The 50,827-nt window shown below is 70.2% G+C and carries 46 protein-coding genes, 1 tRNA gene and 6 pseudogenes; 29 read left to right on the top strand and 24 right to left on the bottom strand.

Going from position 1 to position 50,827, the window contains the following annotated elements; all coding sequences use genetic code 11:
- Positions 1–99: 99 nt before the first annotated feature.
- From AB0I73_RS28290 to AB0I73_RS28280, 3 genes are all read right to left on the bottom strand, one after another.
- Entirely contained in the window at positions 100–1,047 is a 948-nt protein-coding gene (locus AB0I73_RS28290) for a TauD/TfdA family dioxygenase (protein ID WP_363041934.1), read from the bottom strand.
- The gene (locus AB0I73_RS28285) at positions 1,044–1,910 is read right to left on the bottom strand and encodes an alpha/beta fold hydrolase (protein ID WP_363041946.1); all 867 of its coding nucleotides are present in this window, start codon (positions 1,908–1,910) and stop codon (positions 1,044–1,046) included. The genes AB0I73_RS28290 and AB0I73_RS28285 overlap by 4 nt, the downstream gene beginning before the upstream one ends.
- 91 nt (positions 1,911–2,001) lie before the next feature.
- Complete coding sequence (locus AB0I73_RS28280; protein ID WP_363041944.1) at positions 2,002–3,183, bottom strand: IS110 family transposase; 1,182 nt, start codon at positions 3,181–3,183, stop codon at positions 2,002–2,004.
- A 252-nt stretch (positions 3,184–3,435) separates the two neighbouring features.
- On the opposite strand from AB0I73_RS28280, the gene AB0I73_RS28275 reads away from it, so the two are divergent.
- Positions 3,436–4,221, top strand: a complete 786-nt coding sequence (locus tag AB0I73_RS28275) for a GNAT family N-acetyltransferase (protein WP_363041932.1) — start codon at positions 3,436–3,438, stop codon at positions 4,219–4,221.
- Between the two features lie 2 nt (positions 4,222–4,223).
- Here AB0I73_RS28275 and AB0I73_RS28270 read toward each other — a convergent pair.
- Positions 4,224–4,373: pseudogene (locus AB0I73_RS28270) on the bottom strand (ATP-binding protein); the annotation flags it as partial.
- A 280-nt stretch (positions 4,374–4,653) separates the two neighbouring features.
- On the opposite strand from AB0I73_RS28270, the gene AB0I73_RS28265 reads away from it, so the two are divergent.
- The 3 genes from AB0I73_RS28265 (at position 4,654) to AB0I73_RS28255 (ending at position 7,555) form a co-directional block, all read left to right on the top strand.
- Positions 4,654–5,583 carry a tyrosine-type recombinase/integrase gene (locus AB0I73_RS28265; protein WP_363041930.1) on the top strand — a complete coding sequence of 310 codons (930 nt, stop codon included), beginning with the start codon at positions 4,654–4,656 and terminating at the stop codon, positions 5,581–5,583.
- On the top strand, positions 5,580–5,999 hold the full coding sequence (locus AB0I73_RS28260; RefSeq protein WP_363041928.1) for a helix-turn-helix transcriptional regulator: 420 nt from the start codon (positions 5,580–5,582) through the stop codon (positions 5,997–5,999). Before AB0I73_RS28265 ends, AB0I73_RS28260 begins: the two co-directional genes overlap by 4 nt.
- 560 nt (positions 6,000–6,559) lie before the next feature.
- The gene (locus tag AB0I73_RS28255; protein WP_363041926.1) at positions 6,560–7,555 is read left to right on the top strand and encodes a site-specific integrase; all 996 of its coding nucleotides are present in this window, start codon (positions 6,560–6,562) and stop codon (positions 7,553–7,555) included.
- Here AB0I73_RS28255 and AB0I73_RS28250 read toward each other — a convergent pair.
- The 5 genes from AB0I73_RS28250 to AB0I73_RS28230 form a co-directional block, all read right to left on the bottom strand.
- Entirely contained in the window at positions 7,549–7,935 is a 387-nt protein-coding gene (locus AB0I73_RS28250) for a barstar family protein (RefSeq protein WP_363041924.1), read from the bottom strand. The genes AB0I73_RS28255 and AB0I73_RS28250 overlap by 7 nt on opposite strands.
- Positions 7,932–8,681 (bottom strand): IS21-like element helper ATPase IstB, encoded by a 750-nt coding sequence (istB, locus tag AB0I73_RS28245; protein WP_363041922.1) that lies wholly within the window; start codon positions 8,679–8,681, stop codon positions 7,932–7,934. Before istB ends, AB0I73_RS28250 begins: the two co-directional genes overlap by 4 nt.
- Positions 8,678–10,309 (bottom strand): IS21 family transposase, encoded by a 1,632-nt coding sequence (istA, locus tag AB0I73_RS28240; protein ID WP_363041942.1) that lies wholly within the window; start codon positions 10,307–10,309, stop codon positions 8,678–8,680. The genes istB and istA overlap by 4 nt, the downstream gene beginning before the upstream one ends.
- Before the next feature lie 135 nt (positions 10,310–10,444).
- Positions 10,445–10,624: a hypothetical protein gene (locus tag AB0I73_RS28235; protein ID WP_363041920.1), complete on the bottom strand. Its 180-nt coding sequence runs from the start codon at positions 10,622–10,624 to the stop codon at positions 10,445–10,447.
- Between the two features lie 149 nt (positions 10,625–10,773).
- Positions 10,774–13,962 (bottom strand): amino acid adenylation domain-containing protein, encoded by a 3,189-nt coding sequence (locus AB0I73_RS28230; protein WP_363041918.1) that lies wholly within the window; start codon positions 13,960–13,962, stop codon positions 10,774–10,776.
- A 299-nt stretch (positions 13,963–14,261) separates the two neighbouring features.
- On the opposite strand from AB0I73_RS28230, the gene AB0I73_RS28225 reads away from it, so the two are divergent.
- From AB0I73_RS28225 to AB0I73_RS28215, 3 genes are read left to right on the top strand one after another with little or no spacing between them, the layout of a single operon-like run.
- On the top strand, positions 14,262–15,812 hold the full coding sequence (locus tag AB0I73_RS28225) for a tryptophan halogenase family protein (RefSeq protein WP_363041916.1): 1,551 nt from the start codon (positions 14,262–14,264) through the stop codon (positions 15,810–15,812).
- 26 nt (positions 15,813–15,838) lie between these two features.
- Positions 15,839–17,125 carry a cation:proton antiporter gene (locus tag AB0I73_RS28220; RefSeq protein WP_363041914.1) on the top strand — a complete coding sequence of 429 codons (1,287 nt, stop codon included), beginning with the start codon at positions 15,839–15,841 and terminating at the stop codon, positions 17,123–17,125.
- Positions 17,122–17,655: a flavin reductase family protein gene (locus AB0I73_RS28215; RefSeq protein ID WP_363041912.1), complete on the top strand. Its 534-nt coding sequence runs from the start codon at positions 17,122–17,124 to the stop codon at positions 17,653–17,655. Before AB0I73_RS28220 ends, AB0I73_RS28215 begins: the two co-directional genes overlap by 4 nt.
- A 74-nt stretch (positions 17,656–17,729) precedes the next feature.
- Here AB0I73_RS28215 and AB0I73_RS28210 read toward each other — a convergent pair whose 3' ends face one another.
- Both AB0I73_RS28210 and AB0I73_RS28205 read right to left on the bottom strand, forming a co-directional pair.
- On the bottom strand, positions 17,730–17,879 hold the full coding sequence (locus AB0I73_RS28210; protein WP_363041910.1) for a hypothetical protein: 150 nt from the start codon (positions 17,877–17,879) through the stop codon (positions 17,730–17,732).
- 64 nt (positions 17,880–17,943) lie between these two features.
- Positions 17,944–18,654 (bottom strand): IS6 family transposase, encoded by a 711-nt coding sequence (locus AB0I73_RS28205; RefSeq protein WP_363041908.1) that lies wholly within the window; start codon positions 18,652–18,654, stop codon positions 17,944–17,946.
- Positions 18,655–18,921: 267 nt separating this feature from the next.
- On the opposite strand from AB0I73_RS28205, the gene AB0I73_RS28200 reads away from it, so the two are divergent.
- On the top strand, positions 18,922–21,009 hold the full coding sequence (locus AB0I73_RS28200; protein ID WP_363041906.1) for a VCBS repeat-containing protein: 2,088 nt from the start codon (positions 18,922–18,924) through the stop codon (positions 21,007–21,009).
- A 167-nt stretch (positions 21,010–21,176) separates the two neighbouring features.
- Here the strand turns inward: AB0I73_RS28200 and AB0I73_RS28195 are convergent, their stop codons facing one another.
- The 3 genes from AB0I73_RS28195 to AB0I73_RS28185 all read right to left on the bottom strand — a co-directional run bounded on the left by AB0I73_RS28195 (position 21,177) and on the right by AB0I73_RS28185 (position 23,730).
- Positions 21,177–21,578 (bottom strand): hypothetical protein, encoded by a 402-nt coding sequence (locus tag AB0I73_RS28195; protein WP_363041904.1) that lies wholly within the window; start codon positions 21,576–21,578, stop codon positions 21,177–21,179.
- Positions 21,575–21,952, bottom strand: coding sequence for a hypothetical protein (locus AB0I73_RS28190; RefSeq protein ID WP_363041902.1), 378 nt, complete (start codon positions 21,950–21,952; stop codon positions 21,575–21,577). Before AB0I73_RS28190 ends, AB0I73_RS28195 begins: the two co-directional genes overlap by 4 nt.
- Positions 21,953–22,371: 419 nt before the next feature.
- The gene (locus tag AB0I73_RS28185) at positions 22,372–23,730 is read right to left on the bottom strand and encodes an endonuclease domain-containing protein (protein WP_363041900.1); all 1,359 of its coding nucleotides are present in this window, start codon (positions 23,728–23,730) and stop codon (positions 22,372–22,374) included.
- A 502-nt stretch (positions 23,731–24,232) separates the two neighbouring features.
- On the opposite strand from AB0I73_RS28185, the gene AB0I73_RS28180 reads away from it, so the two are divergent.
- The 5 genes from AB0I73_RS28180 (at position 24,233) to AB0I73_RS28160 (ending at position 27,232) form a co-directional block, all read left to right on the top strand.
- The gene (locus tag AB0I73_RS28180; RefSeq protein WP_363041899.1) at positions 24,233–25,078 is read left to right on the top strand and encodes a hypothetical protein; all 846 of its coding nucleotides are present in this window, start codon (positions 24,233–24,235) and stop codon (positions 25,076–25,078) included.
- Positions 25,079–25,268: 190 nt separating this feature from the next.
- A complete protein-coding gene (locus AB0I73_RS28175) occupies positions 25,269–25,472 on the top strand; it encodes a cold-shock protein (protein WP_363041897.1) in 204 nt (67 codons plus the stop codon).
- A gap of 55 nt (positions 25,473–25,527) precedes the next feature.
- Positions 25,528–25,601: transfer RNA gene (locus AB0I73_RS28170), tRNA-Met, on the top strand.
- Between the two features lie 115 nt (positions 25,602–25,716).
- Positions 25,717–26,340, top strand: coding sequence for a hypothetical protein (locus AB0I73_RS28165; RefSeq protein WP_363041895.1), 624 nt, complete (start codon positions 25,717–25,719; stop codon positions 26,338–26,340).
- 97 nt (positions 26,341–26,437) lie between these two features.
- Positions 26,438–27,232 carry a hypothetical protein gene (locus AB0I73_RS28160; protein WP_363041893.1) on the top strand — a complete coding sequence of 265 codons (795 nt, stop codon included), beginning with the start codon at positions 26,438–26,440 and terminating at the stop codon, positions 27,230–27,232.
- Positions 27,233–27,254: 22 nt separating this feature from the next.
- Here the strand turns inward: AB0I73_RS28160 and AB0I73_RS28155 are convergent.
- Positions 27,255–27,520: pseudogene (locus AB0I73_RS28155) on the bottom strand (XRE family transcriptional regulator); the annotation flags it as partial.
- Positions 27,521–28,112: 592 nt separating this feature from the next.
- Between AB0I73_RS28155 and AB0I73_RS28150 the strand changes: the two are divergent.
- Positions 28,113–28,238: a hypothetical protein gene (locus AB0I73_RS28150; protein ID WP_363041891.1), complete on the top strand. Its 126-nt coding sequence runs from the start codon at positions 28,113–28,115 to the stop codon at positions 28,236–28,238.
- Between the two features lie 307 nt (positions 28,239–28,545).
- The gene (locus AB0I73_RS28145) at positions 28,546–29,127 is read left to right on the top strand and encodes a GH25 family lysozyme (protein ID WP_363041889.1); all 582 of its coding nucleotides are present in this window, start codon (positions 28,546–28,548) and stop codon (positions 29,125–29,127) included.
- On the opposite strand, the gene AB0I73_RS28140 is transcribed toward AB0I73_RS28145, so the two are convergent.
- On the bottom strand, positions 29,124–30,215 hold the full coding sequence (locus AB0I73_RS28140; protein WP_363041887.1) for an IS630 family transposase: 1,092 nt from the start codon (positions 30,213–30,215) through the stop codon (positions 29,124–29,126). The two genes, AB0I73_RS28145 and AB0I73_RS28140, sit on opposite strands and share 4 nt — an antisense overlap.
- Positions 30,216–30,424: 209 nt before the next feature.
- Here AB0I73_RS28140 and AB0I73_RS28135 point away from each other — a divergent pair, with 209 nt between their 5' ends.
- The 3 genes from AB0I73_RS28135 to AB0I73_RS28125 all read left to right on the top strand — a co-directional run bounded on the left by AB0I73_RS28135 (position 30,425) and on the right by AB0I73_RS28125 (position 32,501).
- Positions 30,425–30,823, top strand: a complete 399-nt coding sequence (locus AB0I73_RS28135) for a hypothetical protein (RefSeq protein ID WP_363041885.1) — start codon at positions 30,425–30,427, stop codon at positions 30,821–30,823.
- A gap of 659 nt (positions 30,824–31,482) precedes the next feature.
- The gene (locus AB0I73_RS28130; RefSeq protein ID WP_363041883.1) at positions 31,483–31,845 is read left to right on the top strand and encodes a hypothetical protein; all 363 of its coding nucleotides are present in this window, start codon (positions 31,483–31,485) and stop codon (positions 31,843–31,845) included.
- Positions 31,842–32,501 carry a nucleotidyl transferase AbiEii/AbiGii toxin family protein gene (locus tag AB0I73_RS28125; protein WP_363041881.1) on the top strand — a complete coding sequence of 220 codons (660 nt, stop codon included), beginning with the start codon at positions 31,842–31,844 and terminating at the stop codon, positions 32,499–32,501. The genes AB0I73_RS28130 and AB0I73_RS28125 overlap by 4 nt, the downstream gene beginning before the upstream one ends.
- A 32-nt stretch (positions 32,502–32,533) precedes the next feature.
- Here the strand turns inward: AB0I73_RS28125 and AB0I73_RS28120 are convergent, their stop codons facing one another.
- On the bottom strand, positions 32,534–32,674 hold the full coding sequence (locus tag AB0I73_RS28120; protein WP_363041879.1) for a hypothetical protein: 141 nt from the start codon (positions 32,672–32,674) through the stop codon (positions 32,534–32,536).
- Positions 32,675–32,976: 302 nt separating this feature from the next.
- On the opposite strand from AB0I73_RS28120, the gene AB0I73_RS28115 reads away from it, so the two are divergent.
- A complete protein-coding gene (locus AB0I73_RS28115) occupies positions 32,977–33,216 on the top strand; it encodes a hypothetical protein (RefSeq protein ID WP_363041940.1) in 240 nt (79 codons plus the stop codon).
- Positions 33,217–33,279: 63 nt separating this feature from the next.
- On the opposite strand, the gene AB0I73_RS28110 is transcribed toward AB0I73_RS28115, so the two are convergent.
- The 5 genes and pseudogenes from AB0I73_RS28110 to AB0I73_RS28090 all read right to left on the bottom strand — a co-directional run bounded on the left by AB0I73_RS28110 (position 33,280) and on the right by AB0I73_RS28090 (position 38,837).
- Complete coding sequence (locus AB0I73_RS28110; protein ID WP_363041877.1) at positions 33,280–33,834, bottom strand: DUF6082 family protein; 555 nt, start codon at positions 33,832–33,834, stop codon at positions 33,280–33,282.
- A 302-nt stretch (positions 33,835–34,136) separates the two neighbouring features.
- Entirely contained in the window at positions 34,137–34,373 is a 237-nt protein-coding gene (locus AB0I73_RS28105) for a hypothetical protein (protein WP_363041948.1), read from the bottom strand.
- A gap of 27 nt (positions 34,374–34,400) precedes the next feature.
- Positions 34,401–34,523 (bottom strand): annotated as a pseudogene (locus AB0I73_RS28100) (XRE family transcriptional regulator); the annotation flags it as partial.
- 67 nt (positions 34,524–34,590) lie between these two features.
- Complete coding sequence (locus AB0I73_RS28095; protein ID WP_363041875.1) at positions 34,591–35,904, bottom strand: SWIM zinc finger family protein; 1,314 nt, start codon at positions 35,902–35,904, stop codon at positions 34,591–34,593.
- Positions 35,901–38,837: a DEAD/DEAH box helicase gene (locus AB0I73_RS28090; protein ID WP_363041873.1), complete on the bottom strand. Its 2,937-nt coding sequence runs from the start codon at positions 38,835–38,837 to the stop codon at positions 35,901–35,903. Before AB0I73_RS28090 ends, AB0I73_RS28095 begins: the two co-directional genes overlap by 4 nt.
- 244 nt (positions 38,838–39,081) lie before the next feature.
- On the opposite strand from AB0I73_RS28090, the gene AB0I73_RS28085 reads away from it, so the two are divergent.
- Entirely contained in the window at positions 39,082–39,237 is a 156-nt protein-coding gene (locus tag AB0I73_RS28085; RefSeq protein ID WP_363041871.1) for a hypothetical protein, read from the top strand.
- Between the two features lie 90 nt (positions 39,238–39,327).
- Here AB0I73_RS28085 and AB0I73_RS28080 read toward each other — a convergent pair whose 3' ends face one another.
- The gene (locus tag AB0I73_RS28080; protein ID WP_363041938.1) at positions 39,328–40,155 is read right to left on the bottom strand and encodes an NAD(P)-binding domain-containing protein; all 828 of its coding nucleotides are present in this window, start codon (positions 40,153–40,155) and stop codon (positions 39,328–39,330) included.
- A gap of 713 nt (positions 40,156–40,868) precedes the next feature.
- Between AB0I73_RS28080 and AB0I73_RS28075 the strand changes: the two genes are divergently transcribed.
- From AB0I73_RS28075 to AB0I73_RS28045, 7 genes and pseudogenes are all read left to right on the top strand, one after another.
- Positions 40,869–41,873, top strand: coding sequence for a bifunctional DNA primase/polymerase (locus tag AB0I73_RS28075; protein ID WP_363041936.1), 1,005 nt, complete (start codon positions 40,869–40,871; stop codon positions 41,871–41,873).
- The gene (locus AB0I73_RS28070; RefSeq protein WP_363041869.1) at positions 41,870–43,417 is read left to right on the top strand and encodes a phage/plasmid primase, P4 family; all 1,548 of its coding nucleotides are present in this window, start codon (positions 41,870–41,872) and stop codon (positions 43,415–43,417) included. The genes AB0I73_RS28075 and AB0I73_RS28070 overlap by 4 nt, the downstream gene beginning before the upstream one ends.
- Positions 43,414–43,554, top strand: a complete 141-nt coding sequence (locus AB0I73_RS28065) for a hypothetical protein (protein WP_363041867.1) — start codon at positions 43,414–43,416, stop codon at positions 43,552–43,554. The genes AB0I73_RS28070 and AB0I73_RS28065 overlap by 4 nt, the downstream gene beginning before the upstream one ends.
- Complete coding sequence (locus tag AB0I73_RS28060; RefSeq protein ID WP_363041865.1) at positions 43,551–43,931, top strand: DUF6009 family protein; 381 nt, start codon at positions 43,551–43,553, stop codon at positions 43,929–43,931. The genes AB0I73_RS28065 and AB0I73_RS28060 overlap by 4 nt, the downstream gene beginning before the upstream one ends.
- Positions 43,932–43,962: 31 nt before the next feature.
- Positions 43,963–44,099: pseudogene (locus AB0I73_RS28055) on the top strand (IS5/IS1182 family transposase); the annotation flags it as partial.
- 388 nt (positions 44,100–44,487) lie between these two features.
- A pseudogene (locus AB0I73_RS28050) lies at positions 44,488–44,706 on the top strand (MarR family transcriptional regulator); the annotation flags it as partial.
- A pseudogene (locus AB0I73_RS28045) lies at positions 44,703–44,831 on the top strand (replication initiation protein, RepL2); the annotation flags it as partial. The pseudogenes AB0I73_RS28050 and AB0I73_RS28045, both read left to right, overlap by 4 nt.
- Positions 44,832–45,043: 212 nt before the next feature.
- Here AB0I73_RS28045 and AB0I73_RS28040 read toward each other — a convergent pair.
- Positions 45,044–46,114 (bottom strand): bifunctional DNA primase/polymerase, encoded by a 1,071-nt coding sequence (locus AB0I73_RS28040; RefSeq protein ID WP_363041863.1) that lies wholly within the window; start codon positions 46,112–46,114, stop codon positions 45,044–45,046.
- A gap of 1,281 nt (positions 46,115–47,395) precedes the next feature.
- Between AB0I73_RS28040 and AB0I73_RS28035 the strand changes: the two genes are divergently transcribed.
- Positions 47,396–48,904 carry a phage/plasmid primase, P4 family gene (locus tag AB0I73_RS28035; RefSeq protein ID WP_363041861.1) on the top strand — a complete coding sequence of 503 codons (1,509 nt, stop codon included), beginning with the start codon at positions 47,396–47,398 and terminating at the stop codon, positions 48,902–48,904.
- Positions 48,901–49,281 carry a DUF6009 family protein gene (locus AB0I73_RS28030; RefSeq protein ID WP_363041859.1) on the top strand — a complete coding sequence of 127 codons (381 nt, stop codon included), beginning with the start codon at positions 48,901–48,903 and terminating at the stop codon, positions 49,279–49,281. Before AB0I73_RS28035 ends, AB0I73_RS28030 begins: the two co-directional genes overlap by 4 nt.
- The last annotated feature ends 1,546 nt before the right edge of the window (positions 49,282–50,827 follow it).

The raw sequence follows: 50,827 nt of genomic DNA, 5'->3' as shown, positions 1-50,827 counted from the left end.
CCTGCCGATCCCCGGTCTCGCCGACCACGCCATCGGCTTCAAGACCCTCGAGGAGGGCCGCGCCGGGCGCGGCCCACCCCCTCCGTCGTGTCCCGGTGCTCAGTCGGACATCGCGACCAGCACCCGGCGGCTACCAGTGAAGGACCGCCGTCCGTGCGCCACCAGGACGTTGTCGATGAGCATCAGGTCGCCCGCCTCCCAGTCGCAGTCGACGGCGGCCTCCAGCCCCTTGTCCCGGACCTCGATGACGTAGTCGGCCGGAATGGGACTGCCGTCGGCGAACCGCACCGACTGCGGCAGCTCCTCCTCCGGCATGATCGCGGCCAGCTCGGCCGCTGTGTCGTCACCGAGCGCCGCCGGGTGCCACTGGTCGGACTGGTTGAACCACACCTCGACACCCGTCACCGGGTGCCGGACGGTCGACGGCCGCCGCTGCGTCACCCGCAGGGTGCCGTCGGCCCGCGACTCCCACTCCGCATCGGTGCTCTTGAGGAAGGCCTCCACCTCTGACCGGTCGTCCGTCTCGAAGGTGCCCTGCCAGCTCTTGCCCAGGCCGTACCCGTCATGCAGGTTCTGCGTGTACAGCACCCCGCCCGCGTACGCCGCCCGGACCTCGGGCCGCAGCAACTCTAGCCAGCGGACCCCGTCCACGACCGGGGTGGCCCCGCCCGTCTCCGGCCGCGTCACGCAGCAGAACAGCAGCCGCGAGGGCCAGGCATGCGCGTACGACAGCTCGTTGTGCATGGAGATGGTCAGCTCGGGCGGGTACTCGGTGGACGTGTACACGTTCCGCCCGACCTTGGTGCGGGGCGAGTTGCCGTGCACGTAGGCCAACCGGTTGGGCAGCAGCCGGTCCATGGCGAGGTCGAGCCGCTTCTCGGTCACCCCGAACCCGCGGAACACCAGCGCCTTCTCCCGCACCAGCAGGTCGGTCAGCCTGTCCCCGGCCAGGGAGCCGAGATACGCGGCCAGTCCCTCGGGGGACGCGGGCACGCCGACCTCGTCGGGCTTGATCTCCAGGGGTCGCCAGGTCTCTCGCTCGCTCATCGTCCTCGCCCTCCGGCGTCGTGGTGGATGGTGCGTGGTGCGGGCGGCGCCCGGTGAACAGTGCGGAAGAACTCCACGATGCTCTTGTTCACCGTGCCGGGGTCCTCGAGGTAGCCGTAGTGCCCGCAGTCGGGGACGACCTCGTACGTCGCCCCGGGGATCGCGTCGGCCACCTCGCGCCCCAGGTGCGGCGGGGTCACTTGGTCGTCGGCGAACGCAATCACATGGCAGGGCACCGTGATGTTCCGGTAGGCGTCCCGCCGGTCCGGTATCCGGCTCGCCGCCAACTGGGCGCGCAGCCCAGGCCCGTCGGCTGCGGTCAGTTCCAGGATGTCGAGCCAGTCCGACGCCCGGCCGTCGTCCGCCAGGGTCCGCGGCGACAGGTTCTGCATGGCCCGGGTCACCGCGTCGTACCGGGCCGGCAGCCGCACCCCGGCGTCCATCAGCTCGATCTCGGCGCGGGTGAGCGCCGTCCCCAGCGCCCCCATCCGGGCCCGGGTCGCGATCAGCACGGCCTGCCTGATCAACCCGGGCCGCTGGAGCGCCAGTTCCTGCACGACGTACGCCCCCATGGAGGTGCCGACCAGCTTGCAGTCCGCGAGCCCGAGGTGCTCGATCAGCCCGGTCAGGTCACCCACCAGGTCCTGCGCGGTGAACCCGTCCGCGCACACGTCCGTGGGCGGGATGCCCCGGTTGTCGTACGTGACCACGCGGTACCCGGTGTCGACCAGCGCGGGCACCTGGTGCAGGTGCCAGGCCCGGCCGCCAGCCCCGGTGCCCATGACCAGGACGACGGTCTCGCCCTCGGCGGGCCCGGACACCGTGTAGTGCAGGCGAATCCCGTTGACCGTGACGAGGGACAGGGCTCTCACCTCTTCTCTTTCTCTCTGTCTGTTGGGGGGTCTGATGGTCTGTTGGTCTGGTGGTTCCCGGGGGGTGCCCCTATGGGTTTCGTCAACCCGTGGGGGCGGGTTGGGGTTCGTAGAAGGTGCCGGCGCGGAGCATCGCGAAGAGCACGTCGGCTCGTCGTCTCGCGAGGCAGAGGAGGGCTTGGGTGTGGTGCTTTCCCTGAGCGATCTTCTTGTCGTAGTAGGCCCGCGAGACCGGGTCGGCCAGAGCCGCGAACGCGGACAGGAAGAAGGCCCGTTTGAGCTGCTTGGTTCCCCGGCGGGAGGGCTGTTCGCCACGGATCGACGAGCCCGAGCTGCGGGTCGCCGGAGCGAGTCCGGCGTAAGCGGCCAGGTGGGCGGCGGACGGGAAACTGCTGCCGTCGCCGACGTCGATGAGGATCCGGGCTCCGGTCCTGACGCCGATGCCGGGCATGGACGTCAGGACCTTGGAAAGAGGGTGGGCCTCCAGCAGTTCCTCGATCCTCGTGGCGAGGAGTTTGCTCTGGTCCAGGACGGCTTGGAGCGAGCCGGCGAGGCTGGGGACGATCAGGGCGGCCGCGTCCGTGCCGGGGACGACGACGGTCTGCTCGTCGAGCGCGGTGAAGATGTCCTCGACCAGCCGCTCGGCCATCCGCGGAGCCCTCGGGCGTATCAGGCCGATCAGCCGGCGCCGTCCGGCCTTGCGGATCAGGGCCGGCGAGCCGAACTGGTCCAGCAGTCTGAGCACGGCCGGGTGCTGGATGCGCGGGCCCAGGACACGTTCGAGGTGCGGGTGGATCTGGGTGAGCAGGCCGCGCAGCCGGTTGCTGATGCGGGCGGCCTCGCCGGCCAGGTCGTCGTCGAAGCCGACGATCATCTCCAGTTCGGCGATGGTCTCGTCGTCCAGCTCGATGGAGCGGAGCGTGTGCGGCATCGACCGGGCGGCATCGGCGATGACGAAGGCGTCACGGGCGTCGGTCTTGGCCTCGCCGGGATAGAGGTCGGCGATCCGTCGCATCGTGAGACCTGGCAGATAGGCGACCTGGCAACCCGTGTCGCGGGCCACCGCGATGGGCAGGGCGCCGATGGATGCGGGTTGGTCGACGACCACGAGCACGGGGCCGTGCTTGGCCTGCAACTTTGCGAAGAGCTCGCGGAGTTTGGGCTTGCTGCTGGGCAGCCGCTTGTCGAAGGCTTTCTTCCCGGTCGGGGTGACGGCGGTGGCGTGGTGTTCGCCCTTGCTGGCTTCGTTGATCTCCAAGAACAGCGTTTGTCGACGGTTTCCGGAGGCAGTTGGTGATCAACCGGCTCTGGAATGTGGATGAGAAATGACGGCGCTGCGTGGATGCGAACGTGTCGACGGCCAGCCGCTCGAAGGGCGGCTGGCCGTCGAGGCAGGTAGCGGCAGAGGTCAGTACCTGTTCTGATCTCCGGTGGCCGGGTGAGGCAGTGCAGCCCTTGATGTTCGCGCGGTTTCGACTGGCGATTATTCACTTGACCCGGTCCGTACGGTGTTTGAGTGAAGGACACTCTGATCGACGAACTCCGCACCGCGTATGACGCCCAACTCCGTGGTGTCACCCCGCCTGGCGGCAGCGCCCGCGTCGAGAAGGACGGCCCGTTGACCCGTGTCGTCGGTTGGCACCGTGGCTTCGTCACGGGCCCACGCGACCTCGGTGTGTACGGGGCAGAACTCGACACGCTCATAGCGCGGCAGCGTGACTTCTACGCTGCCCGTGGTGAGGCGGTCGAATGGAAGACTCGCGCCCATGATCTCCCCGCCGACCTCACCGACCGGCTCACCGCGGCCGGCTTCGTCGCCGAGGACAGCGAGACGGTGCTCATCGGGCAGTCCGCAGACCTTGCCGCCGACCCCGTCCTGCCCGACGGCGTGACCCTCCGCCGTGTCACCGCCAGATCAGACCTTCAGCGCATTGCCGCTCTGGAGAGCACCGTTTGGGGCGAGGACTGGAGTTGGCTCGCCGACGACCTGGCCGCCCGGGTCGAGAACGCCCCAAAGAACACCATCGTCCTCGTCGCCGAGGCACGCGCCGAAGTCGTCTGCGCCGCCTGGCTGGTGTTCAATGACGGCGTCGACTTCGGCGGCCTCTGGGGCGGCTCAACGCTCAAGGAATGGCGCGGCCAGGGCATCTACCGGGCCATGGTCGCCCACCGAGCCCAACTCGCTGCTGCCCGCGATGTCCCCTACGTCTACGTCGACGCCTCAGCCGACAGCGCCCCGATCCTCACCCGCCTTGGCCTGCACGTGGTCACCACGACGACACCGTATGTCTGGTCGCCCTGAGCTCAGCCGGCCTTCGCCGGCTCCTCGGCTCGTGCCCGGGTGCTGGCGAGGCGGTAGGAGTCGGTGCCGGTCTCGATGATGGTGCCGTTGAAGGTCAGGCGGTCGACGATGGCCGCGCAAAGGCGGGGATCGGTGAAGGTCTTGGTCCAGCCATCTGGGGCTGGCACTTGTTCCCTCACAAGAGTTGCCGCTGCCACCTGGCCGTATCCCGTCCCTCCGGTCCTCGTTGGTTCTCGCGGTAGCACCCCTGATTTCAAGGTGCTGCCTTGCCCGTTCAGGTGCGAGGAAGGTGTGCCGGTGGCCGAGGCGAGACTCCAGGTCATCGCAGGCGGGGCCGTCCCGCAGGGGCCGGTGACCACGGATCCGTGGCAGTTCCAGACTGCGTGCGTCGACGCGTTCGTCTCCTCGTGGCGGGCCCGCGGGTTCAGCCCGGTGACCATCGACAACGACATCGGCCTGCTGGAACGAACCCTTGCGGCCCTGGGCCGGCCCGCGTGGGAGGTGACGCCCGAGGATATCGATCGAGTGGTCGGTGACCTCGCGGTGAAGGGCCGGGCGACCTCAACCCGGCGCGAGTACGTGCAGATCTTCAAGGGGTTCCACCGGTTCCTGCAGGCCCGCAAGGCGGCCGAGATCGAGGCCGCGTTCGGCATCCGGCTGGTCTGCCCGGTTGACGAGTTCAACGCTTCCCGGCATGTCGGCGACGACTCCCCGTCCCTGGTGCCGCCGCCAACACCTGAGCGGGTTGCGGAATTCTTCGACTTCATGAAACAGCGGATCGCGACCGCGAGGAAGTACGGGCCCGCTGCCCGGGACTATGCGATGTTCCGGACGCTATATCACGCCGGGCTTCGCTCGGAGGAAGCATCGCTGCTGGAGAAGCCGGACGTGCACTTCGTCCGCGGCCCGTTCGGCAAGCTCCACGTCCGCTTCGGCAAGGGAGCCCACACCTCGGGGCCGCGGCCCCGCTGGGTGCCCATGCTCGACGGCCTGGACCTGGTGCTGCGGTGGTTCCTCGACGACGTGCGTCCCAAGTTCCCCGAATCGCCTGTGCTGTTCGCCGACGAGTCCGGCGGCCCGCTGCATCGCGGAACCATCCGCAACCGGCTGCGCTATCTCATGGAACTCGAAGGACGCCCGTCGGCCGAGAGGTTCAGCCCGCATGCTCTGCGAAAGGCGTGCGCGACCCACAACTACGAACGCGGCGTCGATCTCGTGGCGATCCAGCAAATGCTCGGTCACTGGACGGTCAGCTCGACCATGCGCTATGTCCGGCCCTCCGCGACGTTCATCGAGGACGCCTATCAGCGTGCGGTGACCAGCACTCTGGCGGAGCTGTCCGGGGAGGACACCACGGTATGAAGATCCGATGGCGGCTGCGGATGGCCGCCGCCCAGCGCGAGGTGTGGACCGGGACCGAGCTGCGGCGGCTGCTGGCCGAGAAGGCCGGCCTGGAGTTGTCCTCCGCGTCGGTGTCCGCGCTGTTCACCAAGGAACCCTCGCAGGTGAAGATGACCACCCTGGCCGCATTGTGCACTGCGCTGGAGTGCACCCCCAACGACCTGATCGAGGTCGACACCCCCCCGTCGAGCGGCCCATCACACCGCCCCGGCCCGTCGCCGACCTCCCGAAGGCCGTCTCCGCCCGGGGCCGGTCGATGCCGCCCCTGTGACCTGTGGGGATCACGATGGGCAAGAAGCAACGGGACTGTGTCGCCTGCGGCGCCCCGGTCGGGTATATCGATCGCGTGCACTGCTGCCGGTGCTGGCGCCGGATAGAGGAACAAGCAGCGAAGACGGCATGCCCGTCCTGCAACAAGGACCGCGTGCTCCAGGAGGACACCGGCCGCTGCATCACCTGCTCTCGCGTCTGTGAACAGTGCGGTCATCCGGTCCGTGCGGCCCACAACCGGCTCTGCGGCGTCTGTCGGCGAAAGGCCAAGCGGCTTGCCGCCCAGCAGCCCTGCCCCCGCTGCGGCAAGCCGGGGCACCTCCGCGAGGAGACCGGATGGTGCGGGCGATGTTCCCACCCCGGCTCACCGAAACAGCCGCCCCAGCCCTGCCGCGAGTGTGGACAACTGCGGCGGCATGCCGGCCTGGGTCTGTGCTCGGCCTGCTGGCAAAGGCACCCTGCCCGCCCCTTCATTCGCGGCGAACACCTCCGTGACCAACTCACCAACCCACCCGCATGGTTGGACGATTTCGTCGCCCATGTCGCGGCCCGCTTCTGTGCCTCTCGGGCCTGCGGCCTCGTCACCGACCTCAGCCGTCTCCTGCAGGACGAGCATTCCAACTCGCCTCAGGCCCTGCTGGAACGGTCCCGCCGCCCTGGACGGTCGATGGGACCTTTCGCCCGCGCTCTCGAGGACTTCTTCACCCATCGCGGCCTGGCCCTGCCCACCGACCAGGCCGAACGGCTCGCCGCCGGGCGGCGAAAGCGCCGCATCGACGCCACCCCCGAACCCCTCAGGCCGGCCGTCATTGCCTTCGACGCCTCCCGCATGCGGGCCCAGGACCGGGCCCGCCGGGCCGGCACTCGCCCCCGCAGCGACCACACCCTGGAAACCGCGCTGTCGATCCTGCGAGACCTGGCCCGCTTCCTCACCGAGCACCGTGGCAAGGACGACTGGGCCCTGGTCGACGTGCACGACGTCGAAGCCTTCCTGGCCACCCTGCCCAAGGCCCGCAAGCGCCGGCTGGTGGTGCTGCGGCAGTTCTTCCGCTTCGCCCGTTCCCAGCGCATCGTGCTGATCGACCCGACCCGCACGCTGATCGTGAAGGAGCGCAACGGCTTCCGCGGCCGCACCCTCACCCTCGGCCAGCAGCGCGAGCTCTTCCGTCGATGGACCACCGACGGTCAGGTTCACCCCCACGAGGCACTGCTCGGCATGCTCGCTCTGCTGCATGGCGCCTCCAGCACCGAGGTCCGGACGTTGAAGATCACCGACGTCGACGCGGCGGCTCAGACGGTCCGGCTCGGCAAACGACCCCATCCCGTCCCGCTGGATCCCGCCTCCTGGACCGTGCTGCAACGCTGCCTGGCCCACCGCGAGGCATGGCCGACGGCCAACCCGCACGTGATGGTCACCAAAGGAACCAAGGCCGGGCGAAGCCCAGCCTCAACTGCCTATCTCTCCCACGTCCTTGACGACTGCGGGTATCCGCCCCGGATGATCCGCAGCACTCGGCTCCTCGACCTGGTGAACACCATGGACCCCAAGCTCGTCGCGGCCGCCTTCGGCATGGACCCACAGGCCACTCTGATCTACCTCGCCGACCGCGTCGACGAGGGCCGCATGGCAGGCGGTGAGGAGCGGGGCATCCACCGTCACTGAAGTCGCAGGACGCCAGGGGCGCGACCTTCGAAGATCTCGATCAACCAGTCGAAGACGGTTGTTCCGCGCTCTTCAAGTGCCGCGGCCAGAGCTGCACTGACCGCTGGGCGGTTCGTGGGGTGGCAGCGCGACAGGCGGATCTCCAACTGCCGAGCAGTCTCTGGATAACCCAGATACTCGCGAGATACCTGATGGTCCCGCCACTCAACCACGTAGTCATCGTCATCGGGCGCCCCGAAGCCGCCACTGAGGCAGTCGGCAAAAGCGTCGAGATTTCTGCCGAAGTAGCCACCGGGGCCGTTGATCGCCTCACCGATAACTCGCCAGAAGTCTTCCAGCGTCCTGATCTGGGTGCCGTCCAGCACATATATCGCGGTCACAGCCCGCAGGATACGTGCGGCTCAGTGACGGGCCCCCATTTTGAACCCGTGCTGTTCAGGCACTGCCTCGCACGGGTTCGCCGGAACATGTGCGCTTTGCCGAACGACTCGTTGGAGGCGATGGCGACGCTGTTCTTCTCCTCGCGCTCGGTCAGAACCTGGAACAGCAGCTCGGCGCCGTGCCGGTCCAGTTCCATATATCCCAGCTCGTCGATGCAGAGGAGGTCGACGCGGCCGTAGCGGGCGATGGTCTTGTTCAGCTGCTTCTCGTCGGCCGCCTCGACCAGCTCGTTCACCAGCTTGGTGGCAAGCGTGTAGCGGACGCGGTAGCCCTTCATCGCGGCCTCGGTGCCCAGGGCGATCAGCATGTGCGACTTGCCGGTGCCGGAGTCGCCGATCAGGCAGAGCGGCTGGCTCTTCTTGATCCACTCGCAGCTGGCGAGCGTGTGGACCGTGGCCGGGTCGATGTTCGGGTTGGCCTCGAAGTCGAACGCCCGCAGGGACTTCTCCCGCGGGAAGCCCGCCGCCTTGATCCGCCGCTCCGACCTGCGGCGGGCGCGGTCGTCGCACTCGGCCATCAGCAGCTCGGCGAGGAAGCCGCGGTAGGTCGTCTGGTCCTTCATCGCCCGGTCGGCGATCTCGGTGAACTCGTTACGGATCGACGGCAGCCGCAGCATGCGGCAGGCGGTGTCGATGGCGGCGTCGGCTGCCTGCTCGGTCAAGCCGCGCTGGCGGGGCAGGGTCACTGTGCTTCTCCCTTTCGGTGGTCACCGCCGCTGGCGCGACGACGTCGGAGCAACTGGTCATAGGGGGCCACGGACGGCAGTGGCCTGGTGTCCGGCGGGAGATGGGACAGCTTCCACTCATGCAGGGACGTCACGTTCGCCGGCGCTTTGCCGGGCGACGGCTGGCCTGCCGGGGCGGGTTCGGTCTCGGCTTGGGCGGCCTTGCGGGCCTCCAGTGCGACCGCGTCAGCGGTCATCGCCCCGGCCCGCAGGGCCGCGGCCAGACCGGCGACGATGTGCTCGTGCGGCAGGTGCCGGCCCAGCAGCAGGACCTCGATCAGCGCGCGGGTGCCGTCCCGCTCACCGTGGACCTTCCGAGCCTGAGCCCACCAGGCGTCGTGGACCGGGGTGAACCTGCCCGCCGATCGGGCCTGCTCCAGAGCGGTGGAGCCGGGGAACGCGCCGGGCTTGCGGACCAGGACCTCCAGATAATGATCCAGCTCCAGACGGACGGCACCCTTGGCGATCAGCCTCTCGTGCCGGGCCACTTCCACGTTCTGGTCGTAAACCACCAGGTGAGAGGCGTGCAGGACGACCCGCACCCGCTTGCCGATCAGCCGGATCGGCACCGAGTAGCGGTTGGTGCGGACCGGGATCTGGCCGTAGCGGTCGACCCTTGGGGTGAACAGCCGTCCGGTTTCGAACGGCTCCTCGGGCAGCGGCATCAGCAGCGGCTGCTCGAGTGCGAAGCACTCGGCGACGGTCTTGGACCGGGCACCGATGCGGCGTGCGTCGTCCTGCCGGTCCCACTGCTCGACCATCTCGTTCAGCTCGGCGAGCGAGGCGACCTCGGGGACGGGAACGAAGTGGTTGCGGCGGAAGTAGCCGATCATCCCTTCGACGCCGCCCTTCTCGTGGGCGCCCTCGATGCCCGGGCGGCAGTAGAAGCTCTCGATGCCGTAGTGCGACTTGAACGCGATCCACCGGTCGGCCTCCACCCGCGCCCGGCTCAGTCCCAGTACCCGGGCGACGGCGGCCTTGAGGTTGTCGTAGCGCACCTTGCTCCGCGGGACACCGCCCAGCGTCCGCAGCGCGTGGACGTGGCCTTCGAAGAAGGCTTCCTGGCCGCAGGAGGCGAACACCCGGTGGACGGCCTTGCCCGAGTACGACAGCCGGAAGGAGAACAGGTAGCAGGTCACCAGCTCGCCGGCGAGGCGCACGGTCACGTCGCCGAAGTCGACTTCCGCCTCGTGACCGGGCTGGTGGGTCTGCGGGACGAACGCCTCCAGCGGTGCCCTGCCGGACTCGGTCAGGATCTCGGGCTTCCTGGCGGCGACGTAGTAGCGGACCATCCCGTAGGAGACGTCGGCGCCGTGTTCCTCGACCAGCCGGTGGAAGATCCGGGTGACGGTGTGACGCTGCTTGCGCGGCGCGTCCAGGTCCGCGCGGAGGATCTCGTCGATCACCGGTTTGTACGGATCCAGCCCGGTCGCCCGGGGCGGCAGCTTCTTGCGTGGCTCCGGCCAGGCTGAGTCCAGTGCCTTGCGGACCGTCCGCCACGTCACGCCGTGCGTGCGCTCGAGCTCCCGCATCGACATGCCGCCGCGATGGTCACGCCGGATAGCCGCGTACAGCTCGACCTTCGACATCTGCGGCATGACCAGCACCTTTCACCAGGAGCATCCCGATGTTGCCCTGGCAAGGACCCCAGCGCCTCCCAAACTCGCCAACACCACCCGTCCGTGGAACGGGGCGCCTCCCAAACTCATCGAGAAGCGACATCGCTACTGCTCGATAAAGCCACCCTTGCCGACGTCCGGGCCGAGGAAGACGCCGATGTCGCTGGTGTCGATCACGTGCAGTCTCCGGTCGTACTCGCCCGGCCGTCCCACGGCACCGATCGCCACATCCACATTACGAAGAGCCTCCCTGCCTCCGGAGAAGCCGGTGGTCATGCCCCTCATCAGCGGTCTGTCGATGCCTCCGGAGCCGGTGACACCACCCTCCGGGCCATGCGTTCGACAGGGGGGACCAGTCATGTCGGCTCCAGAGGCCGGGAGCCCCATTGCGGGGCCACGAAGAAGGTAATGGGGGGCGGTGGGTCGGTGGGGCGTCACCACTCGGAGTGCAGTCTGTCGAGTTCCTCGGCGCTGAGGCCGGTGAGGAGGGGCTCGGCGTCCTGGGCGGGGTCGTGGGCGTGCAGTGTGGTCGCGGTGGCGGCTTCGGCGAGGTGCGCGGGGGTCTTGTGGTCGAAGACGTCCCGCACGGTGAAGTCCAGCCCGGCCTCACGGGCGCGGGCGACCAGGGTGAGGGAGCGGATGCTGTCGCCGCCGAGGGTGAAGAAGTCGTCGTCGATGGTGACGTGGTCCAGGGCAAGGACCTCGGTGAACAGCCGGGTGAGGACCTCCTCGCGCGGGGTACGCGGGGCCCGGCCGGTCGTCGCGGTGAACTCCGGGGCGGGCAGGGCACGGCGGTTGAGCTTGCCGTTGGCGGTCAGGGGCAGGGCGTCGAGGGTCATATACGCCGACGGGAGCATGTAGTGCGGGAGCGTCGCCGAGAGGTGGGTGCGCAGGACGTCCGGGGCGGGGATCGCCGGGCCCGTGACGTACGCGGCAAGGCGGTCGTCGTGGACCGCTACGGCGGCCTCCGTGATGCCGTCCACGATGGCCAACGCCGCCTCGATCTCCGCCAGTTCGATGCGGAACCCGCGGATCTTCACCTGGTCGTCGCTGCGGCCGACGTACTCGATCTCACCGGTCCGGGTCCAGCGGACCACATCACCCGTGCGGTACATGCGGGCACCGGGCGGACCGAAGGGGTCGGCGACGAACCGCTCGGCGGTGGCGTCGGGCCGGCCCAGGTAGCCGCGGGCGAGTCCGGCGCCGGCCAGGTACAGCTCGCCGGGGGCGCCGGGGGCGGCGGGGCGCAGCAGGTCGTCGAGGACGTAGGCCCGGGTGCCGTCGAGGGGGCGGCCGATGGGCAGGGAGTCGGGGACCGGGCGGTCGGCGGGGAGAGGATGGCCGGTGGCGAAGGTGGTGGTCTCGGTGGGGCCGTAGACGTCGACGACGGTCAGCTCCGGGCAGTGCGCGCGGACCCGGCGGACGGCGGACGCGGAGACCCGGTCGCCGCCGGTCCACACCTCGCGCAGTCCCGCGAGGGCGGCGGGCGCCTCCTCGGCGACCAGCCGGAACAGACCGGAGGTCAGGAACGCGGCGGTGACCCGGCCTTCGGCCAGGGTCCGGGCGAGGACGTCGAGGTCGAGGTCACCGTCGGGGAGCAGGACGGCGGTGCCGCCGGACAGCAGCGGGACCCACAGTTCGTAGGTGGAGGCGTCGAAGGCGTGCGGCGAGTGGGTGAGGACCCGCTCGTGCGCGCCGTTGCGCCAGCCGCCGTGGGCGGCCAGGTCGAGGACGGCGCGGTGGCTCACGGCGACGCCCTTGGGCTCGCCGGTGGAGCCGGAGGTGAACATGACGTACGCCAGCCGGTCGGGGGCGTCGGCGCCGACGCGCGGCACGGCAGCGGGGACGGGGGCCCCGGGGTCGTCGACGACCAGGGTGCGGGCGGCGTCGACCGCCTCGGCGTCGGCGGCCGAGGCCCGGTCGGTCAGCAGCAGGCGGGCGCCCGCCCGGCGGGCCGTCTCGCGCCGCCGCGCCGGGGGGTGCCCGGGGTGCAGGGGCACGTAGGCGGCGCCCGTCTTGAGGACGGCGAGGGTGGCGGTGACCAGCTCGGGCGAGCGGCGCATCAGCAGCAGCACCGGCTCCTCGGGACCGGGCGCCTCGGCGGCGAGGTGGGCGGCGAGGGCGTCGGAGGCGGCGTCCAGTTCGGCGTAGGTGAGGGTGCGCGCGCCGGCCCGGACGGCGACGGCATCGGGGGTGGCGGCGGCCTGCGCGGCGAAGCGGGCCGGTACGGATCCGGTGGCCCCGGGCAGGGTCCGCGCGGTGCCGGACCAGTCGCCGAGAACCCGTGCGCGTTCCCCGGCGGTGAGGGTGTCGAGGCGCGCCCAGGGCGTGTCGGTCCGGCGGGCCAGCTCGCGCAGAACGGTGCGCAGCTGGCCGGCCAGGGCGGGGGCCAGTGCGTCGCCGAGCAGGTCGGGGCGGTGGTCCAGGCGGAACTCCAGGGTGCCGGGGCCGGGCAGCACCATCACGGTCAGCGGGTAGTGCGTCTGCTCGCGGGTGCGGACGCCGGTGATGCGCGGGGCTCCGGCGGGGGCCTCCGTCCCGGGGAGCGGGCTGCCCGCCGGGTAGTTCTCGAACGCCAGCAGGGTGTCGAAGAGGGGGCCCGGCTCGGGCGCCTGGCGCTGGATCTCGGCGAGGCCTAGGTGGTGGTGCTCGCCCAGCGCGGCCTGCTCCCGTTGGAGACGGGACAGCAGGGCGGCGACCGGTTCCTCGGCGCGGAACCGGACCCGTACGGGCACGGTGTTGACGAAGAGTCCGACCATGCCGGCGGCGCCGGGCAGCTCCGCGGGCCGTCCGGCGACCGTGGTCTCGAAGACCACGTCCTGGGCGCCGGTGTGCTGTCCGAGGACGGTGGCCCAGGCGGCCTGCAGCACCGTGTTCAGGGTGACGCCGAGGGTGCGCGCGCTCTCGGTGAGGGCCGACGTCTCGGCCTCGTCCAAGGTGAACACCAGGCGTTCGGGGGTCCGCGGGGCCGCCCCGTCCGGGGCCAGCGGGGCGACGGGCGGCAGTCCGCGCAGGGCCTCCCGCCAGGCGGCGCGGGCGGCGTCCTGGTCGCGGGCGGCGAGCCAGCTCAGGTGCTGGCGGTAGGGCGCCGGCGGGGGCAGGGCGCCGTCGTCGCCCCCGGTGCCGTACAGGGCGAGGAGCTCGCGCAGCAGCACGGAGAAGGACCAGCCGTCGAGCAGCAGGTGGTGGTAGGTCAGCACCAGGCGGTGCCGGTCCGGTCCGCACCGCACGAGCGTCAGCCGCAGCAGCGGTGGCCGTTCGGGGTCCAGCGGCCGTTCCCGGTCGGCGTCGAGCAGGGCCTCGAAGGCGCGCTCCCGGTCCGGGCCGTCGGCGGCGTCCGCGGTGAGGTCGACGTCCGTCCAGGGCGGGGCGGCCTCCCGCAGGACGATCTGCACCGGCCGGGTCAGTCCCTCGTGCCGGAACCCGACGCGCAGCGCGGCGTGTCGGCGCAGCAGGGTGGTCGCGGCGGCCCGCAGGGCGGCCGCGTCGAGGTCGCCCTCGATGTCCAGCACGAGTTGCGAAAGATAGACGTCCCGGCTTCCCCGGTCGTACAGACCGTGGAAGAGAAGTCCTTCTTGCAAAGGGGTCAGCGGGAGCACTTCTTCCAGGCCGGATCGCGCCACTTCCACGCCCCTCACTCGTCCGGTCACGAATGGTCCACGAAGCTAACACGGCTCGGGAAGGTGCGCGACGCCCTTAAGGCCATACTGAATCAGTCCTCACGTATCAGCAGGTCAGAGCCATGCGCACACCTCAGAGCCGGCATGGACGCCAATTAAGCGGAGCCTTAAAGGAATTACCTAGAACGCCTTTTTCATCGCTCGCTTAAAAACTTGTTGAGCGCTTCTCCAAGACCTTACTGTCCAAATCAATCGGCCTCTCCTTAGACAGCGCCTCACCGCAACGGGACAGGAGTCAACGGATGCTCAACAGAGTCGTCATCGTGGGTGGCGGGACCGCCGGCTGGATGACCGCCTCCTACCTCAAGGCCGCGTTCGGGCACCGTGTCGACATCACCCTCGTGGAATCGGGGAACGTCAGCACCGTCGGCGTCGGCGAGGCGACGTTCAGCGACATCCGGCACTTCTTCTCCTTCCTCGGGCTGAAGGAGAAGGACTGGATGCCGGCCTGCAACGCCACCTACAAGCTCGCGGTGCGCTTCGAGAACTGGCGGGAGCCGGGCCACCACTTCTACCACCCGTTCGAGCAGGTCCGCTCGGTCAACGGCTTCCCGCTCACCGACTGGTGGCTGCAGGAGAAGCCCGGCGACCGCTTCGACCGGGACTGCTTCATGATGGCGTCCGTGATCGACGCCGGCCTCAGCCCGCGGCACGCGGACGGCACCCTGCTGGACACCCCGTTCGACGAGAACGCGGACGAGATGCAGGGCCTGACCATGTCCGAGCACCAGGGGAAGACCCAGTTCCCCTACGCCTACCAGTTCGAGACCGCGCTGCTGGCCAAGTACCTCACCCGGTTCGCCGTCGGGCGCGGCGTCAAGCACCTCGTCGACGACGTGCGGGACGTGCGGCTGGACGAGCGCGGCTGGATCACCGGGCTGAGCACCGCCGAGCACGGCGAGCTGACCGGCGACCTGTTCGTCGACTGCACCGGCTTCCGCGGGGTGCTGCTGAACAAGGCCCTCCAGGAGCCGTTCGTCTCCTACCAGGACACGCTGCCCAACGACAGCGCGGTGGCTCTCCAGGTCCCGATGGACATGGAGCGGCGCGGCATCCTGCCGTGCACCACGGCGACCGCGCAGGACGCCGGGTGGATCTGGACGATCCCGCTGCTGGGCCGGGTCGGCACCGGCTACGTGTACGCCAAGGACTACCTCTCCCCCGACGAGGCCGAGCGCACCCTGCGCGAGTTCGTGGGCCCCGCCGCCGCGGACGTCGAGGCCAACCACATCCGGATGCGCATCGGCCGCAGCCGCCGCTCCTGGGTGAACAACTGCGTGGCGATCGGCCTGTCCAGCGGGTTCGTGGAGCCGCTGGAGTCCACCGGCATCTTCTTCATCCACCACGGCATCGAGCAGTTGGTGAAGCACTTCCCGGCGGCCGGCTGGAACGACGTCCAGCAGGGCATGTACAACGACACCGTCGCCCACGTCATGGACGGCGTGCGGGAGTTCCTGGTGCTGCACTACGTCGCCGCCAAGCGCGACGACACCCAGTACTGGCGGGACGCGAAGACCCGTCCGGTGCCCGACGGGCTCGCCGAGCGCCTGGAGCGGTGGCGCACCCAGCTCCCGGACTCCGAGACGGTGTTCCCCTACTACCACGGGCTGCCGCCGTACTCGTACATGTGCGTCCTGCTCGGCATGGGCGGCATCGTCCTGCAGCCCTCGCCGGCGCTGGCGCTGACCGATCCCTCGGCCGCGCACCGGGAGTTCGAGGCGATCCGGGAGAAGACCGCGCACCTGTCTCGGGTCCTGCCGAAGGCGTACGACTACTTCTCCCGGCTGGGCTGAGGCGGGACCGGCGAGGGTCTGACGCCATGACGGTCCCCGAAGCGTTCGGCACGGCCGCCCACGGGGCGGCCGTGCTCGCCGTCGTCCTGCTGCTGGCCGCCGCCGGGCGGCGGGCGGCGCGCCGGCTGCGGCAGCCGGAGGTCGTGGGCGAGGTCACCATGGGGCTGGTCGCCGCCCCGCTGGTCCTCGCCCTGGCGGGCCGCCCGGCCCTGGACACCCTGCTGCCGCCGTCCCTCGTCACCCACCTGTCGCTGCTCGGGCAGGCCGCCCTGGTGCTGTTCCTGGTCGGCGCCACCCACCGGCTGGGGCCGGGCGTCCGGCCGCGGTCGATGTCCTGGGTGGTGGCGGGCTCGCTGGTGCCGCCCCTGTGCTGCGGGGCCGCGCTGGTCGGCGTGGTCGCCCTGACCGGCGACCGGGCGGCCCGCGGTGACGCCCCGCTGCCCGCCTTCCTGCTGATGGCCGGGGTGGCGATGAGCATCACCGCGGTGCCGGTGCTGTCCCGGATCCTGGCCGACCGGGGCATGACCGGCGCCCCGGCCGGGCGGGTCGCGCTGGCCTCCGCCGTCGCGATCGACTCGGTGGGCTGGGTGATGCTGTCGGTCGCGCTCGCCCTGCGCGACGGCGACGGGTCCGGCACCCTGCACGCCCTGTCCGGGCTCGCCGTCTGCGCGGGGTGCGGACTCGCGCTGCGGCACGGGCTGCGGCTGCGGGCGGTGACGGCCCTGGCGGGGCGCCGGCCGCGGCTCGCCGCCGTGGCGCTGGGCGGGGTGGCGCTGGCGGTGGCCGCCGGCTCCGAGCACCTGGGCATGACGGCCGTGCTGGGCGCCGCCGTGGTCGGGCTGTCCGTCCCCGGCGACGACCCGGCGTGGGCGCGGGCGGTGGCCTCGGTGAGCCGGCTGGGCGCCGCCGGCACCCCGCTGTTCTTCGTGGTGACCGGCTTGGACCTGGCCGGGGAGGTGCTCTCCGCGGCCTCCTGGACGCTGGTGGCGGCCGCCGTGCTGCTGGGCTGCGCCGGGAAGCTCGCCGGCGGCTGGGCGGGGGCCCGGCTCGGCGGCATGAACCGGGCCGACGCCCGGCGGGTGGGGGCGCTGATGAACACCCGGGGACTGACCGAACTGGTCGTGCTCCAGGCCGGGTTCAGCGCCGGGATCCTGCCCGCCCCGCTGGTGCTGGCGATGCTGGTGATGGCGCTGGTGACCACCGCCATGACGGGACCGCTGCTCGACCTCGCGGACCGTGCCCGGCGCCGCGCCGAACGGCCTCCGCCCCGGCCCGCGCGGGGCACCCCGGTGACGAAAGGCAGCCTGCCATGACCGAACACGCCCCCGCGCGGACCGTCGCGGCGGACTCGTCGCGCACCGCCACGCCCCACGGGTTCCGGGCGCTGATGAGCGCCTTCCCCAGCGGGGTGGTGGTGGTCACCGCCCTCGACGCCGACGGCGTGCCGCGCGGCATGACCTGTTCGTCGATGTGCAGTGTCGCCCTGGACCCGCCCACGCTGCTGGTCTGTCTGCGCACCGACAGCCCCACCCTGGCCGCCGTACGGGACTCGGGCGGGTTCGCGCTGGGGCTGCTGCACGAGGACGCACGGGAGACGGCCCTGCTGTTCGCCTCCGGTGATCCGCACCGCTTCAACCGGGTGCGCTGGGAGCAGGACGCGGAGGCGGCCGGGCCGCACCTGCCGGACGCCGCCCGTGCCACGGCCGACTGCGAGGTCCTGGACGCCCGCCCCACCGGCGACCACACGGTGGTGATCGCCGGGGTCCGCCGCATCGTCGGCCACGGGGAGCTGCCGCCCCTGCTGTACGGCCTGCGCGCCTTCCACCGCTGGCCGGGGGGCTGAGGCGAGGCCGCGGGGCCGAGGCGGGTCCGGGCGGTTCCGGGGGCGCCGTCGTCGCCGGTGGCGGACCGGTCGGGTCAGCGCCCCGCCCGCAGCTCCCGGTCGAGGGCGCCCAGGGCGGGCAGCGCGGCGCCGAGGGCGGCGATCTCCGCGTCGGCCAGGGCGTCCAGGGCCCGGCCGAGGTGGGCGCGCATCAGGCCCTGCACCTCGCTGAGCTGCGTTGTCAACTTGTTGTGGGCGCTGCGGGTTAAGGGCGCGGCCGGGATGAGGGGGCTCCGTGCCGGCCCTGGGTCACGCCGCTGTGGGTACAGCGACCGTGCCGGTGACCTGGTCCCAGATGGCGAAGCGGACGGTCATCTCCAGGCGGTGTTCGGCGGCGGTGAGGAGGTGACGCCGGGGCCTGAAATGGGGCGAGATCTGACTGAACGCGGCCAGGAACCGCTGGGCTCCGCCGGCGGAACGGAAGCGCTTCATGGCCCGTTCGCGCTGCCGGGTGGGCTGGTGGCTCTTCTCCGCCCGGTTGTTGAGGTACTTCGACTGCCGGTGCTCGACCGAGGGCATCAGCTCCCGGTGGGCGGCGCCGTAGGAGCGGAGCCTGTCGGTGACCAGCACCCGGGGCACCCGGCGCTGTTTCCCTATCAGCTTGGCCAGGAACCGCTTCGCAGCCTTCGCGTCGCGCCGGGACTGCACGAAAATGTCCAGCACGGTGCCGTCCTGGTCGACGGCCCGCCACAGGTAGTACCGCACCCCGTTGATTTTCACGAAGACCTCGTCGAGGTGCCACTTTTCACCGGCCCGCGGCCCGCGGCGGCGCAGCCCGGCGGCGTACTCGGGCCCGAACCTGGCGCACCACTGCCGGACCGTCTCGTAGGAGACGGTCACGCCTCGCTGGAGCAGCAGCTCCTCGACCTCCCGGAAGGAGAGCGGGAAGCGGTGGTACAGCCACACCGCGTGCGCGATGATCTCCGCCGGGTAACGGAAGCCCTTGTACGACGGAGCCACGGCCTACATGCTGTCCCTCCCCGGACCCGGCAAGCCAACCCGAAGATCATCGTATCGGCAGGCCCGCAGCCAACCTGACAATGCCCTCTCAACTTCCCCTGCAGTCATGGTCTCCACGCTACGAGGGGAGGGACAGGAGAACCCTCCACGCGAGTCGAAGCTTGGCTGATATACCCTGCGCCTAAATTGTTCGAACAATTCGGCGAATCCGTGCCACCGGATACGCCCTGCCCGGGGGGGCATTCCATCACTTCACAGTTCCGTGCGGTGCTCGGCATCGCGCTCACTCCCGTCCTCACCCTGGCGGCCGTGGCTCCGGCCGCCGCCGCCCAGACCACCGCCGCAGTCGCGGCCACCGGCACCACCGCCACGGCCACCGTCGAGAAGCGTGCGCCGGGCGCGTGGGGTACTCGCACCGCGCACGCCCCGGGTAGCTTGCGGGCCCTGGTGTCGGCCCGGAACGGCACCCTCGTCTCCCTCGCCGACGGCACCCGGATCCGGCCCGCCGGCAGCACCCGCTGGCTCGCCCCGCAGGCCTGGCCGGACGCCGGCGGGTACAACACCGAGCTGGTCTCGCTCAGCGACGGCTCGGTGCGCCTGGTCTGGCGGGCCGCCGACGAACACAACGACTACTGGCTGAGGATGGCCACCCTCGCGCCCGGCGCGACCGCCTTCTCTAAGCCCGAGGACATCGCCGAGGTCCCCAGGAGTGGCTACCACCACCTGGCGGCCACCCCCGACGGCCGGTTGATCGTCGCGTGGGCGGACGGGGGCGTCGTGATGACCGCCGAGAAGACCGGCCCGAAGGCCGCGTGGACCGCTCCGGTCGGCCTCAACGCGCAGCCGCCGGTCGGCAGCCGGACCATCTCCGGCATGGAGCTGGCAGTCGCCAAGGACGGCACCGCCCTGCTGGTGTGGCAGGGGTCGACGACCAAGGTCGTCACCGCCATGGAGAAGGCCCCCGGCGCGTCCGGCTGGACCACGGTCCAGAACTTCCCGGTCCCGAGCGCGGACCGGGCGCAGCCGAAGGTGTTCGCCAATCCGCAGGGCGGCTTCGAGCTGTTCTACAACGATGCCGGACACGTCATGCACACGCGCCGGTCCGCCGGCGCCACGAAGTGGAGCACCCCGCGGTCCTCTTCGACCTCCGGCAGCACCAGCGGGATGACGGCGCCCGTCCACCTGCCCAACGGCGACCTCTTCGTCGCCGGCGGGGGGCCCGGCTCGGCCGGCTCCTGGTACGCGGTGCGCTCGGCGGCCACCGGCGCCTGGCTGCCGTACAAGCAGTCGTTCTCCACGACCCGGGCGCAGGCGGTCGGCGCGGTCGCCACCTCGGGCGACACGGTCACGGTGACGTGGCGGGCGGGCTCCTCGGGTCGTGAGTACGTGATGGCCGCCGTCTTCAAGGGCGGCACCTGGTCCACGGCGCGGCGGCTGAGCGCGGCGAGCGCCACGGCCACCGGCGCGCCTCGGGCGGTCTCCGACGCGCTCGGGCGCCCCGTGGTGCTGTGGGACGAGTACACGGTGACCCAGTCGGGCGCCTATGTTCTGGGCGGGACCTACCAGATCACCACCACCGGCCGGGCGCTGCCCAAGTGGCGGGACTACACGGACGACGGCAAGGCCGACCTCTTCGGCCGGAGCGGCAGCGGGCTGAAGGTGTACGCGGGCGGCGCGACGAAGCTGTCCGCCCAGAAGCGCGCGAGCAGCTGGCCGACGGGCACGCTGGTGCTGCCGTTCGGCGACCTCGACGGCGACCGCTGCAACGACGTGTTCGTCCGCCACCCGAAGGGCGAGGCCCGCATCTACAAGCCGGTCTGCGGCGGGCTGCCGGACCAGCAGACGTCCTCCGTGAAGGTCTCCTCCAACTGGAGCGGGTACAACGCGGTCCTCTCGCCCGGCGATGTGACCGGCGACGGCCGGGCCGACCTGCTGGTCCGGTCCGCCTCGACCGGGAAGCTGTACCTGTACGCGAACAACGGCAAGGGCGGCTTCAAGGCCCGGAAGCTCGCCGGGTCCGGCTTCGGCGGCTACAAGAAGCTGATCGCCGCCGGCGACCTCAACGGCGACGGCAGGAACGACCTGCTGGCCCTCGACAAGTCGAACGAGCTGTGGCGGTTCAACGGGACCGGCAAGGGCACCTTCAAGCCCCGGGCGCTGGTCTTCAAGAACTGGGGCACGTCCTACAAGGACGTGGTCGGCGGGCTCGACCTGTCCGGGGACGGTCGGGCCGACCTGATCTCGCTCGACAAGAACGGCCGTGCCTGGCTGAACCGGGGCGACGGCCGCGGCGGCTTCGGCAAGCGGTCGCAGGTCGGCAAGGCCACGAACTGGTCGGGCATCCGCATCTCCTGACGGCGCGGGCCCGGGGCCCCTCGGAGACACGGGGGTCCCATCCGGCCAGGCGTCCGGTTCCGACGGGTCCGTCCGAACTGAGGGTGATCCAGGCAGGCATCCGGGGAGTGTCGCACGACACGAGGCCGGCGCCCGCGTCGGCAAACACCCCGGGCCGCACCGCCTCCCTACCGCCAGTGGCCCTGGAACCACGCGCGCATGCGGGGGCGTTCGCTCATGTCGTTGGTGCAGGCTACGGCGTAGGTGGTGACCGTGAACGTCTGGACCCGCCTGGCGTCGGCGCCCCCAGGCGGGTGGTAGGGGGTTTTGTGGGCCGGGTCCGGCGTCGGGCCGAGCGGGAGGGGGGACTTCGAGGCGTACCGTGACGGGTACGCCGTCGGCGTCGGAGTGGGGGTGGGGGTGGGGGATGGTGCGGTTTCGTACTCCTCGGCGATCCGGTCGCGGGCGGCCTGGTCGACGTGGCATTCGGGGGTGACGGGCTGGCCCAGGTACCAGCCCGCGACGAACACGCCGTAGAGCGCGGCGGCGGCGCCGAGGCGGCGCGGGGTGACCCGGCGGGGAGTGTTCACCGGCGGCCCCGTTCCAGCACACGGGCGGCATCCCACAGCGCCCGGACGGCGGCTTCGGCGTCCGTGGCCCGACTGTCCCGGATGACCCGGCAGGCGGTCGAGAGCGCCTCCTCCCGCAGGGCGGCCCCATGGCCCGTGGTCGCAAAAGAGCCGGTGCCCACGCCGGGCGACGGGTCCCCGGTCCTGGGCTGATTCCCGGTGCCGTGGCGGGGGCAGGCCGAGGGCCCGGCGACGATGTGGTCCGGGTCCGTGCCGCCGCTCGGGCCGGCGGGGCGGGTGAACCCGGCGCCGAACGCGGTGGTGGTGCAGGCCGCCCCGGTTCCGGAGGCGGCGCGGAGGCTGACCCGGCGCAGGTCGGGTGGTGTTGTGCTCATGCCAAAGAACCCTACCCGCAGGTGCAGACCTGTCTGCCGGTCTGGGTGTTCCGCGACGCGCGGTCGGCGCGGGTGTCGCGGGGCACGGGCCGCGCGGGGCCGACCGGCAGGCGTTCGCGCTGCGCACGATCACGGAGGCGAGGGCAGGCGCGGGCCGAGTCGAGGAAGCCGTGGCTCTACTGGATCGGACCCGCTGAAGGAGTCGAGATCGCGCGTCGCTACACCAGGGAGTAGCTCTCACCAGCGGCAGACGCTCCGCCACACCACCACCGGCGCACACCGCCTTCGAGCCGAACACAGCCGCCGTTATGCCGCTCCGCGTCGGCGCCTGACAGCCCTGACCTTCGGCTTTGTCATCATGGCCCTCGTCATCTCGTCATCATCCGGTCGACATCGGTGTCGGGTCTCTCGCTGTTCGCTCAGAACAGCGCCAGGCCCTCACCACTGGTGTCCGCGATGACCGGCCGGAACCGGGCGGGGAGGCCGTCCAGGCGGTCGGGGCCGGCCGCGGCGGCCACGGCGGGGGCGGTCTCGGCCAGCCAGGTGCGAAACCGCTCGGCGGCTTCGCGGTAGGGGACTTGCGCCAGGACACGGTGCTCGCCGGAGGGGCACAGATCGACGGCGACAGTGAACAGGCAGGAACCGGGCGCATGGTGGCTGCCGGTCCAGGACACGCGCAGCGCACCGCAGGGTGTGCGCCCGCGGGAGCCGCGGGGGTCGCGGTGGGTCGGGCGCAGTGCTCGGCAGGCTATGTGGGCGGTCCATGCGGCGAGGTGGGGCAGTGGCAGGGTGGTGCGGGTGCGGCAGCCGGGGCAGCGGTGCCAGTGGCGGAGCCAGTCGGCGGTGTGGGTGTGGAAGAGACGTGTGTAGTGGTTGGCCACGCGGATGTCGTTGCTGTACAGGTGGTCGGGGCGTTCTTGTGTGTTGCAGGAGTGGCAGACGGGGGCGCGGACGTAGCCGTGTTCGTGGCAGTGGTCGAGTACGGCGGCGGGCGCGGTGCGGCAGAGGGCGCACGTCCACCCGGCCACCTTGCGGGAGGTGCCGGGTTTCCTGCTGAGTACCGAGTACAGGTGGCCTTTCAGTTCCTCGTTGTACGGACGCAGTGGGGTGGTTGGGCAGTCGGGGCTCGTCGTCTGCCGGCCGTCGGCGGCTCGGGCCTGCCGGTGGTGGGAGGGCGACTCGGTGACGGTGGTGACGGCTGCGCTTGCCTGGCAGGTCCGCGCGGCTTTCAGCCACCGCGTTTCGGCGTGCTCGGCCGCGTCCAGCAGCCTGACCACGGCGCGCGGCAGCCACCACGTCCGCGCCGTCCGGTCGCGGGTGTTCTCCACGAGGATCCGCCGCCAGTCGATCCCCGCCAGATGGTCCGGCCGGCCGCCAGCGCATGGTGCTGCCCGCTCGGGCTCGTCCGGTTCCTGCAGTTCCCGGGCGATGCGCCGGCGCCATCGCAGCGGCGTGTTCTCGTTGTGCTCCTGCTTCGACCCGCCACGGAACGGACCGATGCGGACCAGGTCCTGGCGGTCCATCTCCACCGCGTTCAGTTCCGCTGCCGCCCGGCGCACCTCAGCCTCCAAAACACTCCACTGGCCGCCTGCCTGCACCGTCGCCACCACATGGCCGCCGAGCAGGACGTAGTCCGCCGGGGCATCGGCAGGAGAGCAGGTGAACGCCGCAGAAGCCGTCGGCACAGCGCTGCCGGCCGTCAAGCCGGCCCACAGAGCGTCCGCGGCGCCCAGAGTGATCAGGCCGCCCGCACGGCCCGGGATGACATCCTCTGACATACCGACAGGCTAACGGCCGGTCTCCGCAGCACCGTCCGCAGCGCCTTTGTATCTGCAGCCTCGACGACCGCGCGCGCCCACCAACCCACTCCGGCATGGGCGGCCGGGGCCAGGTTCGAGGCCACCGCCCACCGCCAGGCCGCAGCCGGCACCTTCAGTCGGTCCGCTGCCTGGTACCCGTCGTACGCCTCACGCATCACGACCACTCCGATCTCAAGCTCTTTCCCACCTCAGCCTGTGCGTCGCGGCGGCACGAAACGGCGCGTACCGGCGGTCACGGCAGTGTCGCCTGCGCGGGCAGGGTGTCTGTGCGGGCCGGATCCGGGCGGACCGTGCGGCGGAAGGCGGTGAGGTGGTTTCGCGTCCGGTGTCCCTTCCGGCGGGCCGGTGCCGGGAGGTGCGGCTGTCCGTAAGGGTGGTGTGTGCCCGGGACAACGGCGGCGGTCCCGTTTGGGTGAGTAGCATCCGGCAGCAACAACCCCCGTATGAAGGAGCGTGCCGCGTGGCCACCGAGCCGGAAGAGCCCACCAGCCAGAGCCTGCAGAGCCAGTACGCGGCCCAGTTCGCCGACCACCTCGTGGGCAACCGGGAGGAACAGGCCCGTCTGCGTAAGCGTCTTGAGCAGCTCGAGGCGGACGAAGCCTGGCTGGTGAAGGCACTGGAGACAGTGTCCGCCCCGGCCGAGGCCGGTGCCGGCGCCCAGGCGCCCGAGGGCGAGTCGGCACCGCCGCAGGACAACACGTCCGGGCCCACCGAGCCGGCCGAAGCGGCCGAGTCGGCCGAGCCGTCCGAGCCGTCCGAAGCGACCGATGTTGAGGCTTCCGCGGCAGTGCCCAAGCAGCGGCAAAACCAGCCGGCCGAGGCAACCGCGAAGAAGACCACGGCCAAGGAGACGGCCGCAAAAAGGAGCACGGCCAAGAAGGCGGCCGTGAAGGAGACGACGGCCAAGAAGGCCACGGCGAAAAAGCCGGAGGCGAAGAAGGCAGCAGCGAAGCAGACTCCTGCGGCAAAGAAGACGACAGCGGCCAAGGCCGGTGAACCGACCCTGGGAGAGCTGCTGTTGAGCGTCCTCGGCAAGCACGCCGGGCACCCGCGCACCGCAGGCGAGGTCGCCGGCGACCTGGAGCAGGAGCACCCCGAGCGGGCCCGGGACATCAACACCGTGCGCAACACCCTGGAGCGGCTGGTCGCCAAGAGCCGCATCGAGCGGACCAAGCAGAAGAACACCGTGCTGTACACCGCCGTGACCGAGCCCGTGCCCGCCGCGGACGACGCAGCCGCAGAAGCGTCCCCGACGACCGAGACGGCCGGCGCCGCAGAGACCGAGAAGGTGCCGGCGCAGGCCTAGTCAGGGCCGTGCCGCCCGTCTCCGCGCGCAGCACCATCCCGGGCTCCAGTACCCGGCACGCTGCGACCGGCAAAGAAGTCGGATAATCGCGCGCCGACGGGGTAGAACGGACGCCGGGTGCCTTCCGGCTACGGACGGCCCTGCCCACAGACCAGCCGGGACCTCTCGGCGATATCGAAGGACAAGCAGCATGGCCAGCGGCACCGTGAAGTGGTTCAACGCCGAAAAGGGCTTCGGGTTCATCGCCCAGGACGGCGGCGGCCCGGACGTCTTCGCCCACTACTCCAACATCACCGGCAACGGCTACCGGGAGCTGGTCGAGGGCGAGCCGGTCACCTTCGAGGTGACCCAGGGCCAGAAGGGCCCCCAGGCCGAGAACATCGTGCGCGGCTGACGAAGGCAACTGCGCACCGCCCCGCGAGAGTGACTGTGTAGGGTGGCATCACCGACGCGGGGTGGAGCAGCTCGGTAGCTCGCTGGGCTCATAACCCAGAGGTCGCAGGTTCACATCCTGTCCCCGCTACGAGAACGAGGGGCCCGGCACCAGCCGGGCCCCTCGCCACATCCAGCCTGTGCCGCTCGAAAAGTCATCGCCCCGGGTGGGAGTGGTGTGGGGCGGCCGCTGGGAGCATGCCCGCGTGGTCGTCTCACCGGCGGACACGATGGTCCGGAAGCTGCTCTTTGTCCCGGTGCCGCTGCACCGCGACACCACCAAGAACGCTGAGCCGCTCGTGCCGCGGCACGAGCCCGCCGTGCTGCGGCGCCTGCTGCGGGGCCCGGCCGCCGCCGGCATCGTCGCGGTCGCCGGTGCGGCCCTGCTGCCGCTGGGGCTGGGCGCACCCACCCTTGCCGCCCTGGCCGGCTTCGCCCTGGTCGGCCTGCTGTGGCCGCCCTACTCTGCGATGTCCACCACCCTGTTCCAGCGCTCGACCCCGCCCGCCCTGCTGCCCCAGGTCTTCACCGTGGTCTTTGCCGTGCGCGCCCTGGCCGTTCCGCTCGGCACAGTCCTCGGCGGTCCGGCGGTGGCCGCCCTCGGCCCCACCCGCGGCCCCGGCTCCGAAGCCACCCACCGCCAGCCACTCATAACCGGCGCGGCCGGCCGCCCCTGCGGCCTGAGCACTACGGAAAGCGACGAACCCAGGACCGCCGAGGGCGGATACGGATCAGCTGAACAACGACTCATGCCAGTCTCCCCCTCCCCAAGGAGCGGATCGTGGCTTGCCATGTTCCGGCAGGCGAAGTCCCGCCGACCGTGCCAGTGACTGGCGTACCCGCGGACCGCACTCCTATGGCGCAATGTCTCGTCCATGGGCACAACGCGAGCAGGGGTACCGCGGAAGTACGAAGGGGCCGGCCGGCATGAGCAAAAAGCGAGGGACGGAGTCGGCACGGGCGGCCAAGCGTGCACTTCGCGTGCGGCGGCTGACATGGTGGCATCGCATCTGGGGTCCCGCTGCGGTACTGCTCGGCGTGGCGGCGGTGACGGCGACGGTCGTGCTGCTGGCCTCGGTGCCCGGCCTCCTGGCCGACGTACGGGCGTTCCGTGCCGCCCGGCCGTGTCCGACCGCGGGTCCGGTGGTCCCGGGCCTCGACTGTCTCCGCTCGGTCCCGGCAACCGTGGCGGGCAAGGTCATCCGCGAGCAGACGAAGAACAACGAGTACACGCTCATGCTCCGCGGCTCCGACAGGGTCCCCGCCTCACTCGATATGGGCAGCCCGGACCCGCTGCTGAGGCAGCTCAACAAGGGCGACACCGTGACCCTGACCGTCTGGCGCGACTACACGACCGCGGTCATCAAGGACGGCGTCACCCAGGAGTCCACCGACACTCCCGTCGGCGAGCCGGAGTTCGTCACGGCCCTGGCCCTCGCCCTGCTGGCCGGGGGCCTCTACGGCATCTACGCGGGCACCGTCGCCGCCCGCCATGCCCAGGAGGGGCTGCCCGTCTCCCTCGTGACGCTGGGCGCCCAGGCGTTCTGGGCCGCCCTGGCTGCCTTGCCCGCCGTGATGGTGGGTGACCTCACCGGCCCGGTCGGCGTGGTGGTGACCTGGCTGGCGCTGCTCCCCCTGATCCGGCTGATCGCGCTGCGCTTGGAGCGGAAAAGCCGTGGACGACACAGCCGCCCGCGCCTGAGAGCCCACCGCGCCTTTTAGGCCGGTACAACCCGGTCGCTTGCTACAAGTCGAACTCGAGGTGCTCCACATCGGTGAATCCCACCTCCAGGCTGTGGGCACGGCGGCCGCCGTCGCGGAAGTACACCTCACCCAGCCCCTCGGCGGCGATGTCACGCAGCTGCCGCTCACTGGCGCCGGCCTCCTGCGCGTCGACAGGCGGGTCGCGTACTGCGGAGACAGGGCGAGGGTGAGATGGCGGATCCGCGCATCGTCGGTGATGCCGGGCGCGGCGGTGAAGCCGAATCGAGCGCGGGTGTCGACGACGAGGAGGGACCACGCGAACAACTCTCCGCACCGCAAGCATGTCTTGCATCACACCCCCTGTTCCACCCGGCGTACGCCACCCCGGCACCGGCGCGCACGCCACCCGACGCGCCCTTACCCTCCCAGCAGATCCGCCCGCAGCGGCCCGCGGCTGTTTGCGTGACATGCCCGCCCCCTGCGGGTGAGCCAGCTGCCGGACCTCGGACGTCTTGCGGGCCGCACCACTACGAAGGCCACGTTCCGTATCCGGCCTTCCAGAGAAAAGGACGCACCGTTGCGTCGCATCTGGGCCACCTCCACCGCAGCGGCCATGTTGTCCGCGCTTGCAGTCCTCCTCACCCCCGCCAGCGCACACGCCGACCCCGGCAACACCGTCAACCCGCTTGCCCAGGACGCCCCTGGCGGCACTGTCTGTCCAGGATGAAGACCGCACCGGGGCATGGCCGCCTCGCGGTCACCATCGCGACCATCTCCGAGCAGCAGAAACCACTCCCGCCCGTCGGTCTGCCGCGACTTCCGCCCCAAGCCAACAAACCACTGGCAAGCGCTGTACGAGAAGGTCCGCACCGCTCGCGCCACCGCGGTCGCCCGAGCGATGGCGAACATCCGCCGCGTTGCGGACGGCGGCATCGTCACCAAGGTCACCACACGCGAATTGCGCGATCCGGCCACCAGACAGACCATGGAAGAGACCGTGGAGGACCGCACCATGCCGCACTGACGTGCGGACGCCTGATATCTGGAGCGGCAGCACCGCGAGCACCACGGCAAGAATGCGGTGGTGGCCGTGGAGATCACCGGCCTGGGCGGGCCCGCCGACGCAGACGAGCAGCCCGTGGAACTGGTCACGCTCGCCGAGCGCCTGAACCACAGTCTGTTCGCGGTCGAGTACCCGCCTGAGTTCGAGGGCGGCAGTGTCGTGGGCGCCGAAGTCGTCGACGGCTGCCCCCCTCATCGGGCAGGGCGCGACGTTATCCGCGTGGCTGCCCCATGGTGCTCCCTCCGGATCAACGCAGCGGAGGACTACCGTGACGATCAAGGGCTACGACGTATCCGCCTTCCAGGACGTGGACTTCCCCACCGCCAATGCCAGCTTCGCGTTCGTCAAAGGCACCGAGGGCCGTTCCTACGTCAACCCCAAACAGAAGGAACAGACCGCGCACGCCCGCGCCGCGGGCCTGGCCGTCGGCTTCTACCACTTCCTGCACCCGGGCCACATCAAGGAGCAGGCGGCCCACTTCGTGGAGGACTGCGCGAGCATCGAGTACGACCTGCTGGTCGTCGACTGGGAGACCGACCCGAACGGCGCCGCGGCGACCTGCACGGAGAAGGATTCCTTCATCGCCGAGGTCAAGCGGCTGCGCGGCTCCAACCACAAGGTCGGGCTGTACTGCAACCGGGACTTCTGGCTTCACCGGGACACCACCGGCAATGTGGGTGATTTCCTCTGGATCGCCGAGTACGGCGTGGCCCCGGGCAAGCCCAACATCCAGGCCGAGTGGATGTTCCACCAGTACACCGACAAGCCGCTGGACACCAACGTGGGCAACTTCGCCTCCAAGGCCGAGCTGGCCGCCTTCGCGGGCGGCATCAACGGCACGAGGAACTAGTCTTCCGAATCAGGAATTCTGTTCAGATAACTTGCGAGGCGTTCGAGGATCTCGTCCGCGGTCTTCGTCCAGACGTAAGGCTTGGGATCGGTGTTCCAGGCGGCGAGCCAGGCACGGACATCCTGCTCCAGCGCCTGGACCGATCTGTGGACGCCCCGCCGTATCTGCTTGTCGGTCAGCTCGGCGAACCACCGCTCGAGCAGGTTCAGCCAGGACGAGCCGGTGGGGGTGAAGTGCAGGCGGAAGCGGGGATGGGCCGGCAGCCAGGTCTTGATCGCCGGGGTCTTGTGGGTGGCGTAGTTGTCCAGCACCAGATGCACGTCCAGGCCCGCCGGCACCTCCCGGTCCAGCTTGCTGAGGAACTTCTTGAAGTCCTCGGCCCGGTGCCGGCGGTGCAGCGAGCCGATCACCTTGCCGGTGGCCACCTCCAGGGCGGCGAACAAGGTGGTGGTGCCCGCCCGCACGTAGTCGTGGGTGATCCGCTGCGGAACCCCCGGCATCATGGGCGGCACCGGCCGGGAGCGGTCCAGGGCCTGGATCTGGCTCTCCTCGTCCACGCAGAACACCAGGGCCCGCTCCGGCGGATCCAGGGAGAGGCCGACGACGTCGTGGACCTTGTCGATGAAGTACGGGTCGGTCGACAGCAAAGACGTCTCGGTGCGGTGCGGCTGCAGGCCGAACGCCCGCCAGATCCGCGACACGGTCGACTGCGACAGGCCCGTCTCCTGGGCCATCGCCCGCGTCGACCAGTGCGTGGCGTTCTTCGGCGTGCTCTCCAGCGTCTTGGTGACCACCGCGGCGACCTGCTCGTCGGTGACCGTCCGGGGCCCGCCCGGGTGCGGCATGTCGCCCAGGCCGGCGATCCGGTGCTCGACGAACCGCTTCCGCCACCGGCCCACCGCATGCGGCGTGGAGCCCACCTGCGCCGCCACGTCCTTGTTGGACGCGCCGGTGGCGCAGGCCAGGATGATCCGGCAGCGCAGCGCCCAGGCCTGCGGCGTGGAACGGCGTCGCATCCATTCCTCCAGCGCGGCCCGTTCCGCGTCCGGCAGGATCAACTCGGCCTTCGGCCGCCCGGTACGTGTCACCGGGCAACCCCGCACATCTGAACAGAATTCCTGACTCAGAAGACCAGGAGTCGTCGTCAAACGTCACCGCCGCATCAGGAGGGACGCAAGGGTGAGGGGCTTGGTACGGCGCGACGGCGGTCTCCGCACCGAACCGCAACCAAGGAAGCAGTGTTTCTTCTTGTCTCACCGTGAATACTGTTCCGAACTGCCATCACGCTGAGGGGAACATGACCGTCACCAAGCTTCTGAGACCCGCCCTCGCTGCCACGCTCCTGGCCGCGGTCACCGCCTGCGGCGCGTCGTCCGTGCCGGACGTCCCGGCGGGTACCCCGACCGGCTCGGGGTCCGCCGAGACACACCGCTCGGCAAACCCCGAGCCGGTCACCGCCACCATGCCCGACGCCATAGGCGGCAACGCCGGGCGTGCGCACGAGCAGATGAGCTCCGAACTCGACATGATCTTCGAGGACGCGAGCGGACAGGGCCGCCTGGTGGATGACCCGGCTGCGTGGAAGATCTGCAACTCCCGGCCGGGCCCGAACCAGCAGATCACCGATTACCCGGTGGTCTTCGGCGTGGTGAGAGTTTCGGAGAGCTGCGGGGACACGGTGCCGGATCAGCGGTGAGCCCGCGCACTACTGTCCACGGGGGTGTCAAGCCATGGCGTAGTGTCCGACATCAGCGGCTGACACCGACAGGCGCGTACAACAGCGGTCGGTACCGAACCTCAGCGGACGACCAGTCGAGGCCCGGCGCCAGTTGAACGACGCCGACGACTCCCAGTGATCGACCTGATGAGGACGTGGCCGAACAGAGAGCACGGTGTTGCGCACACCGGCCGCCACGCCTCTCGTTCCGTGGTCCGGTGTTGCTCCTCTTCCGCGTCGGCGCGGGCGGTCTGGCGGTGGTAGAGGACGTCGCCGTCGAGTTGTCGAGCGCGGCCGGTCAGCGTCTGCTCACCGTCGCGCCTCGGGCACCGCCACACCGCCACACCGGCACGCCCTCGCCCCGCTCGCGCAGCTGCTCCCAGGTGGCGACGGGGGGCACGGCCTGGCCGTAGTCGGGGGGCGTGATCCCTCGGTGGTGGGTATCTCCTCGACCTCCATGCGTACCCCCGCGGACGACATCGCCACGGGTACCCGCCCTCCCAGCGCCTCCTCTCGCGCAGAGAACTCCAATGGCTCGAGCGCTCTCCGCCTACGCACCCGCCTTTCGCCGGAGTCGCGCTCCTCTTGACCGCCGCCCGCTGAGAAGGGGCGGCAGCCGCACCAGCGATACTGGACGCATGGATGCGACGACCACCGCCCCCCGCGCCGAGGTGCTGCGGGACCGTTACCGCAGCCGGCTGCCCGAGCGCCTGCAGGAGCTGGACGGTCCCGTCGAGGGCACCGTCGACCTGCCGCTCCACATCGTCTGGTCCGGGCGGACGAGCTACAGCCTGGACCGCCCGAAGTCCCGCATGACGCTCTACCGGACCGTCCTCGCCGAGGGCCTGCGCGAGGACCTGGCGGCCTTCCTCCACCACCGGCTGCTGGCCGAGCAGTGGCCCGTGCTGCGACGCTTGGTCAGTCCCTACATCCGTGAGGTCTGGGAGGACGCTTTCCCCGAGCTGCCCCGCACCGCTCCGGCCGACACGACCGCCGCGTGAAGCTCACTCCGCTCCACGAGCGTCTCCTCGCCGACATCCTCGACCTCGGCTCCCCCTACCCTCTGGTCCTCACCGGCGGATACGCCGTGCAGGCCCACGGCCTGGTCGAACGCTTCAGCCGCGACCTCGACGTCGCCACCGAGAACCCCGCCCCGATGGACGAGATCGTCGCCTCCCTCACCGTAGGTCTCAGCGCGCGCGGATGGCGGACCGCGCACGTCCAGACCGATCCGCTCAGCGGCCGGTTCCTCGTCACCGACCCGGACACCGGTGAGGAGTGCGAGGTCGACGTCCTCAAGGAGGCGTTCTGGGCCCCGCCAGCCCAGACCCCCTACGGCCCCGTCCTCTCCCTCGACGACGTGATCGGTACCAAGGTCCGTGCCCTCGCCGACCGCGGCACCGTCCGCGACCTCATCGACGTCCAGGCCGCCTCCCGCCACCGCTCCACCGCCGACCTCGAATCCCTGGGCCGCCGTCGTGCCCATGACGAGTTCAGCCTCGAAGACCTCCGGGACCGGCTCACCGGCGCGGACTGGTACGAGGATGAGGACTACACCGCGTACGGGCTCACCTCCCGGCAGATCGAAGAACTCAAGGCGTGGGCGCTGGAGTGGGCGGAGGACCTGGGGGCGCGGATCCACGACGAGAACGCCTGACAAGAGGCCGTACCTCTCTCCCGTCGGCGTGCTCACGCACGGGTCGTGGTGTCGAGGGGCTCGGCCCGGACGGTCTTGCCGCCGGGCGGGCAGGGGACGGTGTCCCAGTGGCCGTCGAGGGCGGCGACGAGCGCCAGGGCCGCCTGCGGCCAAGGCCGCGACTGCATCGACATCCAGCACCCCACCTGCAACCGGAACGGCGAAACGATCACCACCCTGGCCGACGAGCCGCCACACCGGACGGCACGGAATCAACCAGCAGGATCGCTGACGGGACTCTTATCGACGCCCCGAGTGGCGCACTTCGGATGGTGGTAGGACTTCCCGCAAGCGTTGCGCCCGTTGAGGTATGCGGCCACTGTGTACGTGGCGAGCCTTCCGCGATCGGGACTCAGGCTTCGGGACGATGCCATCGCGCATCGCGCGGCAGCGGGCGCAGGCGCGCGTGCGCCTTGAGAACAAAGGAAATTCAACAGTGAGTCAGATCATCCGCCGCCTTGGCGTTGCTCCGCGTTACCGAGGCAGCACGAATGGTGGGACGTGTCCCGACATTTTTGAGCTGGCCGACGGGAACTTCGCCGTCATCGGTACGGATGTGACCGACTCGCTGGACGCCGGGCTCCCCCCGGACGCTGCGCGCGCGGACTACGAGCGGATCGTCATGATCACGCGGGAGACCCTGGTCAGGGCGAAGCCCGACATTCCCGACGCCTGACCACGTCCCGGCGGCCTGGTTCTGGGCGTGGTGACACGGCCCCGGGCAGGCGCTCCGCCGACATCACTCGGCGGGAGGTTCGCCGACCACCCACCACTCCTCGGTGTCGGCCTCCTCCAGCTGCCGGAGCAGATCGTCGACCGTCAGCCCGAGTTCCGCCTCTTCGGTGTCCGCGATACTCGCCCGCTGCTGTGCGGTGGCGTACCAGTACTCCCTGACGATCGGGTTCTGGAAGGTGCCTCGGACGCGCTTGAAGAACTCGTCCTTGGTCAGGTTCCCGATGCGGTAGTAGAACAGCAGGTTGGTGTAGAGGGCGTTGGCGTAGAGGTACTGCCGCCGCCTCACCGGTGAGGCGGGCACCTCGAAGACATCCAGGACCTCGGCGAGTTCGGGATCGTCGATGGCTTTGCTCAGCAGCTCCCAGTGCTGGCGTTGCTGGCTCGCCAGATTGGCGTGCCGCTGGGCGTGTGCCTGCTGTTCCAGGCGTTCCAGGCGAGCGCGCAGTGACTCCAGCGTGTGGCGTTGGGTCGCCGCGGTGGCGAGGACGCCCATGGCCATCCCCAGGCCCGCCACCGCGGCGGCATCAAGCCCGCGCTGGCCAATTTTCCATGTGCCCATAGCAAGTACCCCCGATCAGGCGGCCGTCCGCCGGTCGTCGGGGTGCGGGTCGACGGTGGGGACCGGCGAGCGGTGGGCGGCGCGTGCCGCCTTCCAGGGTGCCGAGCGGCTCTGATCGGCTGGGAGGCGGAGAGGAGGCGCACGGAAGGAAGCGAGGGTCGCTCAATCCGGCGCCTTGTCCAACGTCTGCCCCGCGAACGCTGCTAACAATCGTTCACTTCGCGGCGATGCTCGTATATGCGCCCGACCACGTTCCGGGGCATGCGTCGGTCGTGTGCTGCTCGAAAAGTCATCGCTGCACGTCACGCCGCATATCTGTACTCGTTGATCAGGCCGCCGAGGATCCGGGTGCGCAGCAGCTCATGGGCGCCGCTGGGTTGCCGGACCGGCGGGCATTTCGGATCCATCGAGGACGCCCGGGCGTGTGCACCCAGTTCTTCACCCGGTACAACGAGGAGCACCAGCACTCCGGGATCGGCCCGCACACGCCCCACGACGTGCACTTCGGCCTTGCCAAGCAGCTCCGCGAGATAGAGCACGGCCGAACTCACCCGCTCGTACGGTCTCTACAGGGCAAACGCCAAGTGCTCAACGTCCGTGAACTGAACCTCAAGACCGTGGGTGCGACGGCCACCGTCGCGGAAGTACACCTCACCCAGCCTCTCGACGGCGACATCGCGCAAACGCCGCCCGGACGACGATCAAGCGGCCCCACCCCGCGCATGACGGTCCGTGAACACTGCGGGTGCCGATTGATCATCTGACCTGTTCAGGCGGCATGTCGGTACGGACGGCGGTGCGGGCTGCGACGAGGGCGGCGACGGGGTCGGCTGTGGCAGGGGCGCAGGGCCACCATTGGGTGGTGGAGCCGCGGCCTTCGCGGAGGTAGGGGTGCCATCGGTTGTCGGGGCCGAGGCGGATCTGGACGCCCTCGTCATCGGCGGTGAGACGGTTGCGCCAGACGCGCACCCGCACGGTGTCCGCGGTGTCGTCCTCGGTCTCCGCGTTGTCGGGGTCACAGAGGGCGGCGTGGGCGGCGGCCATGGCGGCGGTGTCGGGGGTGAGTGGCGCGCGGGCGACGGCGACGCCGGCGGGGCCGCCGTGGCGCTGGGCGCGGACCAGGAGGGCGAAGCCGAGTGGAGGCAGGCCGGTGGCGCGTACGAGCTGGTGGAACCAGTGCTCGCCGACACCGCTCGCGGCGAGGCGTACGGCGTCGTCGAGCGGGGTGCAGGTGAGGGAGGCGGTGTGCCCGGCTGCAAGGGCGCGGGCGCGCTGAGCGGTGTCCCGGGTGAGAGCTTCGAGGTCGTCGAGGGTGAAGGGGGCCTCGGGCGGGGGCGTGGTGGTGAGGGGGGAGGGGACCGGCCCTGGGTCGGCGGGGCCGGCGGGCGGGCCCTCGGCTTCCTCGGTCTGTGGGACGGGCGGGGTGAAGACGCCGGTGAAGGAGGCGAATGCGTCGCGGGCGGGCACGCCCCGGCCGCGGGGCGTGCCGCCGGTTTCCGGCGCGGCGCCTGTGCGGGTCTGGCGCCGGGTGCGCAGCGCGGTGAGGACGGCGTCCTTGGTGCGGCCGCGGAGGGTGAAGAGCCAGAAGGGGTCGTCGTCGAGGTGGGCGGCGGTGGCGTAGCACAGGGCGGCGGCGTGCTTGCAGGGGTGGCCCCAGTCGGGGCAGGAGCACTCGGGGTCGAGTTCGCTCGCCTCCGGCAGCAGGGGAACGCCGGTGGTGCGGGCGTCATCGACGAGGTCGGCGGGCATCTCGCCGTCGAGGAGGGCTGCGGTGCGGCCGGCCCGGGCGGCGATGGCGTCGAGGAGGGTGTCCCATTGGGCGTCGGTGAGGACGCGCAGGTGCACCGCGGCGTCGTACGGCCAGGGGGCGCTGCCCTCGACCTCGGCGCGCAGCACACCTGGGGTGACGGTGACCGGGCCGACCATGCCCTTGCGGGCGTAGGTGCGGCCGCGGGAGAGGCGGCCGGAATCGAGGGTGGAGGCCTCCAGGGCGTCCACCCAGGCCTGCCCCCACCAGGTGGCGGCGAAGGCGCGACTGCCGGTGCGGGGTGCCTTGCGGGCGGGGGTCATGCGTCGGCTCCGTGGGACAGTGCGACGAGTTCGGCGAGGTCGGTGTCGGAGAGTTCGGTCAGGGCGGCCTCACCGGAGGCGATGACCTGGTCAGCGAGGGCGCGCTTGGCACCGAGCAGGCGGGCGACCCTGTCCTCGACCGTGCCCTGCGTGGTGAGCCGGTGGACCTGGACGGGGCGATCCTGGCCGATGCGGTAGGCACGGTCGGTGGCCTGGTCCTCGACGGCGGGGTTCCACCAGCGGTCGTAGTGGATCACGTGGGTGGCGCGGGTGAGGTTGAGGCCGGTGCCGGCGGCCTTCAGGGAGAGCAGGAAGACGGGGAACTCGCCCTGCTGGAAGGCGGCGACCATCTCCTCGCGCCGGGGGACGGCGGTGGCGCCGTGCAGGTAGCGGGCGCGTACACCGCGGTCGGCGAAGTGCCGCTCCAGGAGCTTGCCCATCTGCGTGTATTGGGTGAAGACCAGGGCGCCCTCGCCTTCGGCCACCACCGTGTCGAGCAGTTCGTCGAGGAGTTCCAGCTTCCCGGAGCGGCCGGGCAGCGGGCCGGCCTCGCGCAGGTAGTGGGCGGGGTGGTTGCAGATCTGTTTGAGCGCGGTGAGCAGTTTGAGCACCAGGCCGCGGCGGGCGATGCCGTCCGCCTTCTCGATCCGGGCCATGGCCTCGCGCACCTGCGCCTCGTACAGGGCGGCCTGCTCACGGGTGAGCACGACGGGGTGGTCGGTCTCCGTCTTGGCCGGCAGCTCGGGGGCGATCCCGGGGTCGGACTTGCGGCGGCGCAGCAGGAACGGGCGGGTGAGACGGGTGAGCTGCTCGGCGGCCTGCCGGGCCTGTTCGGCGGTCTCCGCGTCGTCGCCCGCGCCCAGCGCGCCGCGCTCGATGGCTCGGGCGAAACGGTCACGGAAGGTGAACAACGGGCCGAGCAGGCCGGGTGTGGTCCAGTCGAGCAGTGCCCACAGCTCGGAGAGGTTGTTCTCCACCGGGGTGCCGGTGAGCGCGACGCGGGCGCGGGCGGGCAGGGCGCGCAGTTCGCGGGCGGTGGTGGCGTACGGGTTCTTGACGTGCTGGGCCTCGTCGGCGGTGACGAGCGACCATTTCACGGCGGCGAGCCGCTCCCCGTCGCGGCGCAGCACACCGTAGGTGACCAGGACGAGTTCGTCCCCGGCAAGGTGGTCCAGGGTGCGCTCGCCGCCGTGGTAGCGGCGTACCGGCACGGCGGGGGCGAAGCGGGCGGCCTCGCGCTGCCAGTTGCCGAGCAGCGAGGCCGGGCAGACCACGAGGGTGGGACCCGCGGTGTCGGGCTGCTCCTGGCGGTGCAGATGGAGGGCGAGCAGCATGACGGTCTTGCCGAGACCCATGTCGTCGGCGAGGACGCCGCCGAGGGTCAGGCGGGTCATGTCCGCCAGCCAGGCCAGGCCCCGCTGCTGGTAACCGCGCAGGGTGGCGGTCAGGCCCTCCGGTGCCCGGACGGGGGCGCGGCCCTCGGGAGCGCGCAGCCGGGCAACCAGCTCTCCGAAGGCGCCGGCCGCCTCCACCGCGACGCGCTCACCGTCCCATTCCACTTCTCCGGTCAGCACCGCCTGGAGCGCGTCCAGCGGGGCGAGTTCGCGGCCGCGCCGCCGCTTGAGGCGGGCCACCAGCTTCGGATCGGCGACCACCCACTGGTCGCGCAGCTTGACCAGCGGGCGGCGGGCCTCGGCGAGTTGGTCGAGCTCGGTCTCGGTGAGCTTCTCGCTGCCGAGCGCGACATGCCAGGAGAAGTCGAGCAGGGCGTCACGGCCCAGCAGGGAGTCCACGGTCGCGCCGGGTGCGGTGGCCGCCCCGATCTCCGCCCGCGCTTCGAGGGACTTGACCAGCTCACGCGGCCAATGCACCCGCACGCCAGCCGAACGCAGCGCGTCGGTAGCGTCTCCCAGCAGCTCCATGGCCTCCTCGTCGTCGAGCCGCAGCACGCTGGGGGCAGCCTCGGCGAGCAGGCGAGTCAGCGGTTGCCAGGCACGGGCGGCGCGGCGCAGCGCGAGCAGCGTTTCCTCCTCGGCGCGCGGACCGAGCAGGTGCTGCGCGCGAACCGGCTCGGCCCACAACTCGGCAGCGTCCAGGACCAGGGACGGATCGGCCGCGGTCCGCAGCTGCAGCGCCGCGTGGAAGACGCGGCGCCGCCCGGCCGGGGGGTCGACCCGCAGTTCCACACTGATCTGCGCGGCCCGCTCGGCCGCGGTTTCGGCCGCCCACTGGGCCAGGCGCGGAGACAGGGCGGTCGCACGGTCGGCGTAAGGGTTGCCGGGCACGGCCCAGCCGGCGGCCGGGGTTCGCGGCAGAGCGTCCGCGAGCGCGTCGCAGAACTCCCTCACCAGAGCAGCTGGTTCGGCGATTCGTACGGTCTTGTCGTCCGCCGGGGGCGTAGGGAGGTTGTGGGCGTACGGCGGCAGGGCGGCGGCCAGCGCGTCCAGGTCCTGCTTGCCCCTAGCACCGGGCGGCCCAAAACGCCAGGTGGTGTACGTGTCGGAGGTCAGCGCCGGATACAAACGCCCCTCGCCCAGCAGCCGAAGGGCGAGACGGGCAACGGCTGCCCACGCGAGGAGCGAGGGATGGACACCGGTCTCGGGCAGGTCGAGCAGGAGGGCGAGCGCGCCACCGGGATCGAGCGCCCACCCATCGACGGTGCGGGTGCGCACCCCGCCGCCGTGCGGCAGGACCAGCGGCAGCCGGACCCGCTCCACCGCCTCCGGCGCGGCGGCCTGGACGGGCACGCGGCGGGCGTCGGCGGCGGACCGGTAGAGCACCAGACGGCCGAGCCGGGCCGGCTGTCCCGGCTCGGCGGGGGCGAACACGGCCGCCCAGCCGCCGGCGACGAGGTGCTCGCGGGCCCAGTCGGTGGCAGCAGGATCGGCGAGTGGTGCGGCTTCGGCTCCGATCTCCCTCACGAGCAGGCTCACTTGACGCTCCCTGCCTTGAATGCGGCCTTCCGCAGCCGCTTGGCCAGGGCCTTGCCGACGGGCTTGACGGCATCGGCCCGCGCGCCGAGCACCTCGCTGGCGTGCGGGTGGCCAGCCTGCCACAGGTCGTCGGCGCGCTCGGTCAGCTGGTCGAAAGGACTTCACCGAAGCCGGACTCACCACGCGCACCGTCACCTCCTTCGCCCAACCCGTCACCCTCAGCCTCCGGGACTACTACGTCCGCATGGCCTCCCGACCCCAGTCGAAGTTCGCCCGGCTCGCCGATGCAGAGTTCCAACAGGACCTGCGCCGTCTGGCTGCTGACGCCCATGCCGAGCCGGTGAACCAGCCCACCGCCGTCACCGAGCGCTACGACATCGCCGTGCTCGCTGCCTCCTGATCAACTAGGGCGTGTTGTGAAAGTGCTGGTCACAGCGTCTCGTTGAGGACTGCGCCCAGCACGGTCGCTGCTGTGGCAGCAGATGGCTGGTCAGTGCACCAGCAGGTCGATCACGCCCGTCAGGTCCTCCTCGCCGCTGCCCTCGGCCAGCCGGCGGCGCATCAGCTCGAAATAGGGGCTGAGCAGTTCCGGGCTGACCCCCTGCTGCTCGGCGGTGCTCAGGAAGGTCGGCGTGCCGGCCACCTGCATGGCGAGATCGGAGACGACGCCCTTGGTGTAGTCACCGCTGCGCAGCCGGTCGGCGGTCTGGTGAACCGCCGGGGCCATCGCGACGAGCCAGTCGGCGAGCAGCGGGGCGAGCGCCGCGGGATCGATGTCCTCCTTGCGGATCAGGGCGAAGGCGTGCGCGGCCCCGGCGAACATCCCGTACATGGCGCTGAGCAGGGCCACGTCGTGCAGGGCCGCGAAGCCCGCGTCCTCGCCGACGTAGGTGGTGCCGACCGGAACGGCCAGCATCTCCCGGTGCCGCTCGAACAGCTCCCGTGAGCCGCTGTAGAAGACGTAACCACCGGCCTCCGGGACGCCGATCATCGGAGGGACGGCCATGATCCCGCCGTCCAGGTAGCGAGCGCCGCGCTTACGGGCCCACTCGGCGCGGGCGCGGGCCTGAACAGGGGTGCCGGTGGTCAGGTTGACCAGGTCCCGGCCGGCCAGGTCGGTGCCGGCCAGCACCTCCTCGACCGAGGCGTCGTCCAGCAGACAGACGACGACCAGGGTGTTCGCCGCGACCGCCTCGGCGGCACTGTCCGCGACCCTCGCCCCCTCGGCGGCGAGTGCCGCGGCGCGGGCCGGGGTGCGGTTCCAGACGGTGAGCGGGTGGCCGGCGGCAAGCCAGGTACGGGCCAGCGCGGTGCCCATCGCGCCGAGGCCCAGCTTCCATGCTTCGGTGATCGGTCCTCTCACCCTCGCGGCTTTCCCAGCTGTGGGCCCAGGGAGGAGGAGGGCCTGGACTCCTTCGGTCCCTCCGCGTTTCAGTCCCTTAGAAAAAGCGCAGGTCAGAGCGATTGATTCGGAGCTGAAGGGACCGAAGGGACCGAAAGTTCCTGTTCCGGCTGCGTGCGTGCGCGCGTATGCACGCGTACGCAGACCGACCTGTACATGTCCTGGTGCGCTGATAACTGGGAAGTTGAGTCCCTTCAGTCCCTCTCCTTGGTCACACAGGCGCTCTGACCTGCTGAAACGTGGCAGGGACCGAAAGGTGCCGAAGAGTCCCTCTGCCGCTGTCAGGCTTTCGGTCCCTCAGCCGCCTGCCGCAGCAGGTGGGTTTCCTCCTGCTACCGCTCACGGGCGGCACGAGGGACTGAAGGGACTGATTCTGGAATAAGCACTCATGCCTCCCCTGGCGGCGGGAAGCCGTGCGCTAGGCTCTGCCGCCTATAAGGGAAAGTCAGTCCCTTCAGTCCCTCAACCCGTGCGACACCCCTCCTGAGCAGGCAAAACGATCGGGACCGAACTGAGGGACCAAAGCCTGGCCACACCAGAGGAACGGACCGACAACAGTGCAGCGCCACGACGCCACCGCTTCATCCGAAGTCGCGCAGCCGCCGCGACCCGCGGATGTCGCCCGTTGGCTGGCAGGCCGTCAATGGCCGGTTCATCCGCTGGCACCGGGACGCAAGACTCCTGCCGCCAACTGCGAGCAGTGCCGCATCCGTTCCCACGCCCCCTCGAGGTGTCCCTGCCATGCCCGAGGACTGTGGTGCCACGGTTTCCACAGTGCGACCACGGACCTGGCCCGTATCGATGCCTGGTGGAGCAGGGAGCCCCGTGCAGGAGTCGGGGTGTCCTGCGGGCCGGCGCATCTCGTCGTCCTGGATGTCGACGCCCACGCGGCACAGATTCCCCACCGCGACCGATTGCTGCCCGGCATCCCGATCCCGAACCAGGTGAATCTCGACGGGCTTGCCTCGGGCTTCGACACACTGGCCCTCCTCGCTGCCTACCGGCAGCAGCAGGACCCGGCACAGGACGACACGACTCTGCGCGTACGCACGCCTTCCGGCGGGCTGCACATCTGGTACCTGAACCCCGAACCCCGGGTCCGCTACCGCTCGTCCACCGGGTCCAGCCCCAAAACCGCCCTGGCCTGGCAGGTCGACGTACGGGCCCATGGCGGGTACATCGTCGCTCCCGCCACCCGTACGTCCGCCGGCGGCTACACGCCTCTCGGGTCCGTACGGGAGCCGGCTCCCCTGCCCTCCTGGCTGGCTGCCGAACTGACGCGCACCGGGCATGTCATGCAGACGTCCCCGGTTCCCGGCCCGTCCCCGCACAGCCCCCGGCGGCACCCCCGGAGTGGCGTGGCGCAGGCGCTTTTGCAGCCGCTCATCGAGACCGTGCGTGAATGTGCCGCCCACGCCGAAGGAACGGGCTTCACCGAGAAGCTCAACCGAGCCGCCTACACAGCGGGAGGGCTTGTCGGAGCAGGCCACCTCAATCAGGCCGAAGCCCGCCAAGAGTTGGCAGAAGCCGCTCACTATGCTCGTCCCCGCCAGACACGCCGCAGTGAGACGATCATCGACGCAGCCCTTTCCGCGGGCGCCAGCCGCCCGTTCCACCCCCAAGGACTCGCATGAGTAGCGCCGAGAGCAGCCGCTTCGACGCGGCTGCCGCCGCTCAGCAGATGCTCGACCTCGAGGCCGCTGCCCCCGCCCGGGTCCCTCTCCAGCAGGCACAGGCACCTGCCGCGGCCGACACGCCCGTTCTGCTGCCGCCCATGCTCACCGACCGGGGCAACGCCAAGCTGTTCGCCCAGCTCTACAGCGACCGGTTCCGTCACGTCGAAGGCCTCGGCTGGTACTGCTGGGACCAGTTCAGGTGGAGGCGGGTGGGGGGCGAGAAGGCCGCGTTGTGGGCCGCGGGCGACATGGCCGAGCAGATGGCCGCCACCGACCCCCGCGGCATCTTCAGCGACCGAGAAATCGCCCAGCACCGTCGGCGTACCATGTCCACGAGCGGCATGAAGGCGCTGCTCCACCAGGCCAAGGCTGCGCCTGCCCTGACTCTCGACCCCGACGTCCTCGACGGCGACGCGTATGCGCTGTGCACTCCCGCCGGTGTCGTCGACCTGCGCGACGGTGGTCTGCGCAAGCCCGATCCGCTGCGCGATCTTCACTCCCGTGCCACCAACGTAGCTCCCCAGGCAATGCCGACCCCGCGTTGGCATGCCTTCCTGGACGACACCTTTGGCGGCGGCGCCAAAGGGCAGGAGATGATCGACTTCCTGCACCTGCTGCTCGGGTACTCCATCACGGGGGACGTCGGCGCACAGGTGCTGCCCTTCCTGTGGGGCAAGGGAGCCAACGGCAAGTCGGTTCTCCTGGACGTCATGATCCAGGTGATGGGCGACTACGCCGACGCGGCCCCGCCCGGCTTCCTGATGGACAAGGGCAACTTCGCCGAACATTCCACGGAACTGACCGAACTCCACGGCCGCCGCATCTTCGTCTGCAGCGAACTCAAGCCCAACGACAAGTTCGACGAAGCGCGGGTCAAGCTCCTGACCGGCGGCGACAAGATCAAAGCCCGCCGCATGCGGCAGGACTACTTCAGCTTCACCCCCACCCACAAGCTCTGGCTGCTCGGGAACCACCAGCCCGAAGTCGGCACCGGCGGCCACGCCTTCTGGCGCCGTATCCGCCTCATCCCCTTCGAACGCGTCGTCCCCGCCGAGCGGAAGATCGACAACCTGGCCGGCGAACTGGTCCGGGAAGAGGGCCCCGGCATCCTGCACTGGCTCATCCAGGGCGCCATCCGCTACCTCACCAGCCGGGACCCCCTCACCGGCCCTTCATCCGTCCGACTGGCCACTGCCGCGTACGAGACCACCGAGGACCACATCGGCCGCTTCCTCGGCGAGTGCTGCATGCGCCAGGGCCCGAGCACCGGTGACCTGCGCGTCGAACAGGGCCTGCTCTACGCCACCTACACCGGCTGGTGCAGCTCGGAGGGCATCCGGGCCGACACCGCCCGCGCCTTCGCCGGCCGCATCCGCCAGGAGATCGGCCTCGCGTCCCCCGCGGAGATGCTGAAGTCCAGCGGCAAGAAGTACTACCCGAACCTCGCCCTGCTCCCTGACGACATCGCCCGCCCCGACGCCACCTCAGACGGACGGCCATGACCGAAGGCCTCCTGCCCGGGACCTGGACGCCGTCCTACTATGGAAGCGTCCCGGACCCCCGCACCCCACTGCCCGCATCGAGCAGCTACACCTCCTGCCCGCACCGCCACCTCACCGACAAGGAGCTGCGTCCATGAGCTCGCTGCTGCACGAAGGCCAGCTCGCACATGAAGCGAACGTGGTGTGGCTGGAAGACCTCGACTACCTCGACTACGTCCGCCAGGCCCTCGACAAGAGCGCCCGCCGCAGCGGGAAACCCCGCTACGCCCGCGACGGACGCATGGTCGGCTACGCCGAGCTCGACAAGGACGCCGAGGCCAACCCCGACAGTGGCCTCTTCCAGCGCCGCACCTTCTTCCTGCTCCCGCACGACCGGCCGAACGAGCCAGAGGGCCTCTACAAGGAGGGAGCCCCGGGAGAGGCGGTCGACCCCCGGACCATCGAACCGCGGAGGGTGGGAGAAAAGACGCCCCGCTCCCAAGGGAAGCGCAGAAGCCAGACAGTGCCCTCCTGACGGCCCGGCCCTCCCGTGCCCACGCTGGCCCGTGAGCCAGCGGAAGCCGTACCCCAGCGACCTGCCCGACGCCCGATGGGCCCTGATCGAGCCGACCTTGACGGCCTGGAGAAAAGCCCGGCTTGATCGCAGACCCACCGGTCGGCCAAAGTCGACCTCCGCGACGTGTCCTCGCCCTGCGCCCCCGACGCCCGCTGGTCGGCCAAGGGGGACGACCTGTTACGTCACGCTGCGCATCAGAAGTCCTCCTCGGCAACGGTTTCGACGGTACGACCGCCGGATGCCGCAGGCCTCATCACGGCTCGCGGGATTCCCCGGGTCGAGTCACCTCACGAGATCATTTCGTTGAGGAAACCTCAGTGGGGCAATCTCTCCACGGACTCCATGCTCAAGAACATCGTTGCGGCCGACACCCTCTGCACCCTGCGCTTTGTGGAGGAGATCTCCGCCCGGCTCGGGGGGCGTGGGAGCCGCATGAGGTGACGCCCGCCCCCCGGTCCTGTCGACACCGTCGTCTCGCGCCAACCGCACACCCCATGTGTAACAGGGTGTGGAGATGTCCACGGACGCCGTGGGCAAGATCAACAGGAAGCTGGTCAAGCACCGCATCCTGATCGCGCGAGGGCGTATCGGCCATTACAACTTCTACCGAATCAGCCCCTGTAGTGCGTTCCACGGGACGGGACTGGAGCAGCGTGAAGCAGTGAAGACGTGCAACCCGTCAGACACCCCCGGTTTCGATGAGAAGACTCCTGCACGATGGGAGGCTCAGTGACCAGCGGCGACAAGCAGAAGAACCTCAAGCTGCTCGACGTCACGGCCGGTATGACCGCCAACCAGCGTCTCGTCGTCATGCTGTACGCCTTGCACCCGGCCGAACGGTCCGGTGCCGTTCTTGAGGTCATGCTCGCTCGGTGCGCTGCTCTCACGGGCGAGTCGATCGATGACATCGCGGAGGTGGTCGATGCCGTCAGGGGAATCGGGGCAGTAGATCCGCCGCTTCTGTGCTTCGCCTCCAGCCACAGTCCGCTGCCGATCGTGCCGGAACCTGGTCCGATTTCGAGGTCCCGTACGGGCGTCGAAGTCGAAGAGGTGGCCGTCGTGGTGATCGGTCACGGACGGCCCTCGAGATGCAGCGGGTGCCGAGAACCCGCGTCCATGCCACTGCGGATGATCTGAGCCGCCCGCCGTTGCTGCCCCGGTCGGGCCAGTTCGGCGGTCTGCAGAAGGGTCTCGTGGGCCACCTCGTAGGAGATGTGTCCGCCGGCGACCAGACCGCCGGCGGTGAAGGCCGCCCGATTGAGCTTGTCGGTGAAGCCGGCGCCTTCGGCGACCGCCCCGCAGGCGGCGACATCCGTGAGGACACCCGTGAGGACACGGCCGGCCCGATCTCGGCCGCCACCTGCTTCGATGACGGCCTGCCGGGCCCGGGAAGGGCCGGGGCGTGGGGCAGGGGGCCGGGCAGCAGGAGCGTGGCCCGTGCGCTCGAGGTCGGCGGCCAGCCATGCGGGCAGGGGCGCCGGTCGGCGGACCGTGCCGATCGCGGTGTACGTACCCGCGGGCGTGGTGGTTCCGGGTGCGATGATGTAACCGCCGTGGGCGCGGACGTCGACCTGCCAGGCCAGGGCGCGGCCGCCGGTTGAGCCGGTGGAGCACTGCCAACAGCGGCTGTCGGTCGCCCGGTACCAGACGTGCATGCCCCCGGAGGGGGTTCTCACCCGCAAGGTCGTGGCGTCCTGTGCGGGGGTGGGTTGGCCTGCCAGGGCAGCCAGAATGGCGAGCGTGTGAAACCCGGTGGTGACGCCGGCCAGGTCCACGTGCTCGCTGATGCCTATGCCGGGCAGCAGGCGGTCGCGTGGGGGCAGATGTCTGTCTTGGTGGGCGTCGATGTCAATGACGACGAGGTTGGCCGGCCCGCAGGCAACGCCGACACCGAAGTGGGGGTTGATGGCCCACCACTGGCTGATGAGTTCCGTGTCGAGAGTCGCTGCCCTGAAGCTGTGGCACCAGCGACCGGCCGCGCGACAGGCGCAGCCGTCGACCGTGTGGCCGGGCCTGCGGCAGGCGTCGCAGTTGGCTGCGGGTGTCTTGCGGCCCGGGGTGAGAGGGAGGACGGGCCAGCCCTGCCGGGCACACCACTGGGCAGTGACCGAAGGCGCAGCGACTGAGGGGGCAGGGGCCATGGGTCCTGAGTCTCTGCGAGAAAACCGCAGCTCAGCAGGCATCTGGTTCCCCTTACAGCGACCGAAGCGACTGATTGACGGGCACAGACTAGCCGAGGCTTCCGGGGAGAGGGTGAACGCCCGGAGAACTGCATCTCGCACCTGTTCCGAGGACGGAGTCCAGCTACTGAAAAACGGGGGGAAGCGACCTTTCGTTTTTGGTAGCTGTCCCGGCAGCTGGAAGAAACCGCAGGTCAGGCGGCACATCGGAGGAGAACAGCGACTGAAGCGACTGAAGCTGCCTATATGTGACGCACATGCACATGCAGGAGGACTTCATATACCCGGACTCCGAGTCGTTTCAGTCGCTGCGCAAGGGTGACACCCCCTCTGAACTTGGCTTTTCCCTGTCGGGGAGGCAGTGACCGGAGGTCGCTCCAGTCACTGCTGCTTCAGTCGCTGCATCGAGGAGGAGGGACCGAAGCGGCTGACCGATGAGAGCCGGCCCGGGCACCGGTCAGCCGCTGACCGATCTTGGGGAGCCCCGGGCGCCGGGCGCCTCCGCTCCGGGCGCTCTCCCGCCGGTGGTCATTGACGCAATGGTTGACGGAAGTTCACGTTGCCTCAGCTTTCACGACATGAAAACTCGCCGAGCGGGTCGATGTGATGGGGGAGATCCTCTTGGAGGCCGCCCCGGGCGTCCGCTGGAGGATCGCTGGAATGCCGCTCGAGTGGCTGTGGTGGTCGGGTTCGGTGGGAGGTACAACTGTGCGAACGGGATGGGGTGCAGGCATGAGGAACCCGTGAGGCGCTTGAGCCCTCCTCGAACCCCTTGGATGTTGACAGCAGCTACAGGGGCAGCGACTGAAGCGACGCAAGATCGGAGTACGCCGAGAAGCCGGGCGTGCGCGCATGCACGTCACATGCGCAGGACATCTGAGTCGCTCGGGTCGCTGGAAAGGCTGGGGAAGTTTTCAGGTGGTTCGTGCCACTGGAGCGACGAACGACGGGATCTGCTGCGCTGTCCAACAAGCCGAACGGTTTTTCCGTAGGACCCTGCACTGCATGATCGATCTTCGATAACGTGTGTGCATTGATGAGTCGCTTCGGTCGCTGGTGAGGGATACGCATGACCGATGAGCTGCAGTTTTGGTGCGGCGACTCAGGACAGCCGGAGTGTGGTCCGCTCGTCGGCAGAGGGCTTTCAGCCCCAGATCGGTGGCATTCAGACCTGGAACGGTCGGTTCACCGGCTTGTGCCGCAGTGCAAGCCCGCTCGTCTGTCGGTCCTAAGGGGGTATGTATGAGCATCGATCCCGGCAACGGGCTCTTCGACGCCCACGCCGTGGCTGCCCAGATTGTTGCCCACGCCACTGCCGTACCCGTGCAGAGCCGGGGGACTCCCCCGCCTGCCGAACATGTCACCGCAGCCGGCCTGCTACCCGACACCCTCAGTGATCGCGGCAACGCCAAACTGTTCGTCCAGCTTTATGCCGGCGACTACCGGCACGTCCCCGGCCTGGGCTGGTTCCGATGGGACGCCACCCGCTGGCAGATCGACGAGAACGACACCATCATGTGGGCCGCCGGGGACCTCGCCGAGAACCTCGCCACCAGCGATCCCCGTGGCATCTACACAGCCCAATCCCTCCAGCAGCACCGCCGCCGCGCTCTGAGCACCGCCGGTATGAACGCCATGCTGGTGCAGGCCAAATCGGCCCCCGGCATGGTCCTCAATCCTGCCCTGCTGGACGCTGATCCCTACGTCCTGTGCACTCCGGCGGGCATCGTCGACCTGCGCAGCGGCCTGATCCGGTCCCCCGCCCCGGACCGGGACTTCCACTCCCGTTCCACGACCGTCAGTCCCCAGGAGATGCCCACGCCGCGCTGGCACCGGTTCCTCGCCGACACCTTCGGTGAGTCCGTCGAGGGCGCGGAGATGATCGACTTTCTCCATGTGCTGCTGGGCTACTCGATCACCGGGGACGTCGGCGGTCAGGTCCTGCCGTTCCTCTTTGGTTCTGGCAAGAACGGCAAGTCCGTCCTGCTCGACGTGATCATGAAGCTTCTGGGGGACTACGCCGACGCTGCCCCGCCCGGCTTTCTGATGGCTCGTCCCTACGAAGGACATCCCACGGATCTGGCCGAACTGCACGGCCGACGCGTGATCGTCTGCTCCGAGGTCAAACCCGGAGACAAGTTCGACGAGGCTCGGGTCAAGCTCCTGACGGGCGGTGACCGCATCAAGGCCCGCCGTATGCGGCAGGACTTCTTCTCGTTCGAACCCACGCACAAGCTGTGGCTTCTGGGCAACCACCGCCCCGAGGTCGGTACCGGCGGCTTCGCCTTCTGGCGGCGCATGCGGCTCATCCCGTTCGAGCGGGTCGTCTCCGACGACCGCAAGATCGACAACCTCGCCGACCTCCTCGTCACCGAGGAGGGCCCGGGAATCCTCAAGTGGCTTGTCGAGGGGGCCCGCCGCTACCTCGCCAGTGAGAAGAACCTCATCGGTCCCGAGCGGGTCCGCATCGCCACCACCGCCTACGCGGAGACCGAGGACCACACAGGCCGTTTCTTCGAGGAATGCTGCATCCTCAACCCGGACCACCGCGCAGAACAAGCCAGTCTCTACACCGCCTACCGGGCCTGGTGCCAGAATGAAGGCGTACCTGCCATCTCCTCTCGTGCCTTCGCGGCACGAGCCCGAGAGCTGGTCGGTCTGGCTTCGCCCAAAGAGATGATCCTGTCAAACTCCCGCAAGTACTATCCAGGCATCGGCATTGCGGTGCTCGCGGACGAGGAGACCACATGAGCTCCCTCATCACCGACGACGAGATCCGTGACGAGAACGAGCTCGTCTGGCTCGAGGACATCGAGGACCTCGACTATGTCCGACAGAGCTTGGACCGCCTCCCCACACGCTGCGGGAAGCCCGCCTACCATCGCGACGGCCGCATGATCGGCTACGCCCAGCTGGGCCTTCGGGCCAAGGCATCCCGTTCCTCCGGCACCTTCCGCCGTCGCGTCTTCTGGCTGCTGCCCCACGACCGTGATACCGACCCCGGGGGCCTGTACGCGACCGGGGCCCCCGCCGAGGCAATCGACCCCCGCACGCTCGCCCCCGGTGTCAAGGGGCACATGACCGAGCGGTCCAAGGGGGACCCCGCTCGGCGGATCATCACGACGTGATGATCCGCCGAGCCTGGTGACACTGAACCGCGTTGCGGAAAGGGGAGTAGGCTGCCGTGGCAGTGGCGCTTCTCCTCCGGCCAGGTTTCCGCCATTTCGCAGGAGGCCGTCTCTCCGTTCTGCCACGGCGGGCAAGACCGAGACTGCACGCCCGGACCGTGCAGTGTCTGGTCCGGTGCGGTCATCTCGGCGGGATCCTGACCGCCGGTAACCCTGGGGCGGCAGCCGTGGGGACAGCCCCTTTCACTTTGCGGGGATGCCCGGGCCGGTCGTTTCGGCTCCCGTCACCGAGCCGGAGCCGGTTCTCAAGTGCCCGCAGGACCAACGGGAACGGCTCTTCGAGCGGCGGGCCCGGGCCGCCGGAGCGCGGATCCTGCGGGGACACAGGGTGATCGAGGTGCGGCTGGAGCCGGACGGCGTCCACGTCATGGTGGAAGGCCCGCGCGGGCGGGCGGATGGTGCGGCCGACTGTCTGGTGAGGGCGGCGCGGCACGATGCGGAAGCAGGCGGACGTCGCCTCCCAGACGTTTCCGGCGACCGTGTCCGCGATGGCCGGCGACGTCCGGCTCGTCGAGCCGGATACCCTGCGACCGGGATGGCACCTCACCCCGCGCGAGCGGAACGTCAGTGTGTGAGGGTCGAGGTCAAGCGGCAAACCCGATCGACATGGTGGCGGTACGTCAGGTGGTCGCTTTCCGCGCATGGGCGAAGAACCATTTGGAGGCCTTCGTCCCAGCCGTGGACGGGCTGGGACGAAGGCGCCGAGCCCGGTTCCGTTTTGTGGTCATGGTTCGTTCTGAGGCGCGCCGGTCTGAACGTGCGTGACGTTCCCTCAGGACTTAAAGATGCATATCATCGGTTCAATCTCTCCAGGGGCGAACCGGTCCGGCTGCAGGAAACGGGCGAGCGCCCTGCCGTGTGCTTCGGACCCGCCCCTGACGTGGTTCTTCCGGGGGTTCGGCCGCCGCCGGCGTGAGGTCCCCGCCCTGACCGTGCTGTGGACGCCGCGGACTGCACCGAATCTCGAGCGACTCCTGAGTGGCTCTTTAGCGGCTTGGTCGACTGTGTCCCTCAAGCCCAGGGAAAGAGGAGGGAATCGACTGGACGGAGAGCCAAGAGGCAGTGCTCCGGGCGGACCGATGATGAGGAAGTGACCGCGGTCACCACGGTGCCGCTCACACTGTGCTGGGAGGCCGGTCGGATGGTGCGCGAGGAGCTGCCGACAACCGGCTTCCGGTGATGGATGCAACCGGGCGTCTGTCCGGCGCCCGGCAGTCGGTAGTGACAGGGGCCGGAAGAGCCCCTCGGCCTTTATTTGAATCCCATTCCAAACCGCATCTGCGGTTTTTTGTTTTCCTCTCCGTATGGCCCCGGGGCGGGGCCTCCTCGGCCTTGTCCCAAGAAGGGACTGGCATGGTTATGGCAACTGCCCCGACGCCGGCCGAGTCGTGGCCGGCCGACGCGCGCGGACGCGTGGCCGAACTGCACGAGATTCGCGCGCAGGCGCTGGCCGGCCCGAGCGAGAAGGCGACCCGGGCGCAGCACG

This window comes from Streptomyces sp. NPDC050388, from assembly GCF_040655635.1.
Taxonomy (GTDB): Bacteria; Actinomycetota; Actinomycetes; order Streptomycetales; family Streptomycetaceae; genus Streptomyces.
This window is presented reverse-complemented; position numbering and strand designations above follow the sequence as displayed.

Bases quoted from the DNA above. Each gene is read 5' to 3' on its own strand.
- AB0I73_RS28290 (WP_363041934.1), bottom strand. From the start codon at position 1,047: ATGAGCGAGCGAGAGACCTGGCGACCCCTGGAGATCAAGCCCGACGAG.
- AB0I73_RS28260 (WP_363041928.1), top strand. From the start codon at position 5,580: ATGAAGATCCGATGGCGGCTGCGGATGGCCGCCGCCCAGCGCGAGGTG.
- AB0I73_RS28255 (WP_363041926.1), top strand. From the start codon at position 6,560: ATGGGACCTTTCGCCCGCGCTCTCGAGGACTTCTTCACCCATCGCGGC.
- istA (WP_363041942.1), bottom strand. From the start codon at position 10,309: ATGTCGAAGGTCGAGCTGTACGCGGCTATCCGGCGTGACCATCGCGGC.
- AB0I73_RS28235 (WP_363041920.1), bottom strand. From the start codon at position 10,624: ATGAGGGGCATGACCACCGGCTTCTCCGGAGGCAGGGAGGCTCTTCGT.
- AB0I73_RS28225 (WP_363041916.1), top strand. From the start codon at position 14,262: ATGCTCAACAGAGTCGTCATCGTGGGTGGCGGGACCGCCGGCTGGATG.
- AB0I73_RS28220 (WP_363041914.1), top strand. From the start codon at position 15,839: ATGACGGTCCCCGAAGCGTTCGGCACGGCCGCCCACGGGGCGGCCGTG.
- AB0I73_RS28215 (WP_363041912.1), top strand. From the start codon at position 17,122: ATGACCGAACACGCCCCCGCGCGGACCGTCGCGGCGGACTCGTCGCGC.
- AB0I73_RS28190 (WP_363041902.1), bottom strand. From the start codon at position 21,952: ATGAGCACAACACCACCCGACCTGCGCCGGGTCAGCCTCCGCGCCGCC.
- AB0I73_RS28185 (WP_363041900.1), bottom strand. From the start codon at position 23,730: ATGTCAGAGGATGTCATCCCGGGCCGTGCGGGCGGCCTGATCACTCTG.
- AB0I73_RS28175 (WP_363041897.1), top strand. From the start codon at position 25,269: ATGGCCAGCGGCACCGTGAAGTGGTTCAACGCCGAAAAGGGCTTCGGG.
- AB0I73_RS28160 (WP_363041893.1), top strand. From the start codon at position 26,438: ATGAGCAAAAAGCGAGGGACGGAGTCGGCACGGGCGGCCAAGCGTGCA.
- AB0I73_RS28150 (WP_363041891.1), top strand. From the start codon at position 28,113: ATGGCGAACATCCGCCGCGTTGCGGACGGCGGCATCGTCACCAAGGTC.
- AB0I73_RS28135 (WP_363041885.1), top strand. From the start codon at position 30,425: ATGACCGTCACCAAGCTTCTGAGACCCGCCCTCGCTGCCACGCTCCTG.
- AB0I73_RS28130 (WP_363041883.1), top strand. From the start codon at position 31,483: ATGGATGCGACGACCACCGCCCCCCGCGCCGAGGTGCTGCGGGACCGT.
- AB0I73_RS28120 (WP_363041879.1), bottom strand. From the start codon at position 32,674: ATGTCGATGCAGTCGCGGCCTTGGCCGCAGGCGGCCCTGGCGCTCGTC.
- AB0I73_RS28110 (WP_363041877.1), bottom strand. From the start codon at position 33,834: ATGGGCACATGGAAAATTGGCCAGCGCGGGCTTGATGCCGCCGCGGTG.
- AB0I73_RS28095 (WP_363041875.1), bottom strand. From the start codon at position 35,904: ATGACCCCCGCCCGCAAGGCACCCCGCACCGGCAGTCGCGCCTTCGCC.
- AB0I73_RS28085 (WP_363041871.1), top strand. From the start codon at position 39,082: ATGGCCTCCCGACCCCAGTCGAAGTTCGCCCGGCTCGCCGATGCAGAG.
- AB0I73_RS28080 (WP_363041938.1), bottom strand. From the start codon at position 40,155: ATGGGCACCGCGCTGGCCCGTACCTGGCTTGCCGCCGGCCACCCGCTC.
- AB0I73_RS28070 (WP_363041869.1), top strand. From the start codon at position 41,870: ATGAGTAGCGCCGAGAGCAGCCGCTTCGACGCGGCTGCCGCCGCTCAG.
- AB0I73_RS28065 (WP_363041867.1), top strand. From the start codon at position 43,414: ATGACCGAAGGCCTCCTGCCCGGGACCTGGACGCCGTCCTACTATGGA.
- AB0I73_RS28060 (WP_363041865.1), top strand. From the start codon at position 43,551: ATGAGCTCGCTGCTGCACGAAGGCCAGCTCGCACATGAAGCGAACGTG.
- AB0I73_RS28040 (WP_363041863.1), bottom strand. From the start codon at position 46,114: ATGGCCCCTGCCCCCTCAGTCGCTGCGCCTTCGGTCACTGCCCAGTGG.
- AB0I73_RS28035 (WP_363041861.1), top strand. From the start codon at position 47,396: ATGAGCATCGATCCCGGCAACGGGCTCTTCGACGCCCACGCCGTGGCT.
- AB0I73_RS28030 (WP_363041859.1), top strand. From the start codon at position 48,901: ATGAGCTCCCTCATCACCGACGACGAGATCCGTGACGAGAACGAGCTC.